Annotated in this window: 49 protein-coding genes (1 of these 49 running past the window's edge); 25 read left to right on the top strand and 24 right to left on the bottom strand. The window is 60.0% G+C overall.

Annotated elements, in window-relative coordinates; translation table 11 throughout:
* The 4 genes from sucB to JIN78_RS05370 all read right to left on the bottom strand — a co-directional run.
* Nucleotides 1-1312, bottom strand: the 5' portion of a protein-coding gene (gene sucB, locus JIN78_RS05385; protein ID WP_307832981.1) for a dihydrolipoyllysine-residue succinyltransferase. It extends 161 nt beyond the left edge of the window; the window shows 1312 of its 1473 coding nt (coding positions 1-1312); the start codon lies at nucleotides 1310-1312; its stop codon lies off the left edge, out of view.
* A gap of 25 nt (nucleotides 1313-1337) precedes the next feature.
* Complete coding sequence (locus tag JIN78_RS05380) at nucleotides 1338-4142, bottom strand: 2-oxoglutarate dehydrogenase E1 component (protein WP_200390920.1); 2805 nt, start codon at nucleotides 4140-4142, stop codon at nucleotides 1338-1340.
* Between the two features lie 159 nt (nucleotides 4143-4301).
* Complete coding sequence (locus JIN78_RS05375) at nucleotides 4302-4679, bottom strand: hypothetical protein (RefSeq protein ID WP_200390919.1); 378 nt, start codon at nucleotides 4677-4679, stop codon at nucleotides 4302-4304.
* 250 nt (nucleotides 4680-4929) lie between these two features.
* Nucleotides 4930-5223 (bottom strand): hypothetical protein, encoded by a 294-nt coding sequence (locus JIN78_RS05370; RefSeq protein ID WP_200390918.1) that lies wholly within the window; start codon nucleotides 5221-5223, stop codon nucleotides 4930-4932.
* Between the two features lie 110 nt (nucleotides 5224-5333).
* Here JIN78_RS05370 and msrA point away from each other — a divergent pair, with 110 nt between their 5' ends.
* From msrA to JIN78_RS05355, 3 genes are all read left to right on the top strand, one after another.
* Complete coding sequence (msrA, locus tag JIN78_RS05365; RefSeq protein ID WP_234037823.1) at nucleotides 5334-5984, top strand: peptide-methionine (S)-S-oxide reductase MsrA; 651 nt, start codon at nucleotides 5334-5336, stop codon at nucleotides 5982-5984.
* A gap of 162 nt (nucleotides 5985-6146) precedes the next feature.
* On the top strand, nucleotides 6147-8105 hold the full coding sequence (gene acs / locus JIN78_RS05360) for an acetate--CoA ligase (RefSeq protein WP_200390917.1): 1959 nt from the start codon (nucleotides 6147-6149) through the stop codon (nucleotides 8103-8105).
* 4 nt (nucleotides 8106-8109) lie between these two features.
* Entirely contained in the window at nucleotides 8110-8988 is an 879-nt protein-coding gene (locus tag JIN78_RS05355; protein WP_200390916.1) for a hypothetical protein, read from the top strand.
* A gap of 9 nt (nucleotides 8989-8997) precedes the next feature.
* Here JIN78_RS05355 and JIN78_RS05350 read toward each other — a convergent pair whose 3' ends face one another.
* Complete coding sequence (locus tag JIN78_RS05350; RefSeq protein WP_200390915.1) at nucleotides 8998-9546, bottom strand: hypothetical protein; 549 nt, start codon at nucleotides 9544-9546, stop codon at nucleotides 8998-9000.
* 93 nt (nucleotides 9547-9639) lie between these two features.
* Between JIN78_RS05350 and JIN78_RS05345 the strand changes: the two genes are divergently transcribed.
* Nucleotides 9640-10416 carry an Hsp33 family molecular chaperone HslO gene (locus JIN78_RS05345; RefSeq protein ID WP_200390914.1) on the top strand — a complete coding sequence of 259 codons (777 nt, stop codon included), beginning with the start codon at nucleotides 9640-9642 and terminating at the stop codon, nucleotides 10414-10416.
* Nucleotides 10417-10440: 24 nt separating this feature from the next.
* Here the strand turns inward: JIN78_RS05345 and JIN78_RS05340 are convergent, their stop codons facing one another.
* Both JIN78_RS05340 and JIN78_RS05335 read right to left on the bottom strand, forming a co-directional pair.
* On the bottom strand, nucleotides 10441-11151 hold the full coding sequence (locus JIN78_RS05340; RefSeq protein ID WP_200390913.1) for a ubiquinone/menaquinone biosynthesis methyltransferase: 711 nt from the start codon (nucleotides 11149-11151) through the stop codon (nucleotides 10441-10443).
* Between the two features lie 12 nt (nucleotides 11152-11163).
* A complete protein-coding gene (locus JIN78_RS05335; protein WP_200390912.1) occupies nucleotides 11164-11652 on the bottom strand; it encodes a GNAT family N-acetyltransferase in 489 nt (162 codons plus the stop codon).
* Nucleotides 11653-11935: 283 nt separating this feature from the next.
* On the opposite strand from JIN78_RS05335, the gene JIN78_RS05330 reads away from it, so the two are divergent.
* The 4 genes from JIN78_RS05330 (at nucleotide 11936) to JIN78_RS05315 (ending at nucleotide 16156) form a co-directional block, all read left to right on the top strand.
* On the top strand, nucleotides 11936-13270 hold the full coding sequence (locus tag JIN78_RS05330) for a glutamate--tRNA ligase (RefSeq protein ID WP_200390911.1): 1335 nt from the start codon (nucleotides 11936-11938) through the stop codon (nucleotides 13268-13270).
* A gap of 54 nt (nucleotides 13271-13324) precedes the next feature.
* Complete coding sequence (locus tag JIN78_RS05325) at nucleotides 13325-13693, top strand: ORF6N domain-containing protein (RefSeq protein WP_200390910.1); 369 nt, start codon at nucleotides 13325-13327, stop codon at nucleotides 13691-13693.
* Between the two features lie 60 nt (nucleotides 13694-13753).
* Nucleotides 13754-14989: a protein phosphatase 2C domain-containing protein gene (locus tag JIN78_RS05320; protein ID WP_200390909.1), complete on the top strand. Its 1236-nt coding sequence runs from the start codon at nucleotides 13754-13756 to the stop codon at nucleotides 14987-14989.
* A gap of 159 nt (nucleotides 14990-15148) precedes the next feature.
* On the top strand, nucleotides 15149-16156 hold the full coding sequence (locus JIN78_RS05315; RefSeq protein WP_200390908.1) for a glutamine synthetase beta-grasp domain-containing protein: 1008 nt from the start codon (nucleotides 15149-15151) through the stop codon (nucleotides 16154-16156).
* A 76-nt stretch (nucleotides 16157-16232) separates the two neighbouring features.
* Here JIN78_RS05315 and JIN78_RS05310 read toward each other — a convergent pair whose 3' ends face one another.
* On the bottom strand, nucleotides 16233-17681 hold the full coding sequence (locus tag JIN78_RS05310) for an NAD(P)H-hydrate dehydratase (protein ID WP_200390907.1): 1449 nt from the start codon (nucleotides 17679-17681) through the stop codon (nucleotides 16233-16235).
* 99 nt (nucleotides 17682-17780) lie between these two features.
* Here JIN78_RS05310 and JIN78_RS05305 point away from each other — a divergent pair, with 99 nt between their 5' ends.
* Genes JIN78_RS05305 through JIN78_RS05290 form a run of 4 tightly spaced genes read left to right on the top strand, consistent with a single transcriptional unit; the run spans nucleotide 17781 to nucleotide 21868 of the window.
* Entirely contained in the window at nucleotides 17781-18461 is a 681-nt protein-coding gene (locus JIN78_RS05305) for a succinate dehydrogenase cytochrome b subunit (RefSeq protein ID WP_200390906.1), read from the top strand.
* A 30-nt stretch (nucleotides 18462-18491) separates the two neighbouring features.
* Nucleotides 18492-20465, top strand: coding sequence for a fumarate reductase/succinate dehydrogenase flavoprotein subunit (locus tag JIN78_RS05300; protein WP_200390905.1), 1974 nt, complete (start codon nucleotides 18492-18494; stop codon nucleotides 20463-20465).
* A 2-nt stretch (nucleotides 20466-20467) separates the two neighbouring features.
* The gene (locus JIN78_RS05295; RefSeq protein ID WP_200390904.1) at nucleotides 20468-21106 is read left to right on the top strand and encodes a hypothetical protein; all 639 of its coding nucleotides are present in this window, start codon (nucleotides 20468-20470) and stop codon (nucleotides 21104-21106) included.
* 9 nt (nucleotides 21107-21115) lie between these two features.
* Nucleotides 21116-21868, top strand: a complete 753-nt coding sequence (locus JIN78_RS05290; RefSeq protein ID WP_200390903.1) for a succinate dehydrogenase/fumarate reductase iron-sulfur subunit — start codon at nucleotides 21116-21118, stop codon at nucleotides 21866-21868.
* Here JIN78_RS05290 and JIN78_RS05285 read toward each other — a convergent pair.
* From JIN78_RS05285 to JIN78_RS05275, 3 genes are read right to left on the bottom strand one after another with little or no spacing between them, the layout of a single operon-like run.
* Entirely contained in the window at nucleotides 21832-22848 is a 1017-nt protein-coding gene (locus JIN78_RS05285; RefSeq protein ID WP_200390902.1) for an alpha-L-glutamate ligase-like protein, read from the bottom strand. The two genes, JIN78_RS05290 and JIN78_RS05285, sit on opposite strands and share 37 nt — an antisense overlap.
* A complete protein-coding gene (locus JIN78_RS05280) occupies nucleotides 22845-24371 on the bottom strand; it encodes a UUP1 family membrane protein (protein ID WP_200390901.1) in 1527 nt (508 codons plus the stop codon). The genes JIN78_RS05285 and JIN78_RS05280 overlap by 4 nt, the downstream gene beginning before the upstream one ends.
* A gap of 21 nt (nucleotides 24372-24392) precedes the next feature.
* Nucleotides 24393-25190, bottom strand: coding sequence for an ATP-dependent zinc protease family protein (locus JIN78_RS05275; RefSeq protein WP_200390900.1), 798 nt, complete (start codon nucleotides 25188-25190; stop codon nucleotides 24393-24395).
* A gap of 33 nt (nucleotides 25191-25223) precedes the next feature.
* On the opposite strand from JIN78_RS05275, the gene JIN78_RS05270 reads away from it, so the two are divergent.
* Nucleotides 25224-26630, top strand: a complete 1407-nt coding sequence (locus JIN78_RS05270; RefSeq protein ID WP_200390899.1) for an efflux transporter outer membrane subunit — start codon at nucleotides 25224-25226, stop codon at nucleotides 26628-26630.
* A gap of 1 nt (nucleotide 26631) precedes the next feature.
* On the opposite strand, the gene JIN78_RS05265 is transcribed toward JIN78_RS05270, so the two are convergent.
* Nucleotides 26632-27102: a CAP domain-containing protein gene (locus JIN78_RS05265; protein ID WP_200390898.1), complete on the bottom strand. Its 471-nt coding sequence runs from the start codon at nucleotides 27100-27102 to the stop codon at nucleotides 26632-26634.
* Nucleotides 27103-27568: 466 nt separating this feature from the next.
* Nucleotides 27569-29137: a citramalate synthase gene (gene cimA / locus JIN78_RS05260; RefSeq protein ID WP_200390897.1), complete on the bottom strand. Its 1569-nt coding sequence runs from the start codon at nucleotides 29135-29137 to the stop codon at nucleotides 27569-27571.
* A 430-nt stretch (nucleotides 29138-29567) separates the two neighbouring features.
* On the opposite strand from cimA, the gene JIN78_RS05255 reads away from it, so the two are divergent.
* From JIN78_RS05255 to JIN78_RS05230, 6 genes are all read left to right on the top strand, one after another.
* On the top strand, nucleotides 29568-30551 hold the full coding sequence (locus JIN78_RS05255; RefSeq protein WP_200390896.1) for a hypothetical protein: 984 nt from the start codon (nucleotides 29568-29570) through the stop codon (nucleotides 30549-30551).
* A 96-nt stretch (nucleotides 30552-30647) separates the two neighbouring features.
* The gene (locus JIN78_RS05250) at nucleotides 30648-32459 is read left to right on the top strand and encodes a tetratricopeptide repeat protein (protein WP_200390895.1); all 1812 of its coding nucleotides are present in this window, start codon (nucleotides 30648-30650) and stop codon (nucleotides 32457-32459) included.
* A gap of 15 nt (nucleotides 32460-32474) precedes the next feature.
* A complete protein-coding gene (gene asnB, locus JIN78_RS05245) occupies nucleotides 32475-34334 on the top strand; it encodes an asparagine synthase (glutamine-hydrolyzing) (protein WP_200390894.1) in 1860 nt (619 codons plus the stop codon).
* Nucleotides 34331-35515 (top strand): homoserine dehydrogenase, encoded by a 1185-nt coding sequence (locus JIN78_RS05240; RefSeq protein WP_200390893.1) that lies wholly within the window; start codon nucleotides 34331-34333, stop codon nucleotides 35513-35515. Before asnB ends, JIN78_RS05240 begins: the two co-directional genes overlap by 4 nt.
* Nucleotides 35512-36861 carry an FAD-dependent oxidoreductase gene (locus tag JIN78_RS05235; protein WP_307832980.1) on the top strand — a complete coding sequence of 450 codons (1350 nt, stop codon included), beginning with the start codon at nucleotides 35512-35514 and terminating at the stop codon, nucleotides 36859-36861. Before JIN78_RS05240 ends, JIN78_RS05235 begins: the two co-directional genes overlap by 4 nt.
* Entirely contained in the window at nucleotides 36858-37388 is a 531-nt protein-coding gene (locus JIN78_RS05230) for a dTDP-4-dehydrorhamnose 3,5-epimerase family protein (protein WP_200390892.1), read from the top strand. The genes JIN78_RS05235 and JIN78_RS05230 overlap by 4 nt, the downstream gene beginning before the upstream one ends.
* 47 nt (nucleotides 37389-37435) lie before the next feature.
* Here JIN78_RS05230 and JIN78_RS05225 read toward each other — a convergent pair whose 3' ends face one another.
* The 9 genes from JIN78_RS05225 to pheT all read right to left on the bottom strand — a co-directional run bounded on the left by JIN78_RS05225 (nucleotide 37436) and on the right by pheT (nucleotide 49006).
* Nucleotides 37436-38155 (bottom strand): ZIP family metal transporter, encoded by a 720-nt coding sequence (locus JIN78_RS05225; protein WP_200390891.1) that lies wholly within the window; start codon nucleotides 38153-38155, stop codon nucleotides 37436-37438.
* A 64-nt stretch (nucleotides 38156-38219) separates the two neighbouring features.
* Complete coding sequence (locus tag JIN78_RS05220) at nucleotides 38220-39953, bottom strand: diflavin oxidoreductase (RefSeq protein WP_200390890.1); 1734 nt, start codon at nucleotides 39951-39953, stop codon at nucleotides 38220-38222.
* 202 nt (nucleotides 39954-40155) lie between these two features.
* Nucleotides 40156-40338 carry a hypothetical protein gene (locus tag JIN78_RS05215; protein WP_200390889.1) on the bottom strand — a complete coding sequence of 61 codons (183 nt, stop codon included), beginning with the start codon at nucleotides 40336-40338 and terminating at the stop codon, nucleotides 40156-40158.
* Nucleotides 40338-41342 carry a porphobilinogen synthase gene (gene hemB, locus JIN78_RS05210; RefSeq protein ID WP_234037822.1) on the bottom strand — a complete coding sequence of 335 codons (1005 nt, stop codon included), beginning with the start codon at nucleotides 41340-41342 and terminating at the stop codon, nucleotides 40338-40340. Before hemB ends, JIN78_RS05215 begins: the two co-directional genes overlap by 1 nt.
* Nucleotides 41343-41443: 101 nt before the next feature.
* Entirely contained in the window at nucleotides 41444-43954 is a 2511-nt protein-coding gene (locus tag JIN78_RS05205; RefSeq protein WP_200390888.1) for an ATP-dependent Clp protease ATP-binding subunit, read from the bottom strand.
* On the bottom strand, nucleotides 43947-45068 hold the full coding sequence (locus JIN78_RS05200; protein ID WP_234037821.1) for a protein arginine kinase: 1122 nt from the start codon (nucleotides 45066-45068) through the stop codon (nucleotides 43947-43949). Before JIN78_RS05200 ends, JIN78_RS05205 begins: the two co-directional genes overlap by 8 nt.
* A gap of 5 nt (nucleotides 45069-45073) precedes the next feature.
* Complete coding sequence (locus JIN78_RS05195) at nucleotides 45074-45592, bottom strand: UvrB/UvrC motif-containing protein (protein WP_200390887.1); 519 nt, start codon at nucleotides 45590-45592, stop codon at nucleotides 45074-45076.
* Between the two features lie 77 nt (nucleotides 45593-45669).
* Nucleotides 45670-46542: a branched-chain-amino-acid transaminase gene (gene ilvE / locus JIN78_RS05190; protein WP_200390886.1), complete on the bottom strand. Its 873-nt coding sequence runs from the start codon at nucleotides 46540-46542 to the stop codon at nucleotides 45670-45672.
* A gap of 91 nt (nucleotides 46543-46633) precedes the next feature.
* Nucleotides 46634-49006, bottom strand: coding sequence for a phenylalanine--tRNA ligase subunit beta (gene pheT / locus JIN78_RS05185; protein ID WP_200390885.1), 2373 nt, complete (start codon nucleotides 49004-49006; stop codon nucleotides 46634-46636).
* Nucleotides 49007-49299: 293 nt separating this feature from the next.
* Here pheT and JIN78_RS05180 point away from each other — a divergent pair, with 293 nt between their 5' ends.
* The 6 genes from JIN78_RS05180 to JIN78_RS05155 all read left to right on the top strand — a co-directional run bounded on the left by JIN78_RS05180 (nucleotide 49300) and on the right by JIN78_RS05155 (nucleotide 56414).
* Nucleotides 49300-50139 (top strand): hypothetical protein, encoded by an 840-nt coding sequence (locus JIN78_RS05180; protein WP_200390884.1) that lies wholly within the window; start codon nucleotides 49300-49302, stop codon nucleotides 50137-50139.
* 103 nt (nucleotides 50140-50242) lie between these two features.
* Nucleotides 50243-50545, top strand: a complete 303-nt coding sequence (locus tag JIN78_RS05175) for a type B 50S ribosomal protein L31 (protein ID WP_200390883.1) — start codon at nucleotides 50243-50245, stop codon at nucleotides 50543-50545.
* 169 nt (nucleotides 50546-50714) lie between these two features.
* Nucleotides 50715-50867: a hypothetical protein gene (locus JIN78_RS05170; protein WP_200390882.1), complete on the top strand. Its 153-nt coding sequence runs from the start codon at nucleotides 50715-50717 to the stop codon at nucleotides 50865-50867.
* Between the two features lie 175 nt (nucleotides 50868-51042).
* Nucleotides 51043-53457, top strand: coding sequence for a DUF1592 domain-containing protein (locus tag JIN78_RS05165; RefSeq protein WP_200390881.1), 2415 nt, complete (start codon nucleotides 51043-51045; stop codon nucleotides 53455-53457).
* Between the two features lie 2 nt (nucleotides 53458-53459).
* Nucleotides 53460-54740, top strand: coding sequence for a DUF1552 domain-containing protein (locus JIN78_RS05160; RefSeq protein ID WP_200390880.1), 1281 nt, complete (start codon nucleotides 53460-53462; stop codon nucleotides 54738-54740).
* 99 nt (nucleotides 54741-54839) lie between these two features.
* Nucleotides 54840-56414, top strand: coding sequence for a sulfatase family protein (locus tag JIN78_RS05155; protein ID WP_200390879.1), 1575 nt, complete (start codon nucleotides 54840-54842; stop codon nucleotides 56412-56414).
* A 173-nt stretch (nucleotides 56415-56587) separates the two neighbouring features.
* Here JIN78_RS05155 and JIN78_RS05150 read toward each other — a convergent pair whose 3' ends face one another.
* Together JIN78_RS05150 and JIN78_RS17235 are read right to left on the bottom strand one after the other, a co-directional pair.
* A complete protein-coding gene (locus JIN78_RS05150; protein WP_200390878.1) occupies nucleotides 56588-57106 on the bottom strand; it encodes a hypothetical protein in 519 nt (172 codons plus the stop codon).
* Between the two features lie 226 nt (nucleotides 57107-57332).
* Nucleotides 57333-57551 (bottom strand): hypothetical protein (locus JIN78_RS17235; protein ID WP_234037820.1); only part of this gene is annotated, 219 nt, incomplete at its 5' end.

The following is a 57551-nucleotide window of genomic DNA, read 5'->3' as shown; positions in this document are numbered from 1 at the left end:
GCTGGATGGTGTGCATGCCGAGAATACCGCTCTGGGGCGGATTCAAGATGGGCGTGCTGAGGAGAGAACCATAGACCCCGCCATTGGAAATGGTGAAGACCCCACCCTGCAAATCCTCGATCTGCATTGTGCCGTCCTTAGCCTTTTTAGCCGCATCGGCAATGGCCTGCTCGATCTCGGCAAAGTTCTTCTCATCGCAATCCCGGATGACCGGAACAACGAGACCCTTTTCCGTGCCCACCGCAATGCCGATATCGTAGAAATCATTTTCGATAATCTCATTGCCCTCGATAAAGGAACGAATGCCGGGGTTGTTCTTCAGGGCATTAACCACCGCTTTGGTAAAGAGCGACATGAAGCCGAGCTTCACCCCATGCTTGGCCACGAAGTCTTCCTGCACTTCCTTGCGCAGCTTCATGATGGCGGTCATGTCGACTTCGTTGAAAGTCGAAAGGATAGCGGCCGTTTGCTGGGCATTGACGAGGTGCTGGGCAATCTTACGGCGCAGCATGCTCATCTTCTTGCGAGTAGCCCGCCCCTCGCGCACCGGCTCGCCGGCCGACTGGGAGGAGGGAGGCGCCGCAGTGCCCAAATTGGGCTTCTGCCGGGGAGCTTCGCTCGCCTTGGCGGCGGGTTGCGCTTCGGACTTCGCCGCAGGGGTGGCTTTGGATTCCCCGCTGCTGCTCTCTTTCTTGGCCGACGCAGATTCTGCGGACGGGGCGCTCTGCGCGGCTCCGCCAGCTCCTTCGGTGATGCGAGCAATGACCGCACCGATCTCGACATCTTCATCCTCCTCGACGAGCAACTCGATCGTGCCTGCATACTCGGACTCCAAGTCTTGGGACACCTTGTCACTTTCCAGACTCACGAGAATATCGCCCTTGGCCACCGTGTCGCCGGATTTCACCTTCCAAGCCGCAATACTGGCCGTAGTGATGGAATCACCAAAAGAAGGGATGGTCACCTCATGAGTCTCACCCGTTCCGCCGGCATCGGCATCTTTGTTGGCGGACGCTGCCGGGGCCTCCGGGGCTGAAGTCTCCTCTTGCGCGGGGGCGGCGCTATCCGGGCTCCCGCCCTCACCAGTGGCAGAGGCGTCGATTTCCGCGATCACCGCTCCCACTTCCACCTCTTCATCCTCTTGCACGAGGATTTTAATCACCCCGCTGGACTCCGCTTCCAGCTCTTGCGAGACCTTGTCGGTTTCGAGCGAAACCAACGTATCGCCCTTCTTCACTTCATCGCCGTCGGACACATGCCAACGGGACACATTTGCGGTGGTAATCGACTCGCCAAACGGCGGTATTTTCACTTCCTCTGCCATCTTTTCTGATTCGTTAAACTTCGAAGGCCCCTTCCACGAGCATCGCCTGCTCCCGCTTGTGCATCGCCTTGGAGCCCGCCGCCGGGCTGGAAGCACGATCACGGCCAGCGTAGCGGATGCGGCTGTCGAAGGTCTCTTCCAGGCGCGGTCCGATGAAGGTCCAGGCGCCCATGTTGAGCGGCTCCTCCTGACACCACACCCACTTGGTATTGTTGGTGTAGGATTTGGTCGCGTTCCGGATTGACTCTTCGTCGTAGGGGTAAATTTGCTCCACGCGCACGATGGCGGCGTTGTCGATGCCCTGCTTGGCGCGGTACTCCAACAAGTCGTAATACACTTTGCCCGAGCAAAAAATCACGCGCTCCACCTCGGCGGGCTTCTTCTCCATCTCGGCATCACCAATGACCTCGTGGAAGGACGTGCCTTCACTCAACTCGGCCAGGGTGGAAACCGCCTCTGGCTTGGTCAGCAGACTCTTGGGAGTCATCAGAATGAGAGGCTTGCGGAAGCCACGCAATTTTTGCCGGCGCAAGGCATGGAAGTATTGCGCCGGGGTGGTGAAGTTCCCCACCACCATGTTCTTCTCGGCACACAACTGCAGGAAGCGCTCCAGACGGGCACTGGAGTGCTCCGGCCCCATCCCTTCATAACCATGCGGCAGAAGCATCACCAAGTCGGTGGGCGTTTGCCACTTTGACTCGGCGGAGGCAATGAACTGGTCGATAATCACCTGGGCCCCGTTGGCGAAATCACCAAACTGGGCCTCCCACATGATAAGCATTTTGTCGCAGCCCAGCGAGTAGCCGTAATCGAATCCCAGCACGGCAGCCTCGGAGAGCAGACTGTTGTAGACACAGAACTTAGCTTGATTTTCCCCCAGATTCTTGAGCGGCGTGTAGCGTTCACGCGTATTGTGGTCGTAAAAGACGGCATGCCGCTGGCTGAAAGTTCCCCGGCGACAATCCTGCCCCGACAAGCGGACCGGGTAGCCCTCCAAGAGCAAAGACCCCCATGCCAGAGATTCCGCCAAGGCCCAATCGATGCCTTCGCCCTCGGCCATGGCCTGAGCCCGCCGGGGCACGAAGCGCTTCTTGAGGGTCGGGTGCAAATTGAAGTCAGCCGGGATGTCGGTCAGCACGTGACCCACCTTCTTGAGCACTTCTTCGGAAACTCCGGTCATCACGGTATCGTGCTTGTAAGCCTCCTGCTCCACCGCAGTCGAACCACTGAAGACCGTGCGCTCGCCCTCTTCTTCCAGTCGGCGCATTTCCTCGTAACCTTCCTCGAGACGGTTCCAAATCTTGTCGTGCAGGGCCTTGGCCTCCTCTTCGCTGACGGCTTGGCTCGCCGCCAACTCCTCGCGATAAAGCTGTCCGGCAGTCTTGCGCTCATCGAGCTTGCGGTAAATGTGCGGTTGGGTGAACGCCGCCTGATCGGTCTCATTGTGACCCTGGCGACGGTAACAAAGCATATCGATGACGATGTCCCGACCCCACTTTTGGCGAAACTCGAGGGCAAACTGGGCAGCCCACCAGAGCTCTTCCGGCTTCTCTCCATTAACGTGCAGGATGGGGGCCTCGATCATCTTGGCCACATCGGTCGCGTAGCTCGAAGACCGCGCATCCGCCGGCATGGTGGTGAAACCAATCTGGTTGTTGATAATGAGGTGAATGGTGCCTCCGGTGCGGTAACCGGGAAGCTGGGAAAGGTTGAGCACCTCGGCCACCGAGCCTTGTCCCGCGAAAGCGGCATCTCCGTGCAAAAGCAAAGGCAAAACCTGCGTGCGATCCGTCTTCACCCCGTCATCACCAATCAGACGCTGGCGTGCGCGGGCCTTGCCCTCCACCACCGCATTCACAGCCTCGAGGTGACTGGGATTGGCCGCTAGATTGACGCGCACCTTGCCATCCGCCACTTCGCGAACACTCTCATAACCCAGGTGATACTTCACATCTCCATCTCCCGCCACCAGATCGGGCACGTAATTGGGCGTGAACTCATAGAGAAGAGTGCGAATGGACTTGCGGACAAAATTGGCGAGCACATTGAGGCGACCCCGATGAGCCATTCCCATCTCGATTTCCTTCACCCCTTGCGTCGGGCAAAGCTGCAGGATGCGGTTGAGAAGAACCATCACGCCCTCTCCCCCTTCCAGCGAAAAGCGCTTTTCTCCTAGGAAACGCTTGCCCACAAATTGCTCGAAAATCTCCGCTTCGAAGAGCCAGCGCAAGGCTTGCGCCTGCTGCTCCTTGCTCATTCCCTCGCGCTCGTTGCGGTGTTCAATGCGCTCCCGGATCCAATTGCGGATTTCGGTATTGTGGATGTGCATGAACTCGAAGCCGATTGAGCCCGAGTAGGTATCCTTCAGCGCGGCGACCATTTCCCGCAGGGTCATCTCTTCCCCTTTGCGGAAAAATTGGGTCGCGGCCGACCGGTCGAGGTCGGACTCGCCGATACCAAAACGATCGAGCTGGAGACGGGGATTCACGGTCGGCTCCTCGTCCAGGGGATTAATCGCCGCCTGGGTGTGGCCCAAGGTCCGGTAGTTGTAAACCAGGCTCACCACCCGGCCGAGGAAGTTGAGATTGTGGTCCCCATCGAGGTCGGCCCCGACCGCTGAAGCGCCATTGGCCGGACCCGTGCTTGAGGCCGCCGCCGGTTCTTCTCCGGGCTTGGGCTTGGCCTGGACCACCCCGAGTTCGAATCCTTCAAAAAATGCGGCCCACGTGCTGTCCACCGAGCGTGGATCCGCGAGCCAACGTTCGTAATTCTCGTCCAGAAGGTTGGCATTCAAACGCGCCGAAACAGAAGAACTCATGAGATAGGGTAGAGGAGGCTGAAATCCCGGCAAACACCGCACGCCGGGGACCCCGTAGTCGTAAGGGGAGAAAGTCGGTTAGTCAACAACCCTCACCGACTTCTCCAAAATCGATGCTTCTACTGACTCACTCTCTTCCAGGCTTGCCTGCCAAGGCCTCTACAATCCCCCGTTCTGGCCGTTTTTTTCCTGTATTTCACGCAATAAGACATCCAGCCTCTCCCGCTTTCGGGCGACTTGATCTCTCTGTTCGGCCAGTTCTCGCTCCAAGGCATCCAAAGCCCTTTTTTCTCGCTTCAGCCCCCTCTCAATCAGAACATTCCGGTAACTCTCGCCAATGGCCGCAACCAAATCACGAGTCAAGCGAGCATCTGGTGCGCGCACCACAATGAGCAAACGGTTCCCTCCTTTTTCAGATTTTTGCACCTGGGTCCGCTCGCGCAACAGGCGCAAAGCCGCAGTTTCGGAAAGCGACCACCTTTCCGAAAGAGAAAAATCCTCGACCACGGGGAGCAACACCTCATCCGAGCGCACCACCAAGCGCTCATGCCCCCAGTCCATCTCCTCATCCGGAGCCAGATTCAATCGCAAAACAGTCCGGCTTTCATAGAGCCGCTCCGTCCCCGCCACCTTCACCACTCGGGCTATCAGGAACACCAGAGAGCCCAACAGCAAGACCAGCAAAAGGCCCTGCCACCCATTGGGCCATCGTAGACTCCGTTTCTTCATCACCTCGTTGTCTGCTGCAACGAAGCTCCGCCCCCTTTTGGTTTGGATTTTTCCCCGGCTAGAGCTGGAAGCGACCGTCCTCGTCCTCCCCTTCCCAGCCCAGCTGGCGAAAGGCCGCGATGATTTTGCCCGCGATTTCGTCTTCCCCCTCGGCCTCTTCAATGGTGGCCGAGCTGGCCAAACCACGCTGGGAGTCAATGGAAATCACCGTCTCCGCCCGCTCGAAGACCAACCAGTCGCCCCAGTTCTGCTTGTCGTGGCGCACGGGAAGCTTCTGTTCTTTCAAAGCAAAGAGAACTTCCTTGATGGTCGCGGGAGGCTGATTTTCGGGAACAAATACGCGTGTGTCCATGCCCCTTGCTTTCGGAAAGATCGCCCTTTGCTCAAGATTATTCTCCTCCCAATTTTCGATCGCAAAAAAGCGCTTTCCCTCCTCGTAGTCTGGCCTAGTTTTTTCTCTCTATGAAATCTGTCCTCACTCACCTGCTCACTTTCCTCTCCCTGCTCGGCTTCGCCTCCTGCGAGCCGGCCGCCCAGACCGGCCCGGCCCCCGCCGAGGTGAAGCTCAAAAGCGATTTCAATGACAAGGAGGGCGTCCCGGAGGGCTACAAAATGATCACGCTGGGCGGGGGATGCTACTGGTGTGTGGAGGCCGTCTTCCAACAATTGGAAGGAGTCCACTCGGTGGTTGCGGGCTTCACCGGCGGCCACGTGGCCGACCCCACCTACGAGGAAGTCTGTGGCAAAAAGACCGGACACATCGAGGTCGTCCGGGTGGTTTACAATCCGGAAGTGCTTTCCCTCGGCGATGCCTTGGCCTGGTTCTGGGCGGCCCACGACCCGACCACTCTCAACCGGCAGGGCAATGACGTCGGTCCCCAGTATGCCTCCGCGATATTTTATCACGAGGACGAGAATAAAGCCGTGGTGGAAGCATCCCTGCAAAACGCCCAGAAGGAGTTCGACAAACCCATCGTGACCCAAGTGCGCAAAGCCGAAAAATTCTACCTCGCACCGGAAGAGCACCAGGATTACTACTTCCAGAACAAGAGCCAAGGTTACTGCCAATACGTGATCAAGCCCAAGCTGGAGAAGCTCAAGCTAAAGAAATAAGAAGCCCCCGTTGCGCGCCCATTCTCATTCTCACTCCCCATTCTGCAGCGAGGGAACCCGGTCCAGGGCTCCCTCGTTTTCTTCCAACGCAGTCGCATTTACTCCATTTTGGGGGTTGTCTCCCCCCGCCAACTTCGCTTGGGTAGTAGAGTCTGAAAATTCATGAGCAACACGATCGAAACCCATCTTTCCGAAAAGCGCGTTTTCAAACCGAGCAAGGAATTTTCCAAGAAGGCCCGTATTTCCTCCTTGGCTGAATACAAGCGACTTTACCAGGAGTCCATCGACAAGCCGGGTGTATTCTGGGGACGCGAAGCCAAAGAGCTGGCCTGGCAAGAAAAGTGGAAAAAGGTGCTCAAGTGGGAAGCGCCCTACGCGGAGTGGTTTGTGGGCGGCAAGTTGAATGTCAGCGAAAGCTGCCTTGACCAACACCTCTCAACCCACCGTCGCAACAAAGCGGCCATTATCTGGGAAGGCGAGAACGGCGAGTCCCGCACCCTGACTTTTCTCCAGCTTCATCGCGAGGTCTGCCAATTCACCAATGCTCTCAAGGCCCAGGGTATCAAGGAGAAGGACCGGGTCATCATCTACATGCCCATGGTCCCAGAAGCGGCCATTGCCATGCTGGCCTGCGCCCGCTTGGGAGCGGTCCACTCCGTGATCTTCGGCGGATTCTCAGCTGATTCCATTGCGGACCGCATCGACGATTCCGGAGCCAAGGCAGTCATCACCGCCGACGGGGGCTACCGCCGGGGAAAAATCGTGCCCCTGAAGGAAAACGTCGACAAAGCCCTGGAGCGAGAGAACAAGGTGCAAACAGTCTTTGTTTTTCAGCGCACGGGGGAAGCGATTGAGATGCAGGAGGGACGCGACCTTTACTGGCACGAGGCCATCCGGGAGGTGTCCGACAAGCACGAGGCCAAGGGCTTCGACTCCGAGCATCCCCTCTTCATTCTCTACACCTCGGGCTCCACGGGCAAGCCCAAGGGCATTCTCCACACCAGTGCCGGCTATCTCTTGGGAGCTTACACCACCTGCAAATACATCTTCGACATGCAGGATGATGACGTCTACTGGTGCACCGCCGATGTCGGCTGGATCACCGGCCACACCTACATCGTCTACGGCCCGCTGGCCAATGGCGTGACGCAGGTGATGTATGAGGGCGCGCCCAATTATCCCGACTTCGGCCGCTTCTGGGACATGGTGGAGCGCCACCGGGTCTCCATTTTCTACACCGCGCCCACCGCCATCCGCGCTTTCATTAAGGCGGGCGACCATTTCCCGGAGAAACACGATCTATCCTCTCTCCGTCTGCTCGGCACCGTGGGTGAACCCATCAACCCGGAAGCCTGGATGTGGTATCACGAAAAAATCGGAGGAGGCCGCTGTCCTATCGTAGACACTTGGTGGCAGACCGAGACCGGCTCGATCATGATTTCCCCCCTCCCGGGTGCCACTCCCACCATCCCGGGCACGGCCACCCTGCCCTTCTTTGGCATCGATGCCGTCATCTTGGATGAAGAGGGTAAAGAGTGCCCACCCAATGAGGGCGGCAAGCTGGTCATCCGCCAGCCCTGGCCCTCCATGACGCGCACCATTTACCGGGATAAGAAACGCTTCCAGAAGACTTACTGGAGCGACTATCCCGGCCAATACACCGCTGGCGATGGAGCCTTCCGCGACAAAAAAGGGAACTTCTGGATCGTGGGCCGCCTCGACGATGTCCTCAACGTCTCCGGCCATCGCCTCGGCACCGCGGAAGTCGAATCCGCGCTCGTGGGCCATCCGGCAGTGGCCGAAGCCGCCGTAGTGGGCCGTCCTCACGAAATCAAAGGGCAAGGCGTGGTCGCCTTCGTCACCTTGAAAGAAAAGGTGAGCGAAAGTGCCGAACTCAATGATGAATTGCGCGGCCATGTCGCGGAAGTGATCGGGGCCATCGCCCGCCCCGACGAAATCCACTTTGCGCCCGCCCTGCCCAAGACCCGCTCTGGGAAGATCATGCGACGCCTGCTCAAGGAACTGGTCTCCTCGGGCGAAGTTTCTGGCAATATGACGACACTGGAAGATGTCAAAGTGATTGAAGCCTTGCAAAAAAGCATCGCACAAGCCAAGTCCTAGGCCCATGACGCTTGCTTCCTTCCTCCTCGCTAAAACCCTCGCCACCCTCGGCTTGGCCCCCATGGAGCGCTATCGCACCAATGCCGCCTTCGAGACCCATCTCTTGACGGATGCCCGCACCGTGGTCGGCGAGCTGGTTTGGGAAAATCTCGAAGACATCGAGGAGATCTCCGCCGAATATTGGAAGCTGCGCAAAATTCAGAAAAGCTACCAAGAACTCCTCGCCGAAGAGGAGCGCCTGGAAGCGCTCCTGGAAGAAGCGCAGGAAGCGCGGGCCCAGGCCTTGGAAGAAGTGGCGGAGATGACCCAAGAACAAGTGGAGGAACGGGATGAAGTGCTCGCCAGGATGAAGACCCTCACCGGAGAGCGTGACGAGATTCTACGCGATGGTCGCGCCATCAAGCGCAATCATGCCGGCCTGAAAACCAAACTGGAGTATCTCCTGGAAGCCAGCGAAGAAGCCCAGGGCCCCAATCAGGCCGTCATCGACCGCACCCACCAAGAGTTGCAGCAAAAACGGCACGACTTCGAAGAGGTCAAGAAGAAGCGCGACCAGATCGACGAGCAACTAGAAGCCCTGCAGAGCAAGCTTTCCCAGCTCACCGCTACCATCGAGGCCAAGAATCAGGCTATTCGCGAGAAGGCAGAAGAGCAATTCAGCTCCATTGGCAAAACAAACAAAGCGCTCACCACCGTCCGCAGTCAACTGAGTCCTCTGGATAGCGAACGCCTGGAACTCTGCGCCGAGATTGGCCACTTTGTCATCGAGAACGCACAAGACCCGGCCATTCGCGAACGGGTTCGCGAGCAGCGCGGCCTCCTCAAGACCGTGCTTGAAATCCGTGCCTCCTCCATCCGGCACAAGGCCGTCATCGGACGCTAGGGCAGCAGCCTAATCCTGAGCCGAGCCCACCTTGAAAGAGGCTTCCAGCTCTTTGAGTCCGGCCCATTCCTCCGGCAGCCCCACCAAGCGCACATGGCACTGCAGCTTGGCGTGATCCGCCCCGCTATAGTAGGTGACCAAGGTGCGCCGCACCGCTGTCACCGTGAGGGTCAGCACTTGCCGAGCGGTGATTTCCAAGTCTTCCGGCACCTTGAAGTCCCCACAAACCACAAGCACTTCCAAGGCCTCCCCTTCCCGATTGGCCTCCAGCGTCAGTCCACTGAGAACCACGAGATTGGCCTCCTCCACCTGATAAGTGGGATTATTGCTCGGCAGCTGCAAAGCCATCGCCACCGCCTTGGCCAAATCCTCGGGCACGGCACCGGAAAGAACCACCGGGCGATCAATGACCGCAGCCTGGAGAAGCTCCCCCTTGACGCCAAATTCACTCACGCTGTCTGTCTCATGATAAGAGACGGGATGGAAAACCCGCACCACCTCTTTGGTCACCCCAAGAAGGTTGGCGGTTAGGGCGAGTAGCAGGAGACTGACTTTCATCCCCCTCATTCTCTTTCCGAATCCGGCGCAAAACCAGCCGAAACAGCGTCTTGTTTCTTGACTCGCAGGCTTCCTTTCGGCCCTCCTTGGCCCATGCCGACCGCTTCCGACGACCGCACCCGGGTCGAATCCATTTTCGTCCGTCATCGCAATACCCTGATGGTGCGAGCCAACTTCTGTGACATCTTTACCGATCATTACCTGCACCTCGCGGACCAAAACCTCCGCTACCCGCCGGAACTGGACCACAAGCTGAAGGAGCTCTATGTCGCCCTGACCCTGCATGCCACGGCCCGCCCCTGGTCCGAGGTCCACGCTTGGACGGCCAATCTGCGCGCTCCCCGGGTGAACTTCTTTGCGACCGCCTCCTCCACCCATGAGAATGTGGTCGGCCGCGTCTTCACCGATGATGTCCGCGAACCCCCGCAAAACTTGCTTTATGTGCAAGTGAACGACGGCCAAGGCGGCGAGCCCCGCCGCTCCACGGTGGCGCTGGACAACGAAAACCCCTTCGACTGGCTCACCCATTACTACAGCCAATCCGAGCAACGCCCGGCCCGACTCTTCGAGTTGCCAGACGAAAATTTTGTCCTTCTCGCCGCCCAGCCCGCCTTCGACGAAGAGTGGTTCGAGAGCTTGACCACGGAAAAGGTCGCGGCCTTGGCTGAGGAGGAAGAACTCTCCCCGCTGGAGAACCGCTTCTTTCGCTATCACTGCGGCTGCACCCGCGAGCGCATCATGCCCGCCCTCTCCGTCTGGCAAGACAAGCTCGACGAGCTATTTCAGGGCGAAGACCGCATCACCGTGCAATGTCCCCGCTGTGCCGCCAAGCACACCATCACTCCGGCCGATTTCGCCAGCGATCAATAGCTGCCCGGCCGGGGCTTGGGAGGGTTAGGGAGCGGGCGAAAAGCCAGTATAGAGCGAGGCGATGCCCCCGCTCAAGGGCTTGGCCGTGACTTCCCGCAAGCCGCAGCTTTCGAAAAGTGCCACCATGTCCGGTCCGCTGGGAAACTTCTCGATTGAGCCCGCCAAATACTCAAAAGCCTGCCCTTGCCCGGTCAAAAGGCCGGCGATTTTGGGCAGGACCCGGTCGAGGTAGAAACCATAGGGCTTGGCGAGCGGCCCCTTGGGAAGAGAAAAGTCGAGCACCACCACCCGGCCTCCCTGTGCCACCCGGGCCATCTCCCGCAGTCCACCCGCCCAATCGGCCATATTGCGCAAGCCGAAGGCCACCGTAACGACATCGAAGGCTCCATCCACGAAGGGCAGATCCATGGCATCGGCAACCTGGGTCTCCCCCACGCCACGCCGAGTGGCATGGGCCAGCATTTCAGGGCAAAAATCAGTGGCCACCAGCTCGGCCGCAGGACAAGCCCGCTGCATCTCCAACGCCAAATCTCCCGTGCCGCAAGCGACATCAAGGATGCGTTGCGGCTGCCAGGAAGCCACCTGGCGGGCCACCTTCTTTCGCCACAAAATGTCGGTGCCCGCACTCAGCACGTGATTGGTGACCACATAACGGTCTGCGATTTTGGCAAAAGCCTCGCGCACGTAACTAGCATCCTGTCCCCCAACCCCTGCTTTGTCCCGTCCTTCTGCCATGATCGTGTCTTGTTAAGCGGTTGCGACGGGCTCGGGTAAAATGTCCTGATAAATTCCGGGATCACTTCCCGGCACGGCGATGGCACCACAGGCTTTTTCGTAAAACTCCCGGGGCCCGACGCCTCCGATGAAGCCGTAGGCGTAGCCACAGTCCCGCAGGCCTTCAAGAGCTTTGTAGAGTAGCGCCTTGCCCACCCCTTGCCCGCGGGCGGCCTCGCCCACCCCGGTGGGGCCAAAGAAGGCCTTGCAAGTCGTTTCGTAGCAAGCAAATCCCACAATCTCCCGCTCGCGCGTGGCGATGAAACAGCTCACCGGTTGCCGGGTCAGGGCCACCTCCACCTCACTCACCCACTTGGGCGAAAAGTGCTCACCCACCCACCGGGCCACGAGGTGCTTTTCGTAGACTCCCGGGCGCCGGAGGATGATTCCCGCCTCCGCAACCCGCTGGTAGGTGGTTTCCATTTCCGGCAGGTCGTAGAGCCGGACGAGCATGTCGATCATGGGCAGAGAGTAACCCACCGGACCGCCGCCGCAATGCCAATTCCCGGCACGACTCCCCGTCCGGAGCCGGATCGGAAACCACCTCTTCCCTGGCAAATATGGGTTTTCAATCGCGCAAGCCCCTTCTCAGCCGAAGCAGGCTCATCGCCCCCCTTGGAGAAAACGGCGGAAAAAGTCCACCTCAGAGAAGCCGACATTCCTATCTAGCGCCCTTCCTCCCCGCCAGGGGGCGAACGTCTTTCGGAGTTGCGCACCCGGCGGGCCCACGCTAACTAGCACGCCAATGTCCATCCGCACCCGATTCGCCCCTTCGCCCACCGGCTACCTTCACGTCGGCGGAGCTCGCACCGCTCTCTTCAACTGGCTCTTTGCCCGCAAGCACGGCGGTTCCTTCGTCCTCCGCGTGGAGGATACCGACCAGGCACGCAACACCGAGGAAGCACGCCAGGCCATCTTCGAAGGCATGGCCTGGTTGGGACTGGATTGGGACGAAGGCGAAGGCCAGGGCGGCGACTACGGCCCCTACAATCAGTCCGAGCGCACCGCAATCTACGAAAAACACTTTGAAACCTTGAAAGCAGCCGGACGGGTGTATGAAGACGGGGGAGCCTGGCGCTTCCGCTTCGAGCGCAAACCCGTGGTCATGAACGACCTCGTCTGCGGAGAGGTCACCGTCGACTATTCCCGGCAATACGACGAATCATTGAGCGAAGAAGACAACCGCAGCGCAGGCTACCTGCCCGATCTGGTCATCCGCCGGGCCGATGGCTCCTTCGTCTTCCACTTTGTCAATGTCGTCGATGATCTGGAGATGAAGATCAGTCACGTCATCCGTGGCGAAGACCATCTCATGAATACCCCCAAGCACATCCAGCTCTTCGAGGCTCTGGGGGCGGAACCTCCCCAATTCGCCCACATCCCGCTCATTCTAAATGCGGATGGCTCCAAGATGTCCAAGCGCGACGAGGGAGCCGCAGTGGCCGAATATGCCGCCAAAGGCTTTCTCCCCGCTGCCACCGTGAACTTTCTCGCCCTCCTCGGCTGGTCGCCCAAGAATGACAGCGAAGTCTTCTCCATTGCCGGGCTCATCGAACGCTTCTCCTTGGAAGCGGTCAACCGGGCTCCCGCGAAATACGATGCCAAGAAGTGCCAGTGGCTCAACCAACAACACCTCTTGGCGCTGAGCCCGGAAGCATTCGTCACCGCTGCGGCCCCCTACTGCGAGCCCCTCCCCGACAATTTTTCCGCCGTTGCCGCTTCGGTGCAGGAAAAGGTCTCTCTCCTCACCGAGGTTCCCGAAGCCATCGCCTTCTACAACGATCCCGACTATCCCATCGACTCCGGGCAATTGGCCAAGGTGGCTAAAAACGAACAAGCTCCCGGCCTGCTCACCGCCTTGGCCGACGCCTTCGAGAGCCTCCCCAACTGGGCCCAGGCCAAGGACGCGGTGGGAGAAACCGCAAAAGCCAACGATGCCAAACCAGGTCAACTGATGTTCCCCCTCCGTATCGCCCTCACCGGCAAAGGCGGCGGCCCCGACCTCGCTGTCATTCTCGAAATCCTGGGCCAGGAAGAATGTGTGCGGCGAATTCGTCGCACAGTCGCACTTTTCAATTGAGCCCAAAATCGGATTGGCTCATGGCCTGCTTGACGCAAGCAAAATTCCCTCATCATGAACCAGTCCGATACCTTGACCCTGCTCACCGAAAAAGTCATCACCCTCCGCGAAGAAGAGGTCTTCCTCGATTCCGATCTCGCCAAAATGTTGGGCACCACCACATCCAACCTCTTGCAAATCGTCAAAAAGAACAAGAGCCGCTTTCCCGACCCCTTCTGCTTCTCTGCGAAGAAGAAGGAAGTGGCCCACTTGATCGAAAGCGGCCACTTGACGAAGAAAAAAGCCGCCAGCCGGAGCAAAGCCCCCCTCCTCTTCACGGAATCCGGAGCTTACATGGCAGCCTTCCTCCTCAAAACTGAAGCCGCCGAAAAGCTCTCCGTCAACGTGCTGGGCACCTTTCTCGCCAAGGAAAAGGCAGCCTGACCGCGAAAAAGAAGCAACTTTGGTCGTGAACTTCCGCGCCGGGTCGAGTGAAATCGGCCCATGCGCGAATTGAAAGATGGGATCCGCTCCAAGGTTAAACTCGACTTCCAAGGTCGGGTCCACAAATGGTTCCGGGGCACCGATGCCGACAAACGGTATGAGAACGAAATATTTGTGCTCAAGACCTTGGAGGAACGCGGCTGCCCCTACGTTCCCCAAGTGCTGGAAGAACATCCCGAAGAGCTCTACTTCGTGTCCACCAACTGCGGAGCCCCGGCCGACGGCATTTCCAAAACCAAAGCGGATGCCCTCTTCCATGAGCTGGAGCACGAATACGGCGTGCGCCACGACGACCCCGAGCCCCGCAACGTCACCTACAACAACCGGCAAGGTCGCTTCAACCTCATTGACTTCGAGCTCGCCACCGTCCTGAGCGAGGAAGAAATGGCCGCCGAAGAGGACCATGGCTTCAGCGGCGTGGTGCGCGCCGTGTGGGCCGCCGCCTCCCGGCAGGGAAAAACCCACAAAGCCAACGACGACTACTGGCTGGCCCTGCAAATCCATCCCGATGGCACCACCAACGCCACCGAAGACGGCGAACTCCTCCTCGACCCCGAACACCTCGTGCTAGCGGTCTCCGACGGCATGGGAGGCAATGCGGCCGGTGAACTCGCCTCCCGCCTCGTCATCAACTGGATCCGCAAGCACGCCTCCCAGCTCTACGCCACCGCGCAAGACGACGAACTCATGGGCAAGCGACTGCGATCCCTCATCGACGATGCCCATGCCGGCATCAACGAAATCGCCAATCAGGACCAAGAACACCTCAAAGGCATGGGCGCGACGCTATCCCTCGTCTACCTCGCCCCGGGCAAGCTCCACTACGCCCACATCGGCGACTCCCGCATCTACCTCCACGAGCCCGAAAGCCGCCAGCCCCCCCGCGCCCTCACCAACGACCACACCTACGCCTGGCGCGACTGGAAAGCGGGCAAAATCACCGAGATCAAGTACCGCATGCACCCACGCCGCTCCGTCCTCTACGACGTCATGGGGGCCAACCATGCCAAGATCCATCCCGATATCGGCAGCCTCAATCTCAGCCTCCCCGCCCGTCTGCTCCTCTGCACCGACGGCATCTCCGACGGCTTTTGGGAAAAGCACTTCACCGCCGCCCTTGAGTCCGACAAAGAAGCCCGCGAGCTACGCGATGAGGTGCTCGAAAAAGCCTACCGTCTCGCGGGAAAAGACGATACCACCCTCATCGTAGCGGACATAGACAACCCCCATGCCTGAAGCCCTCCCGCCGTGAACAGGGTTTTGCAAGTCCATCATTGACCCCGGCCCTGCAAAACGCTTTTCTCTCCGGCGGCAGATTAAGTTGGCACGGATGCTGCTTTTCTCCACCCGAATCCCAAGCAACACGAGGGACTCTCAAAAGAACCAAAAGAACAAATGGCAAAATACAAACTCGAATACGTTTGGCTCGACGGCTCCACTCCCGCCCAAGAACTCCGCAGCAAATTCCAGATGAAGGAGTTCGCCTCCGAGCCCACTCTGGAAGACATTCCGGAATGGGGCTTTGATGGTTCCTCGACTGGACAAGCGGAAGGTGGAGACTCGGACTGCGTGCTCAAGCCCGTCGCTCTTTTCCCCGATCCGACCCGCGAGAACAGCTTCCTCATCATGACTGAGGTGATGCTTCCCGACGGCACCCCGCACCCCACCAACACCCGCTCCGACATCATTGACGACGAGACCGCCTGGTTCGGCTTCGAACAGGAATACTTCCTCCTCCAAGACGGACGCCCTCTCGGCTTCCCCCGCAACGGTTACCCCGAGCCCCAAGGGCCTTACTACTGCGGTGTCGGTCACAAGGCCGTTGGCTCCATCGGTCGTCGCATCGTGGAAGAGCACCTCGACCTCTGCCTCGAAGCCGGCATCAACCACGAAGGCGTCAATGCCGAAGTGGCTTCCGGTCAGTGGGAATTCCAAATCTTCGGCAAAGGCTCCCGCAAAGCAGCCGACCAAATCTGGATGGCTCGCTACCTCCTCATGCGCCACTGCGAACAGTATGGCGTCGACGTGGACTTCCGCTGCAAGCCCATTAAGGGCGACTGGAACGGCTCCGGCATGCACGCCAACTTCTCCACCGAGCGTCTCCGCACCGAGGGTGGCAAGGAATACTTTGAGCGCCTCATGGAAGCCTTCGACCGCAACAAGGAAGAGCACATCGCCGTCTACGGCCCCGACAACGAGCAACGCCTCACCGGCCTCCACGAGACCCAGTCCATCGACAAGTTCTCTTGGGGGGTGGCTGACCGTGGAGCTTCCATCCGCGTGCCCCACAGCTTTGTCAAGAACGGCTGGAAGGGCTACCTCGAGGACCGTCGCCCTAACTCCCAGGGTGACCCCTACGCCATCGCGGCCCGCATCCTCCACACCATCGCCGAGGTGGAGTAAGCCTCTTTTTGCCTGATTCCTTCTTTCGGAAAACCCGGAGTCGCCAGACTCCGGGTTTTTTTTTGCTTCCGAAATACTACTTGGTCCGACTCTGCCAAAGATCGCAAAAGGCTGGTCCCAGATGGCGGGCGACCTCGGAGGGGGTGAGCGAGAGGGCTCTCTCTCTCCGGCAGAGGGCGAGTTCGGCGGCCCGGCCACAGAGCCAGGCCCCCGCCCGAGCCGCGACAAGGGGCTCCCGTCCTCCCGCGAGCAAGGCCCCCAGCACCCCGGACAGGGTGTCCCCCTGCCCCCCGGTGGCCATGCCGGGGTGACCGGTGGTGTTGTAGAAAACATCCGCGTCCGGCCGGGTAACCACTGTGCGCGACCCCTTGAGCAGAACCGTGGCCCCCGTTTTCTCAGCCAAGGCTGAGGCTCGTTCCGCACGGGTTCCCTCTCCAGACCACAGCCGCTTCATTTCTCCCGGGTGCGGAGTGAGAAGATAATTGGCCCCCAGTTCCTCATGCCAACCCTTGGCCGCAACAAGATTGAGGGCATCGGCATCGAGCACCGTGGGACGCCGATTGGTGACCAGAAAATTCTGCAGCGATTGCGCTACCTCCTCTCCCTGCCCAAGCCCGGGCCCAATGACCAGGGCATCGCCAGGGATATCGCCCCAGTCACGCGGACGGGGACGGATCATCACTTCCGGGTCCACCAAGGGCAAGAGGGTCGGGAGAGCCTCCTTCTCCACCCAGAGAGTGATGAGCCCGGCCCCCGCTCGCAAGGCTCCCTGCGCACAAAGAACGGCCGCCCCCCAGGTGCCCGGCCCGCCCGCAAGGAGACTGACTCGCCCCGCTTGCCCTTTATGAAAATCGAAGGAACGCGGCGGGAAATGGGGCCGCAAGGACTCGGGGGTGATGAGGCCGTCCCCCCTCTCCGGCAGCGCCAATTCCTCCACCGGGATCAGATGGAGGCGTCCGACGAAATGCGAGGCCCCATCGGCGACGAGCCCCCGCTTGGGAATCCCGACCGTCAGGGTGTGATCGGCGATGACTTCTCCCCCCTCCCCCGTATCGCCATCCAGCCCCGAAGGAATGTCCATCGCGATCGTCAGGGCTCCGCTGCTGCGCCGGAGTTCGTTCATTTCCCGGGCCAGGCAGGCGATCGGCCCGCGCAAGGCCCCCTTCGCGCCGATTCCCACCAGGCCATCCAAGAGGAGGAGGGGACCATCGCGCAGAGAGGGAGCTTCGCTGGTTACTCCCAGCTCTTCTTTTTTCTGTCGGGTCAATTTTGACAATTGATCGCTAGCAAAGGGAGAGCGTAGCTCCACTTGCCAACCTTGGCTCCGCAAATGGCGCGCCACCACCAGGGCATCGCCGGCATTATGCCCTTTGCCCATATAGACGACCACCCGCCCAGGCTGGGAAAACTCCCGCAGGAGCACCCGGGCCATGCGAAAAGCCACCTTTTCCATGAGCCCTTCCGCCGTCGCCCCAGTGGCAAATGCCTCTTCCTCCACTCTCTTCATCTCGCCACAAGTGATCATGAAGCGAAATTAGCAAAATGCTGACAGGGGAAAAGAAATTGCGCGCGTTTCCCCCTTGCGAAAGTTGTCAATTCGGCGCTAGTTTGGCCGCACCAATTCATGACTGCACTCACGCAATCCGCTTACGCCCTCTGGGATTCTTCGATTGGCAAAAAGACGGTGGTTGCCGTCACCGGCCTCATCTTCATCGGCTTCTTGGTCGGTCACCTCACTGGAAACCTTCTCATCTTCGCGGGAGAAAAGAGCTTCAATGACTACGCCCACTGGTTGCACCATCTCGGCCATGGCGCAGTGGTCTGGATCGCCCGTTTTGTGCTCTTGGGCTCCCTCATTCTCCACGTGGTGGCCACCATTTCCCTCACCCGGCAGAACCGGGCCGCGCGCCAGGCCTACGCTCATGAGGAAACCATCCAGGCCAGCAAGTCCTCTCGCATCATGATTTGGTCCGGACTGACCGTCCTCTCTTTCATCATTTTCCACATTCTGCACTACACCGTGCGCGTGGATGCCGAGCTCGCCCGCGTCGGGGCAGTCAGCCCTTACGAGATGGTCATTCTAGGCTTCCAGAATTGGTTCGTGGTTCTCTTTTACATCGTTTCCATGGTCCTCCTCTGCTCGCACCTCAGCCACGGCTTCTCCTCCGCCTTCCAAACTCTCGGCTTCCGTTCCAAGAAAACCCGCGACCTCCTCGATATTCTCGGCAAAGCCTATTCGATCCTCATTCTCGTCGGCTTCCTTTCCATTCCCATCGCCATCCGGATCTTTGGTTACGGCGCCTAACCCTTCACCTTTTTTACTACCTTTCCATTCATGAGCACTCTCGACAGCAAGATTCCGGACGGTCCCCTCTCTGAAAAGTGGACCAAGCACAAGATGGACTCCAAGCTCATCAATCCGGCCAACAAGCGCAAATACTCCATCATCGTAGTGGGCTCCGGCCTCGCGGGTGGTTCCGCCGCCGCCACTCTCTCCGAGCTGGGTTATCAGGTGAAGTGCTTCTGCTACCAGGACTCCCCCCGCCGCGCCCACTCCATCGCGGCCCAGGGCGGGATCAATGCGGCCAAGAACTACCGCAACGACGGTGATTCCATCCGCCGCCTCTTCTACGACACCCTCAAAGGGGGCGACTTCCGCTCCCGCGAGGCCAATGTCTACCGCCTCGCCGAAGTCTCGGGCAACATCATCGACCAATGCACCGCCCAGGGAGTGCCCTTCGCCCGTGAATACGGTGGCCTCCTCGACAACCGCTCTTTCGGGGGAGCTCAGGTCTCGCGAACTTTCTACGCTCGCGGCCAGACCGGACAGCAGCTCCTCATCGGCTGTTACCAAGCTCTTGAAAAAGAGGTGGCCAAGGGCGGCGTGGAAATGTTCAACCGCCACGAAATGCTGGAGCTGGTCCTCGTCGACGGTCACGCCAAGGGCGTCATCATGCGCGACATGAAGACCGGTGAAATCAGCCGTCATTCCGCCGACGCCGTCATCCTCGCCACCGGAGGCTACGGTAACGTCTTCTACCTCTCCACCAATGCCATGGGCTGCAACGTGATGGCAGCGTGGAAGGCCCACAAGAAGGGGGCCTACTTTGCCAACCCCTGCTACACCCAGATTCACCCCACCTGCATTCCGGTGAGCGGTGATTACCAGTCCAAGCTCACCCTCATGTCGGAATCTCTCCGCAATGACGGCCGCATCTGGGTGCCCAAATCCAAGGAAGACGCGGAAGCCATTCGCAAAGGCGAAAAGGTCGCCTCCGACATTCCGGACGAAGACCGCGACTACTACCTGGAGCGGAAATACCCCAGCTTCGGCAACCTCGCCCCCCGCGACATTTCCTCCCGCTCCGCGAAAGAGGTCTGCGACGAAGGCCGGGGAGTGGCCAAGACCGGCCTCGGAGTCTTCCTCGACTTCCGCGATGCCATCGAGCGTCTCGGCGAGGACGCCATCCGCGCCCGCTACGGCAACCTCTTCCAGATGTATGAAAAGATCACCGGCGAAAACCCCTATCAGCAGCCGATGATGATTTACCCCGCCGTCCACTACACCATGGGCGGGCTTTGGGTGGACTACAACCTGATGTCCAATGTGCCCGGCCTGCACGTGTTGGGCGAAGCCAACTTCTCCGACCACGGGGCCAACCGCCTCGGCGCCTCCGCCCTCATGCAGGGTCTCGCCGATGGTTACTTCGTCATTCCCACCACCATCGCCAACTACCTGGCAGGTGAAAAGCCCGGCACCATCGCCACCGACCACGCCGCCTTTGACGAAGCCGAAAAATCGGTCAAGGAGCGCATCGATACCCTCATGAACATCAAAGGAGAGCGTTCGGTGGACTCCTATCACCGCGAGCTCGGCCTCCTCGTTTGGGACAAGTGTGGCATGGCCCGCACCAAAGAGGGCCTCACCGAGGCTTTAGGTGAAATCAACCGCATCCGGGAGGATTTCTGGAAAAACGTGCGCGTGCCCGGTCGTGCGGACGGAATGAATGCGGAACTGGAAAAAGCCGGCCGTGTCGCCGACTTCCTCGAATTCGCCTACACCCTTTGCTACGATGCCCTTCAGCGCGAGGAAAGCTGCGGGGGGCACTTCCGCAGCGAGCACCAGTTCACCGAAGAAGACGAAGAAGTGAAAAAAGGCCTCCTCGGGCCGGGCGAAGCCAAGCGCTACGATGATAAATTCGCCTACGTCGCCGCTTGGGAATTCACCGGTGTCGGCCAGGACCCCAAACTCAATCGCGAGGACCTCGAATTTGACGAAATCAAACCCAGCGTGCGAAGCTACGTGTAAGAATGTCCTCCATGAGCCATGTCGTCGATATTCCTGAAATCCTCACTCACGCCCGAGCGTTGTCCTGGCGGGAAGACGACATGATTCCGTCCTCATTTTTGCAGGAAGTGGAGGCCTTCCTCTCTCTTCTGGAAGGCAAGGAGGTCGATTACCTCCTTGTCGGAGGTTTGGCCCTTCTCCAATACACCGCAGGGCGGAATACCGAAGACATCGATCTGATCCTCGCCAAAAGCCAAATTGCCAAAATCCCCGGATACCAAGTGACCGATGGGAATGAGATGTTCGCCACCGGAAAGCTGGGTCAACTCCGAATTGATATTCTCAGAGCCGAACAACCTCTCTTCGCCCACATTCAAGCCGAGGAATCCTGCCAACGTGACTTCGCCGGTCACCGCTTGAGATGCGCGACACCGGATGGCCTCGTCGCCCTCAAGCTCTTTGCCCTGCCCTCACTGTATCGTCAGGGTCAAATTACACGGGCCGCCATCTACGAATCGGACCTCGCCGCCTTGCTTTACTCCAACGAAATTGACCTCCCCAAGGTTCTTTCCCTCCTTTCCAATCACCTTTCTTCATCTGATCTCAAAGAGGTCACCCAAATCACTGTCGAAATCGAAGAACGTCGCAACCGCTTTCAATAATCCAATCTCATGAACCTCACTCTCAAAGTCTGGCGCCAGGAAAGCCCCGATGCCCAGGGCCATATCGAAACTTACGAAGCGAAAGACATCCCGTCTTCGGCCTCCTTTCTGGAGATGCTCGACATTGTCAATGAAGGCCTGATCAACAAAGGAGAGGAACCCATCCACTTCGATCACGATTGTCGCGAAGGCATCTGCGGGATGTGCTCCCTGACCATCAATGGTGTTCCCCACTCCAATGAGCGAGCCATCACGACCTGTCAACTGCACATGCGGCACTTCTCGGATGGCGAGACCATTTGGATCGAGCCCTTCCGCGCCAATGCTTTCCCGGTGGTCAAGGACCTCGTCACCGACCGTTCGTCCTTTGACAAAATCGTGGCCGCAGGCGGCTTCATCGACGTGCGGACCGGTTCCGCTCCGGATGCCAACTCGGTGCCCATTCCCAAGCCCGTTGCGGATGACGCCTTCTCCGCCGCCGCCTGCATTGGCTGTGGCGCTTGTGTGGCCGCTTGTAAAAACGCTTCCGCCATGCTCTTCGTCGCCGCCAAGGCCGCTCACCTCAATTCCCTGCCCCAGGGCAAGCCCGAGAAGGACAAGCGCACCCTAGCCATGGTGCGCGCCATGGATGCGGAAGGCTTTGGCAACTGCACCAACCAATACGAGTGCGAAGCCGCTTGCCCCAAGGAAATCTCGGCCGACAACATTGCGAAGCTCAACCGCGACTACTTGGCCGCCGCCGCTAAAGAGGCTTTGCTCTGACGCGCTTTTCGCATAAGCGGCCCCCGCGAGAAATCGATGCGCTCTTCCAAGGAAGCCGTCCGCTGCATGCGCACGGCTTCCTCATGCACCCACTGAAAACGATTGCGCAAACCTTCTCCGTTGGCCAACTGAATGGCTAGACCCGGACGGGCATTAATCTCGATGATCATGGGGCCCAACTCCTTGCCAATCATGATGTCGGCTCCCAGGTAGCCGAGATGGGTCATCTCATAGCAAAGACCGGCCAATTTCAAAACCGTGTCCCAATCGGGAATCTGCTGCCCGATTAAAGGAGATTCCAGATCGGGATGAATCTCAATCGGATGGCCGTGGCACACCGCATGGTGGGTAATGCCTGTTTCCAAATCGATCCCGATTCCGATAGCTCCTTGGTGCAAATTGGCGCGCCCGTCGGATTCCTTGGTCGCCACCCGCAGCATGGCCATCACCGGGTAACCGTGCAGCATGACCACCCGGACGTCGGGAGCCCCCCGATAGCTCATCGCCATCACCTCATCGGCACAAGAGATGTATTGCTCCACCATCGCCACATCCCGCTGACCGCCGAGACTGAATAGCCCTCCCAAAATATTGGCGGTATGGAAGCGGATTTCTTCCAAGGTCAGAGAGGTGCCACTGCCCTTTAGATAAGCGTCACCCGAGCGCCCTTGAATGACGAGCACGCCCTTGCCGCCACTGCCCCGCGCGGGTTTGATCACAAAGGCCTCCTTGTCCTGCAGCATCGCTCCCAATTTCCGCAAGTCGCCGGGACTCTCGATGGTGCCATAGAGATCGGGCACCGGGATATCCATGCCCTGCGCCAAGCGCTTGGACATCACCTTGTCATCCACCGAAGGATAGTATTTACGGGAATTGTTAGGCAATAGATAGCGGCCATTGCGGGCATTGATCCCCACCACCCCCAGGGTCGAGAGCTCGCCCGGGGTCAGGAACCAGCGGTGCCACCATTTGCTTTTCATATTTTGGCGAAACTTTTGAAGCGCATCAATTCAGACAGGCGGTAACCCGTGTAGCGCCCGATCAGTAAAATCCCGGCCAGCAGGATAAGGAGCAATTCCGGAAAATACTGGGCCCAGTAATCGACGACGCGAATGCGCATGACCAGATAGGCCAAGACGGCAGAGGCCAGGCTACCCCCCGCCTGCTTGAGGGCTTCCCCGGGTCCTTCCTCGTCCCAGAGCATGGACATCCGCTCAATGGTCCAGGCCAGCACCACCATGGGAAAGACCGTGACCTCCAGACCCACGGTGAGTCCCAACCGCCAGCTCAGGAGACCGAAGACAATCATCAGCAAGCTGACCACCACCACACAAGCGGCCACCCGAGGGACGACGAGGAGATTCAGGCGACTAAGGAAGAAACGGAAAAAGAGTCCGGCCGCGAGAAGAGCCGAAAACATCAATAGCGCGGGTCCGAGGGGAATCTCCAGAAAGCTCAAGGCCAGCAGCACCGGCATGAAGGTCCCCAGCATATTGAAGCCAACGATATTGCGCAGGAAAACGATGATGAACGCTCCCACCGGAATGAGGGCAATGTAGCGGAACACCCGTCGCTCCTTCACTGGCAAAGCCGCGATGGAACCAATCCACATCGGGCCATCCTTGAGAGCATCGAGCGCACTCAAGGGCGCCAGATTCTTGATGGAAGTAAAAAAGACCTGGCTTTGACTACCCCCGCGAACATCAAGGAGAGAGTCCCCCCGGGACCAGACAATGAGTTCGCCCGGTTCCCGGCTGGTGACCACCTCCATGGACTCCCAGTTGCGACCGTCATGAAACTCGATCATGGGAATAGGCCGCTGCGAACCCAGATCCTCATTGAGAACCACCCCCCAGGCATTGCGAAAGGGAATGCCTTCCAGCGAAAGGAAATCCTGCAAGAGGCTGATCTCCCACCCGCTCCCGATGCGGGCCTCATAGCTGCGGCGCAAAAATCCTGCCTCCTGGCTGAGACTTTGCCCGAAAAGGCGCTCGCGCAGCTGGCTGACGAAAGTTTCCGCGTTAGCGGAGCGCTCCCGGCATTCCTTGCGCAGGGTCTCGCGGGCCAGGCGCTCCGATTCGCTCCCCCCGACCGCAGCTGGCTCCACTACGGGAGCCGGACCGCTGATTTGGTTGAGACCACGCAGCTTGTCCTCCGCGAGCGAAATCTGGTAATAGAGTCGCTGCGGTCCAGAACGACTCCGCGCGCTCCAGATCCCGCGTCGTCCCTGTCCCGGCTCCCGGCGCTCCTGATACCCGTAGCCCAGCGAGGCGACCTCTTGCCGCACCTCACTGCTTTCCTGCAAGGGAGGCAGTCCCAAGGCCACTTCCACTTCGTTGCCATTGGCCTCGAAGCTCACCGTGGCCTCGACCGTCCAAGAGGTTTGCTTTTGACCCGGCAGCAATGGGACGCCCAGACTCCGGTGCTTGTGAATGGCCAAACCCAATCCCAGCACACAGAAGACCAGCACCAAGCCCCACAAGAGGGCGCTTTTTCGTTTCATAAATCGTTTCTCAACAGCCGCTCACTTATAGAGCTTTTTGGGAGCGAGGTCCACCCGGCCACAGTCGACAAAACCAAGATGTCGCAAAGCATTGCGCCCAAGGAGAACCGGGCAGGTCATGCCGGAACGGTCATTGAGCGTGAACTCATCCCGCAATTTACGGTCTCCTACCTGGAAGTTCAGCTCGACCACGTAGCGGCGCTCCATGGTGCCATCGGTATTCTTCACCCGCGCCACCCGTTGCACGGGAGCTTTGATGAGAACAGACTTGGCGTCTTTGTCGCGATGCTCACCCAGGGTGAACTGCACCCAGCGGCGACCATCGCGCTCGAACTCCTCAATATTCTCGGCATGCAGGGACGAGGTGCGCGCACCACTGTCCAGCTTGGCCCGCATCTTGTCTGCCACCGAGCCCACCTGCACCCATTCTTTCCAACCAAGGATTTGGCGCACTTCACTGGGATCGACTTCATTGGCTTTGTCGCGCTCTTCCTCCGCAGCCTCGGCCGCTTTTTCACTTTCGCTCGTCTCCACCACCTCGCCAGCACCCTCTTCCGCGCTTTCGGCTCCCTCTTGCGCTTCGACTTCTCCCAACTGGGCGGCAGCCTTTTCAGCCAAGCGGGCCGCTTCTTCCGCCGCGACCTTGGCCTCTTCGGCCGCTTCCTCCGCCTGCTCGGCAGCCTCTTCCGCCTCGGCAACCGCCTCCTCGCGGGGAGACTTTTCCTCTGGCCCCGGTTCTTGGGACTGGCCAAAGGCGGGATGAATTGCTAGCAAAATGCCCCAGGAGAGCATGACCGCTGTTTTTTGAAATCCTATCATTGCGTGCGCTGTATCTGACTCTTTCACCACAGAATGCAACACAGAAGACAAAACTTCCAATACTTTGGTCACTGGAAATCACTTTCCCCTCTTTTTCTGACGCTTGCATTCGGGGCTTGCCAGTCGCTGCCGACTGAACGCCCGGTCCGGGAGGTCTCCCTCGACCTGCGATCGGCCTACGCCGCCGCCCAAGCTGACAACAATGGCGAGGTCGCCACCGGCTGGTTGCGCAGCCTGAATGATGCGACCTTGACCCGAATTGTGGAGCAAGCCTTGGCCAACAATCCCAACTTGCAAGCGACGGCCACGCGACTGAAGTCAGCGCGCGAAGGCACCATCATCGGGCGGGCCAATCGCTTGCCCAGCGTGGATGGCTCGGGCCGAACGATACTTTCCCGCCAGGATGGCGATAGTAGCGATTCCTTTGGTCTCTCGCTGGATGCCTCCTGGGAGCCCGATGTCTGGGGACGTTTACGCGACCTGGAAACAGTGGCCCTCGCCAATTACGAAGCCACCGTCGCCGATTTTCGCTCCGCCCGCCTCTCTCTGGCCGTCAATACCGCCCAAAGCTGGTGCAACCTCATCACGGCCGAAAAGCAATTGACCCTCGCGCGCGAAACCCTCGCCTCTTTCCAGAAAAATTACCAAATCATCCAGCGGGGCTACAAGCTGGGCACCCTCCGTCCCCTCGATGACGCCTTTGGCCGCAGCAACATCGCCTCGGCCGAGCGCTCGCTCAAGGCGCGTCAACTGGATCGCGACGAAGCAGCCCGCTCGCTGCAGCTGCTCTTGGGAACCTATCCCGATGCCGCTCTCACCACCCAGGCCGACCTGCCCGAAATCCCTGCCGTGAGGGCGGGCCTCCCCTCCGAGCTCCTCGCCCGCCGTCCGGATCTCACCGCGAGACGTTGGCAGATTCTAGCCAGTGCCAGTCAAGCGGACGCCAGTCGCAAGAACCTCTTGCCCAATTTCCGCCTCACCACAGGGACGGGCTCCAGCTCTCCGGAACTGATGCAACTCCTCGATGCCAGCCGCCTGGCCTCCTCACTGGCCGCCAGCATCGCGCAAAATTTCTACTCGGGCGGCGAACTGTCAGCCCGGGCCCGGCAAGCCCTCGCCGACAACGAAAATCAAATCCACCTCTACCAGCGGGATGTCTTACAAGCCCTCCGGGAAGTGGAGTCATCCCTCGCCACCGACGAATCCCTCGCCCGGCAGGAAGAATCCCTCCTGACCGAGGTCGGCAATACCGCCTTGGCCGAAAAATGGGCCGAGAGCGACTTTGTCGAGGGACTCGACGTCGGCAATCGACCCAGCATTCTGGAAGTTCTCGAGGCCCAGCGCCGGGCGCTCAATGCCCGGGCCAGCCTGATCTCCCTCCGCAACCAACGCTTGCAGAACCATCTCGATCTCCTGCTGGCGTTGGGCGGAAGCATCTGACCTAGAAGCTCATTGGCCCTCCAACGGTCAAGGCCTTGGACGGAGCGGAGCCAAAGAGCTGGGCCACAAAGGCGCGCCCCTTGGCATCAAAGGAGACCCCAATGCCGGTATTAGTCCACTTCATTTCCATATTACGCCGATGGTTGGGAGAGCGAAGCCACCCATCGACCATCTTCCGGGCAAGATCCAGATCTTGTCCCATGTCGTAACTGGCGATCACGTTTTCGCTCAGCGTCTCCATACGATACTTTTTATAGGCCAGGGTGCGGCGGGCTTCAAAGCCGTAGTGGGTGATGAGCTCCCCTTGCAACGAAAAGGAACCCGCATTACTACGCATGTAGTCAGAGTGCTTCTTAGCCATCAGGTTGAGGCCACGGTGCATATTGAGTTCACGTAGCCCTTTGCTACGGCGATGTTCGTTGACCACATCCATGATCTCGAGGGCTAGTTTCTCTTCCGCGTTATAGGACACCGAAGAACTCTTAACGGATTTTCTGACAGCCAGTTCAGGGGATGAGCAACTCACAAGAAGAGCGACGGCAGGGAGTGCGAGATAGCTCGCGAATCGGGTAATCGTTTTCATAATTGGGACTATGCTGGACGCAAACTCCTAGCGATGACGTAGTTCCAACGCCAGTCCCCTAATTTACAAAAACAAACGATCTTCCTAGTAGTTCAGGAGAATTTTGTTTTCCATTTTTTTAAAATTCTCCTAAATTGACCTTTTTTATCATCGAAAAATCAATCATTTACAGGCAATAGCCTTCAAAGCGAGTTCTAACAGACCGACGGAAAAACGAAGAACATTCAAACAAATGTTCCACGGGGACGGGTGATTTTTAGGAAGAAAAATGAAATGTTTGGCCACCTTCCTCGCCAACAGGGTCTTGGAACCGTCAGTTTAACGGTTTGTCTCAACTTGAACGGGTGCCGACTTTTCAGGAACTCTGTCGTTGCAAGAAGAGGTCGATGCCATCGGTGAGCGCGATCCAGCTGGCCTCAATGATGGAATCGGAAACCCCCACCGTGCCCCAGGAGCGTTCCCCGTCGGACTGGACGATCAGGACCCGGGTTTTGGCAGCGGTGGCCTCTTCCCCGTCAATGATGCGCACTTTGTAGTCGATGAGCCGAATATCGGCGATGGCTGGATAAAAAGGAGCCAGGGCCTTGCGAAGGGCCTTATCAAGGGCATTGACCACGCCATGTCCCTCGGCCACGCAGAAGGCAGGTTCGCCATCGACGAGGAGCTTGACCACCCCCTCACAGACCGGGGCATGACCGTCGCGGTATTGACGGAAGGCGCAGTGATATTCGCTCAGGGACCACTTCTTGTGGTAGCGACCGAGTTCCCGCCGAATGAGAAGCTCGAGCGATCCTCCCGCCGACTCGTAAGAATAGCCATCTTTCTCCAGCTCTTTGACCCGGCTCAAAACGGCTTTGGCTTCCGTGCTCCCCTTTTCCAGCGGGAGACCCAGTTCTTCCGCTTTCAGCAAAATGTTGGACTGCCCGCTGAGCTCACTGACAAGGATGATCTGCTCGTTGCCCACTGACTCGGGGCGGATGTGCTCGTAAGAATGAGCCACCTTTTGCACCGCATTGACGTGCATTCCCCCTTTGTGAGAGAACGCGGTGCGACCGATGAAGGGCGCGCGCGGGAAGTGGGGATTGTTCGAGAGGTCGTCGACAAAAAAGGACAACGTCTTCAACTGGGAAAGGTCGGGCACAACCTCAATTCCCTTCTTGAGTTCCAAAATGGGCATCACCGAGGTGAGGTTGCAGTTCCCGGTGCGTTCACCGTAACCATTGATGGTTCCCTGCACCTGCACCGCTCCCGCCTCCACCGCCGCAATGGCATTGGCTACGGCCAACTCGCAATCATTGTGCGTATGGATGCCCATCGCGACCTCGGGGAGCCGGCTTTTCACCGCCTGGCAAATCTCCTTCACCTCCATGGGCAAGGTGCCTCCATTGGTGTCGCAGAGCACCAGGACGTCGGCCCCGCCCTCCGCCGCCGCTTCCAAGGTCTGCAAGGCATATTCGGGATCGTCCTTGTAACCATCGAAAAAGTGCTCCGCATCGTAGACCACCTCACGCCCGGCCTCCTTCAAATAACGCACGGAATCACGAATCATGGCCCGGTTTTCCTCCAAGCTGGTGCGAATGACCTCCGTAACGTGCAGGGACCAGGTTTTACCAAAAATGGTCACCACCGGAGTCTCAGCATCGAGAAGGAGCTGAATTTGCGGATCCTCTTCCACTGCCAAATCAGCCCGCCGGGTGGAGCCAAAGGCCGCCACCTTGGCCTGCTTCAGCTTCAGCTTCCGCACCTCGGTAAAAAACTCCACATCCTTGGGATTGGAGCCCGGCCAACCACCTTCAATGTAATCCACCCCAAAGGCATCCAGCCGTTCTGCCAAACGGAGTTTATCGAGACCAGAAAGGGAAAAACCCTCGCCCTGGGTGCCGTCGCGAAGGGTGGTGTCGTAAATAGTGACTGCTTTGCTCATGGATGAATGCCGTTGAAAGGGAGGCGGACGCTACCGAGTGCCGGGCCATTGCGCAACCCGGGAATGAAGCAAATCCCGTTCCGAGACGCTTGCCCTTCCGTCCTCTTGCCGCCGCAAATAAACTGCCCTTCGACTCCATCCTACCATGCGGCAAAGCGAACACTCCTCGCACTAGCTCGGCACAGGGAAGAGGGAACCCGCCAATGCCCGCTCAAGATGGCAGCATTAGCGCACTACCTATTTACATGAAATCCCCGAAAATACTACTTCACTCATATAAACTATTTTAGAATTTTCTTGCGTGGCCCAACACAATAATTATTCTGCTGTCCGGAATTTCATTTTTATGCGCACTCCTCAATTCATCGCCTGCTGTGGGTTCCTTTTCGGAACCCTGCCTTCTTTCGCTCAGAATATCTATGACTGGACCATGTCCGACGAAGGGGACGAATGGGGCCATCAAGACCCTCCTGGGGACCCTTTCGTGTCGTCAGTAGCCACCGAGGGCGGGACATACACCCGGGCTGCCGATCTCATCTACACGGGACCCTCATTGGGAGACGACCGGGGAGTGAGTGGAACCTTCAATGGGATCTCTTATGGCCCTTACGATGGCACTGCGGGTTACACGAGATATGATCGGCAGCGAGGGGTCTACACCCGAACTGACCCGAATGCGATTTTCGACCTCTCGCCCGTAGGCTCCAAGGCCACCATTCGCACGGCTTACCTTGACACCATTTCCTCCTTGGGCTCGACCACACCTCTTGGACACATTCTCCAATTCGGCCTCTCGAACAATGCCAACACCATCGGTTCTGCCGGTAACCAAGCGCTCTTCGTGGCTATGGACATGGTCTCCATCGAGGAGCGGGGAGAAGGTGCTGACCCCGCCTATTTTACCTATGATCTGAATCTTTACGATACTTTCGGAGGACGTGCGGATAATGCCCCCCTTGATCAGACGTGGAACTGGACAGCATTGGCTTCCTTTGGAGGTGCATCGGATAGTTTGACAAGCGAATTTCTTGATGATGACGGGGGAACCGGAAACGCACACGCCTTCGAGCTGACCTTCACCAACATTGGTAATGACCAACTCCGTCTTCAACTTGGAGTGGCAGAGCTTTTACTATCCGGGCGCCGTGCGGAGGATTCCCTCATTTCGTCTGACATCCTATTTCAAGGAGAGATGCTCATTGATCTGACGGATACCCAACTCGATTTGACCTCCCTTCGCCCCGCCTTTGGATTCAATTTCAACCAAGGAAGCGGCTCCAATGATTACGGCTCGGAGCTCGTACTCGACTGGGAAGAAGCCTATCCCACCGGCTTTTCCATCATTCCCGAGCCCTCGGTGGTGTTGCTCGGCCTCATTTCGATGGGTGGATTGACTCTCCGCCGTCGTCGCTAGTCTTCCCCCGCCCCTTTTCCCGGTAACCGAAGAGCTGCTCCAGCTCTTCGGTTTTTTTCTATCCACCAGAAGGGGAAAGCGATTTAACTCCCTGCCATGAGGACCGCGTCCACTTCTCTCCCGGGCCATACGGGCCGCCCCATTCTTCCCGTAGCGATGGCGGCCGGGCTCCTCGTCCTCTTGAGCGCCCTCTTCTACTCCCCGCTCGCGAGTTTTGACTTCATCAGCTACGATGACCCGAACTATGTGACGGAGAATCCGCGCATCAATTCCGGTCTCAGCACGGAAAATCTCGCCTGGGCCGCAAGCTCCGCGGGCGAGACCAATCTCTGGCACCCGCTCACCTTCGCCAGCCACATGCTCGATGTCAGCCTCTTCGGGGTGGAAAATGCGGGGGCGCATCATTTGGTCAATCTCGCCTGGCATGCCGTGGCCGCCGCCGCTCTCCTCCTGCTGCTACATCGCCTCACCGGGCGGCTCTGGTTGGCACTCTTACTGGCGGCTTTCTGGGCCCTGCATCCCGCGCGCTTGCAGAGTGTGGCGTGGATTAGCGAGCGCAAGGACGTTCTCAGCGGCGCTTTTTTTCTCCTCACCTGGTTGATTTGGGAGCAGATGCGCGGTCGCCCGCGTCAGGGACTCTGGACCCTCGTCCTCACCCTTTCGTTCACCGCCGCCTGCCTGTCCAAGCCCAGCGTGGTTCCCTTGCCGCTGGTGCTTCTCGTGGCAGAATTTTTCCGGGAAAAGAAGCTCTCCCGCCTGCGTTTCGGGCAACTGCTCCCGCTCTTCGGCCTCTCGGCTCTCACCGCGGCACTGGCCATCTATTTCCAGCAGACCGGCAGTCTCTCGGCAGGCATGGAGCAGATGATGCCGCTCTCCCGTCGCCTGATGCTGCTGCCGGTCTCCTTCTGGTGGTATCTGGAGCAATTCCTCTGGCCCCTGCCCGGCCACTTCTGGAACTACCCGCCGCCTGGCACCTTGCGCGACTGGCTCGTCCCGCTGCCCGCCCTCCTCATCCTACTCGTCGCCCTGTGGTTTCTAAGAAGGCAAAAACTGGTGCTCCTGGGAATGGCCACCCTCGTTCTGCTCTGGCTCCCGCACAGCGGCATCGTGGGGGTCAGCTTCTACTTCGTCGCCGACCGCTACTCCTATCTCATCCACCTCGGCCCCTTGCTGGTGGTAGTGGGGTTCTGGATTCATCTGGAAAAAAGACCCGCCCTCCAGCGTGGCCTCACCGCCCTTAGCCTGCTCGCGACCTTGGCACTGGCGGGAGTGACCTGGCAGCGACTGCCGCTGTGGAAAAACTCGCAGACGCTCTTCGCTCACGAGCAACGCATCAACCCCCGCAGCCTCCTCGCGCCTCTCCACCTCGGGCTTTACCAGCGCAAAAACGACCAGCCCGAGAAAGCCCTGCAGTCCTTCCAGCGCGCCCTCGAAGTCGACCCGAATTCCGGAGCCGCCGCCACCGAGGCGGGGCGCACCCTACTGCAACTGGCCCGCCCGGAAGACGCCCTGCGCTACCTCCGCCAAGCCCAGCGCGCTCCCTTGTTGCACCGGCCAGATGCCTTTCTCATGGAAGCCGAATGGCTGGGGAAAACGGGCAAAGTCGCCGAGGCTGAGCAAGCTCTGCACGCTGGCATGGAGCGTTTTCCGCGCGACCCCCGCTTGCCCTTCACCCTCGGCACGCTCTTTCACTCCCTGCAGCGCCAGCCCGCCCGGGCCATCCCCTGGTATGAAAAATCGCTCGCCCTCCAGCCCGACCAGCCGGACCAAGCCGAGGTCCTCGTCGCCCTCGTGGTCGCGCACTTGGAAACCGGCCAGCCTGGCGAGGCCCAGGGCTACGCCAAAATGTTAGCCCGTGTCGCCCCCTGGCACCCAGCTCTGCCACAATTCGCCCCTCATTTCCCCTAAACATCCTGGAAAACCATGTGTGGCATCTGCGGCAGTCTCGGTAATGACCCCTCGGCGCTCCGCTCCGTGCGCGACCGACTCGCGCACCGGGGACCGGACGACCGCAGTCTCTTCTCCAGCGGTTCCTTCGTCCTGGGCATGACGCGCCTGGCCATTCTCGACCCCGAATCCGGCCAACAACCCTTCACCAGCGCCGACGGGCAGGTGCGCGCCATCTGCAACGGCGAAATCTACAACTGGCGCGAGCTGCGGCAGGAGCTGGAAAGCCGCGGACACCGCTTCCACACCCGCTGTGACTGCGAAATCCTCCCTGCCGCCTGGCAGGAATGGGGGCCGGAGCTCGCCGGTCGGCTCAATGGCATGTTCGCCCTCGCCATCCACGATGCCGCCACCGACAGCCTCTACCTCGCGCGCGACCGCTGCGGGCAAAAGCCTCTCTACTACTGCCGGGAGGGCGGCTTTCACTTCGCCTCCGAGGTCAAGGCCTTGCAAGCCCTCGGCCTGGCCCGGGAGCCGGACCCCACCCAGCTCGCCAGCTGGCTTTCCCTGCGCTACCTGCCCGAACCCGCCACCCTTTTCCGGGGCCTCACCACCCTGCCCGCCGCCCACTGGATGACGGTTTCCGCCGGGGGTGACATTCACCTCCAGCGCTACTGGGAGGCGGGAAAAAATCCGGCTCCGAGCCAAGAAACGCGCTCCCGCTCGCCGCTGGACGAGCTCGACCACTTCGCCCGCTCCGCCGTGGAGCTGGCTCTGCACGCCGAAGTCCCCCTCGCTGCCTACCTCTCCGGCGGGGTCGATTCCGCTCTCCTCGCCCACTACCTCCGCGAGCTGGGCGCGGAGGTCACCACCGTCTCCCTCGGCTTCGGCGCGGCCAGTGACGAGACCGCCGCCGCCCAGGCCACCGCCGACCACCTCGGCCTCCTCCACGAACCCACCTTCCTGCGACCGGAGTCCCTGCGCGAGCTGCCCCGCGTCGTCGCGCAGATGGACCGCCCCGTGGGTGACGCCCTCATTCTCGCCTTTGACGAACTCGCCCGCCACACCGCCGCACTGGGCTGCCGGGTCGCACTCGGGGGCGAGGGACCGGACGAGCATTTCGCGGGCTATTCTTTTCAAAAAGCCTTCCTGCTGGCGCAAAAACTCGGTCCCTGCGGTCGTCCCCTGGCGGCCACCGCCATCGCGGGCCTGCCGACCGGCCTCCTCGACCGCTTCGCGCGATTTCCCGCCAGCCTCGGGCCGGAAGGACGCGCCAAGACCGCCCGCTACCTGCGCGATTTTGGCAAAGCCTCCTTCTTCCAGCAAGCCACCGGCCTGCACACCCTCTTCGCAGCGGAGGACCTCACCCGCTTTCTCCACCCCGACCTGCGCGCCCTCCAGCAGCCCCACCCGCTGGCCGCCTACGAGCCCGCCCGGCGCGATTTCTCCGCTCTCCTCGCCCTGCAATACCGCCACTGGCTGCCCGATTGGTCGCTCATCCGGCAGGATAAAAATGCCATGGCCCACTCGCTGGAATACCGCGCCCCCTTTCTCGACCACCGCCTCATCGACTTTGCCCTTGCCCAGGCAGGAAAAGGTCGCCCGCGCCCGGACAAAGCCCTCTGGCGCGAACTGGCCGCGCGCCATCTGCCGCGCAGCCTCACCCAGCGGCCGAAACAGCCCTTTTACCTTCCCCTCGAACAGCCCGCCTGGCGCGCGGAGCTGTTGCGCCTGGCCCGCGAGCATCTCGCCCCGTCCGAGCTGGCCAAAACCGGCTGGCTGAACGCCAAAGCCATCGAGCCCCTCTTCTCCGCCACCACCTTTCTCCCCCTGAAACAACTCGCCGCCCTCCTCATTTTGCAAATCTGGCTCCTCTCCTTTTCCCCGCAATCATGAAAAAAAATCTCCGTATCGGCATCGTCGGCGCCGGCTGCATGGGCCGGGGCGTGACCCTGCAAGTCCAAGCCACCCCCGGGATGTCCGTCGCCTGGGTCGCGGACCAGCAAGCCGAGGCCGCCCGCTCGGCCAGCGAACTCGCCCCCGGCGCGCGCAGTGGCCCGGACGCCCTCGCTTTTCTCAAAAACGACCCGGTCGATGTCCTCGTCGAATGCACCAACTCCATCGGCGCGGCGGCGGAGTATTGCCTCGCCGCTTTCGCCGCCAAAAGCCACGTCGTGCTCATGAACGCCGAGGTCGACCTCGCCCTGGGACCGCTTTTATCGGCCGAAGCGGAACGGCACGGAGTGAGCGTCACCAGCGATGCCGGCGACCAGCACGGAGTCCTCGCCAGCCTCATCGCGGAGGCGGAGTTGATGGGTTTCGAGATTGTGCAGGCGGGCAATATCAAGGGCTTTCTCGACCGCCGGGCCACCCCGGAATCGATTCGCCACGAAGCCGCCAAGCGCCGCCTCTCAGCCACCCAGTGCTGCGCCTACACTGATGGCACCAAGCTCCACATCGAGATGGCCGTGCTCGCCAATGCCCTGGGCTACCTGCCTCCCGAAGGCGGGATGACCGGCCCCCGCGCCGCCACCGTGCAGGAGGCCCTCACCGCCTTCGATTTTTCCGGCTACGGCGACACCCCGCGCATCGATTACCTGCTCGGCGCCGAGCCCGGTGGCGGGGTCTACCTGGTGGTGCGACCGCGCCCGGACTTGCCTGCGGAACAGGCGTTTTATCTCAATTATTACAAGCTCGGCAGCGGACCGGAATACCTCCTCTACCGCCCCTACCACCTCTGTCATCTGGAAACGCCCAAGGCCATTCTCGCCGCCGCCGAGGGCCGCCCCCTCCTCACCACCCGCCGCCAGAGCTGCGCGGTCTACGCCTACGCCAAGCGCCCGCTCCGGGCCGGCCAGCCCCTGCGCCACGCCATCGGTTCGGCGGAATGCTACGGGCTGGTGGAACCGCTCAACCCGCGCCGCGTGCCCATCACTTTGCTGGAAAATGAGAGCATTTTGCGAAAGGATGTCGCGGAAGATGAGGCCCTCACCTGGGACCACCTCGACTTGCCCGACTGCCCCTTGACCACCCTTTGGAAAAAACAACAAGAACTCCTCGCCCTTCCACAACCGTGACCCCGCCCCAGCTCACCATTCTCGGCGGCGGAGTCTGCGGTCTCTATGCCGCGCACCACGCCCTGGCCCGTGGCGCCCGCGTCGTGCTTTTGGAAAAAGAAGAACGCTACGGTGGCCTCGCCGCCGGGCATCTCTGCGATGGCAACTGGTTCGACCTCGGCGTCCACATGCTGCACGCCTTCGACCGCGAGGTCTTCGAGACCTGTCGGGAGGCCATGGGCGGGGAACGCCTGGAGGTGCCCCTAAAGTCCCACATCAAATGGGGCGGCAAGCTCTACCACTACCCCCTGCGCGGTCGCGACATCCTCGCCGGCATCCCGCCCCTCACCCTTGCCCGCTGCTTGGGCGGACTCGCTCTCGCCGAGCTGGAATCCCGCTTCCCCAGCCGTCCCCCGGGAGCCGATGCCGAGAGCGCCCTCATCGAGCTCTACGGCGAACCGCTCTACGAGTTTTTCTTCGAAGACTTCACCCACCGCTACTGGGGGCTCCACCCGCGCGAGCTCTCGGCCGAATTCGTGCGGCGGAAGATGCCCCGCCTCTCCGCCCTCGATGTCTTCAAAAACCTCCTCGAAAAACTCCACCTCGCCCGGCCCCGCGACGCCACCGAGGGTGCCCTGCGCTTCGAGACCCTCCACTACTCCCGCACGGGTTCCGAAGCCCTGCCCCGCAAGCTGGCCGAAAGCGCGCGGGCTCAGGGCGCGGAACTGCGCAGCGCCCAGCCCGTGGAACGCATCCACCACCAGCACGGACGCATCCAGGCGGTGGAAACCGCCCAAGGTCAGCTCCCGGTGGACAACGTCCTCTCCACTCTGCCACTGCCGGAGCTGGTGAAAAAACTCAGCCCCGCCGCCCCGGAGGCGGTGCGTGCGGCGGCGGCCCGCCTGCGCTTCAAGCCCATGACCGTCTACGCCCTTTTGCTCAAAAAAGACCGCTGCATGGACGCCCTCTACACCTACTACCGTGACCGTATTTTCCACCGCGTGGGCGAGCCCAAGAACGCCGGTCTGGAGGTCACCCCCGCCGGACACACTACCCTCATCGTCGAAACCACCTGCGAGGTGGGCGACCGCAAGTGGACGGGGGAGGCCCTGCCCGACATCCTCGCCGACCTCGCCGCGGAGGGCCTCTGCACGGCGGAGGAGGTCGTCTCCCAACGCCTCATCCACGCCCGCCACGCCTACCCCGTCTTCGCCCTCGGCTTCGAAAAACACCTCGCGGTGGTCACCGACTACCTCGCCGGCTTTGCCAATCTGCGCAGCACCGGCCGCCAGGGAGCCTTCACCTACCCCAACATGCACACCGCCATGCGCATGGGCGCGGAGGCGGCCCACGAACTCTTGTCATGAAAACCCAAGCCACCGCCCTCCCCGGGGTCACCCTCCTTTTCCCTCCCCGCTACGACGACGCGCGTGGCAGCTTCCGCCCCGTCTTCGCCGACCGCCTGCATGAGGACTTCCGCCACCCCTGGGCCGAGATGAACCTCTCCCACACCGAAGCCGGGGTCATTCGCGGCCTCCACTGCCAGCACCCCGACGCCCAGGCCAAGCTCATCACCGTCGTCTCCGGCCGCATCTTCGACGTCGTCGTCGACCTCCGTCCGGGCGCAAACTTCGGTCGCTCCCTGACCGTCCAGCTCGCCGCCGGAGACGACGGCCTGCCCTCACAAATCTACCTCCCACCCGGCCTCGCCCACGGCTTCGCCACCCCCGATGGTCCGGCCACCATCGCCTACCTCGTCTCCACCCCCTGGTCTCCCCCCCACGAGCACACCCTCGCCTACAACGACCCCGCCCTCGCCATCGACTGGCCCCTGCAACACCCCATCCTCTCCGAGCGCGACCGCGCCGGCAGATCACTCGACACCTTCCGCTAAGCCCCGTCCGGTTCCCCAGTGCGCCCCTTAGTTCCGAGAAAAGGCATCTATTGCGTCAACATGTGGCCCAGAAGGCCGAGAAGGAACCCCGCCACTGCGCCCAGGGCGGGACGCCGATTGTTCTCCAGCTTGGCCTGGGGAGCGATGTCTTCAATGACGAGGTAGAGGATGCCCCCGGCCGCGAAGAGCTGGATGGCTCCGACGAGAGACTCCTGCTCGCGCAGAAAAAAGTGTCCGCAGAGGGCGGCCACGGGACCGAGCAGGGCCATGAGGGAGAACACCCCAATGAGCCGCCAGGGTCGACCAGAGTCGCCTTCCTGCAGCTCGCGAAAGGCATTGAAGCCTTCCGGCAGGTTCTGCAGGGCAATGAGGCCGGCCAGGAGCATGGCCACGGAAGGAGAAGCGGCGAAGACGGTGCCCAGGGCAAAAGCTTCGGGGATAAAATCCGAAAGCATGGCCACCAGTTGTCCGGCCTTGCTCTCCTTGCGGGCCAAAAAGCTGTCGAGCCAAGCAAAAGCCAGCCCTCCGCCGCCAAAGCAAAGGGCGGTGACGATGAGGGAATTGCTGGCCGAGCCCTCGGGCACGAGAACGAGGGCCACCGCCGAGAGGAGGGCACCGCCCCCGAAGGCGATCACACCATGACGGAATTCATTTTCCAGCCAGTCAGGCCGGAGATGCTCGATGCGGGCCAACAAGGCCCCGAGAGGCATGGAGAGACCAGCACCAAGGCTGAGGAGCAGGATAACGAACCATTCGGGCAGATTCATGACGGGAAAGGAGAGAACACCTTGTTCTCCCCTTCCCAAGCGGCCCTGTCAACCCGGCAGAGGTCTAGTAGACGTCGCGGGCGTAGCGCTTGTCCTTCTTCAGCTGCTTGACGAAGTCGATGGCTTCTTCTTCGCTCTTGCCACCGTAGGTCTGCACGACCTGATGAAGGGCCGCGTCCACGTCCTTGGCCATGCGGGAGGCGTCACCACAGACGTAGAAATAAGCGCCCTCGTCGAGCCATTTCCAGAGTTCTTCCCCCTCCTGCAGCATGAGGTGCTGCACGTAGAGCTTCTCTTTCTGGTCCCGGGAAAAGGCGAGGGACAGCTTGTTGAGAACTCCGCTTTCCTGCTTGGCAGCCAACTCCTCTTCGTAAAGGAAGTCGGTGGCACGGTAGGGATTGCCAAAGAAAAGCCAGTTCTTGCCCTTCGCTCCAGTCGCTTCCCGTTCCTCCAAAAAGGCGCGGAAAGGAGCAACCCCGGTGCCGGGACCGACCATGATCATGGGGGCCTCTTTATCGGCAGGGGGACGGAAGGCCTTGTTGGTGTGCACGTAGACCCCGGGCTGGAGTCCCTCGCTGCGCCGCGCCAAGAAGGTGGAGCAAACCCCACCCCGCACCCGGCCATAGGACTGGTAGTCGACCACAGCCACGGTCAGATGGACCTCGCCGGGATGGGCCTTGGGGCTGGAAGAGATTGAATAGAGACGGGGCTGGAGCTTCTTGAGCACCCCCACCAGCTCCTCGCCATCGCGGAAGTCGGCCGGGTAGTCGACCACGAGGTCGATGAGCTCGCGGCCCCAACAGAAATCGTCCAGAACGGCCTTGTCCTCGGTCTCCACCACGGAACGCAAGTAGGGCGAGCCACTGCGGGAGCTCCACTCGGTAAGAAGATTCTTGTTCAAGCTCCGGATATCGTAGTGATGGAGCAGGGCCTCGCGGAGAGGGGCCTCGCCACCACCGGGCAAGGGAACCTCGCGATTGGTGTTGAAGGGCAAGGCGGCGAGAATCTCGTCCACCACGTCCTCGGGGTTGACCGGCACCACACCGAGCGCATCGCCCACTTCATACTCCATGTCGGAGCCTTCGAGGGAAAATTCGAGGTGATGGGTCGACTTGAAGGCGCCTTCCTTGTTAAGGTCGTAATTGTTGAGGATGGGCGCGGGGAAAGGCTTGCTCTTGCCGTAGGGAATGTCCTCTGCCGGAATCTCGGCCAGTTCGGCGACCGCGGAACCCGCTCCAAGGACATCGATGATCCCTTTTTTCCAGACATCAAAGGGCTCGTCATAGTCGACATCGCAATCGACGCGGTCATAGATGCGCTCGCCGCCTAGCTCGCCAAAGCGCTGGTCGATGACCTTGCCGGTCTCGCAGAAATCCGGGTATTCGCTGTCTCCGAGAGCCAGCACGGAGAACTTCACCCCTTCCATCTTGGGGGCCTCGTCGCTGAGGAGAGTCTCGACAAAATCAGCGGCATTGTCCGGAGGTTCGCCGTCACCGTAAGTGCTGGTGATGAGAAGCACGTTCTTTTCCTGGGCCAGCTTGGCCACCTCGTAGTCGGCCAAGTCGAAGACCTGCGGCTCAAACCGTCCCCCACTGAGAGCCTTGGCCATGCGCTTGGCGCAACCCTCCGCATTTCCGGTCTGGGAACCCCAGAGGATGGTTACCGGAACGGCGGGACCGCTATCGGCAGCAGGAGCGCCACCTCCGGCAGCCAGTTGCTTGGCGAAGAAATCATTGAGCCACGCCCGTTGCTCGGGCGAGAAGGGTGCGTTTTCAGGGACAAAGAGTGGACCAGCCATAATGTAAAAGAGAATGTTCCGGTGAAGGGCCGCGCAAAATGAACAGGAACGGAACGCTTTTCAAGCAGAAGCAAGCAGCATTCCAGTTTCGGACCAAATGAAGCGGATTCATGGGGCCCCTCGAGAGTCGGCCTCATTATTCACGAACCCCGCTTCTCATAGAGCGGGCCCGGGCGAAAGTGTTTTTTTAGGCAGCGCCCCCTCAGCCCTCCACGATGTGCTCGGATTTCAGCTCCGCGCCGCAATACAGACAACGACGGCTGGCCTTGATTCCGGTGCGCTCATTGGCGTGCTGGGCATTGAGCTTTTCCGAGCGGAAATGACGGACGGCGGCCAGGGAGTCACTGACCCGACTGTGGAAAAGATCGAAGAAGATATCGCTCATCAGTCCCGGGAGTGGGTCTCGGCCAGCTTGGCGGCCACTTCTTTCGCAAAGTAAGTCAGAATAAAATCCGCCCCCGCCCGTTTGATGCCGAGAAGACTCTCGAAAACCACTTTCTCCCGGTCGAGCCAACCCCCGGCGGAAGCGGCCTGAATCATGAGATATTCGCCACTGACCTGATAGACCGCCACCGGGAGCCGGGTGTGGTCCCGCACGGTCTTCACAATATCGAGGTAAGGTCCCCCGGGTTTGACCATCACCATGTCGGCCCCTTCGAGTTCATCCAGCTCCAGCTCGCGGAGAGCCTCGCGCGCGTTGGCGGGGTCCATCTGGTAAGTTTTCTTGTCCCCGGCCTTGGGAGCGGAATCGAGCGCTCCGCGAAAGGGGCCGTAGAAGGCGCTGGCATACTTGGCGGTGTAGCTGCAGATGCCCACCTTTTGATAACCAGCGCCGTCGAGAGCATCCCGCAACGCGGCAACCCGTCCGTCCATCATGTCGCTGGGGGCCACGATGTCCGCGCCCGCTTCGGCATGGGCCAATGCCTGGCGACAGAGAACGGCCACCGTTTCGTCATTGCGGATTTCACCCTCCACCACCAGACCGTCGTGACCGTCCGCGTTGTAGGGATCGAGCGCCACATCGGTCATCACCACCAACTCCGGATGGGCTGCCTTGAGAGCGCGGATGGCCCGGGGCACGAGGCCATCGGGATTATGGCATTCCTCGCAAGTCGCCGTCTTTAGCTCTTCCTCAATTTTGGGAAAAAGCACCACCGCCGGCACGCCGAGGGAATGGGCTTCGCCCGCCTCCTTCACGAGCCCGTCCAACGACCAGCGGGTGCAACCCGGCATGGACTCGATGGCGACATCCTCTTCGTCTTCGTGAAAAAAGAGCGGCAAGACGAGGTCTCCGGCGGAAAGCGTGGTCTCGCGCACGAGAGCCCGCACCCCGGCGGACTGGCGGTTGCGACGCGGGCGGCTGAGCATATCGAGTTCAAGCGAATCCATGGCGGCGACAGTCGGGAAAAAGGACCCGATTCGCAAAACAAAAAAATCCCCGCGCACTCTCGCGAGGCACGGGGATGAAAAGTCTTTCCTTCCGCCTAATTTTAGACGGCGGCTTTGTCGTCCTTACGCTCTTTGGGATGGAACTGGAGCTCCTTCTCCTCCTTCGCAAAGCTCACCTCCACGAGATCACCGTTTTTGATGTCGCCCCGCAGGAGAGCTTCCGCCAGAGGATCCTCGAGATAGCGCTCCACCGCCCGTCGCATGGGCCGGGCTCCGTAGTCAGAGTCATAACCCTTGTCGATGAGGAAGTCGCGGGCTTCGGCGGCGATTTCGAGGTCGATTTCGCGCTCCCCAAGCCGTTTCTCCAGCTTGGAAACCTCCAAGTCGACAATTTGCGTCAAGGCCGGTTTCTCCAAAGTGTGGAAGACCACCTGTTCGTCGAGGCGATTGAGGAACTCGGGACGGAAGTGCTTCTTGGATTCCTCCAGGATTTTGCCCTTCATTTCATCAAAGCCGCCATCTTCCGCCGTCATGGCATTGAAGCCGAGCGAAGTCTGCTTTTTGATCGTGCTGGCTCCCACGTTGGAAGTCAGGATGATAATAGTGTTGCGGAAGTCGATTTTGCGGCCCTGGCTATCAGTCAGAGTCCCCTCTTCGAGAATCTGCAGCAACAAGTTCATGACGTCCGGATGGGCCTTCTCGACTTCGTCAAAGAGAACGACCGAGTAAGGCTTACGACGCACCGCCTCGGAAAGCTGCCCTCCCTCCTCGTGTCCGACATAGCCCGGAGGCGAGCCGATGAGACGGCTGGAGGTGAACTTCTCCATATACTCCGACATGTCGAGCTGGATGAGGGAATCGGCATCCCCAAACATGAATTCGGCGAGATTGCGGGCGAGATAGGTCTTGCCCACACCTGTAGGTCCAAGGAAGAGGAACGAGCCAATGGGGCGCTTGGGGTCCTTGAGGTCGGCCCGAGAACGGCGCAAAGCCTTGGAAATAGCTTCCACCGCCGGATCCTGCCCGATGACGCGCTCCTTGAGCTCCTCTTCCATCGCCAACAGCTTGCTCGCTTCTTTTTCCTCCATCCGTTGGAGAGGCACGCCAGTCCACTTCGAGACCACGGCCATCACATCATCTCCAGTGACGTCGACCACCTTTTCCTCCGAATCCGCCTTCCAATTCTTGATGGTGTCATCGAGGTTCTTCTTGGCCTCTTTCTCTTCGTCACGCAAGGAGGCCGCCTTTTCGAAGTCCTGCTCCGAAATGGCCTCGGTCTTGCTCTTGAGAATTTCCTCAATTTTCATTTCCATCTCCTTGATGGAGGGCGGCCGGGTGAGGGTGCTGATGCGGGCCTTGGCCCCGGCCTCGTCCACGATGTCGATGGCCTTATCCGGGAGATAGCGGTCGGTGAGGTAGCGCGCACTCAACTTCACCGCCCCTTCGATGGCTTCCTCGGTGTAGTTGACCTTGTGGTGGGCTTCATACTTGTCCTGCAGCCCCTTCAGAATAGCGACGGCATCTTCTGGGGAAGGCTCTTCCACCTTCACCTTCTGGAAACGGCGTTCAAGGGCGGCATCCTTTTCGATGAATTTGCGAAACTCGTTGAGGGTCGTGGCACCCACACACTGCAACTCCCCACGGCTGAGCGCGGGCTTGATGATGTTGGAAGCGTCCATCGCCCCTTCCGCCGAGCCTGCCCCCACGATGGTGTGCAGCTCGTCGATGAAGAGGATGACGTTGCCGACTTTGCGGATTTCGTCCATCACCGCCTTGATGCGTTCCTCGAACTGGCCGCGATACTTGGTCCCGGCCACCATCAGCGCCAGGTCGAGAGTGATGACCTTTTTCTCCCGCAGGATCTCCGGCACATTTCCCGAGGTGATTTCCTGGGCGAGACCTTCCACGATGGCGGTCTTGCCCACCCCCGCTTCCCCCACGAGCACGGGGTTGTTCTTGGTCCGGCGGCAGAGAATCTGGATGACCCGCTCTATCTCGGAAGCACGGCCGATCACGGGATCGAGGCTCCCCTCGCGGGCCAGCTTGGTCAAGTCACGGCCGAAAGCTTTCAGGGCCGGAGTCTTGCTCTTGCCATCCCCCTCATTTTCGTCGTCGTCCTCCTCGTCGTCGACCTCGGACTCGAAATCTTCGAACAAGTCGTCATCGTCGGGAGCAAAGTTAGGATCGATTTCGGACAAAATTTCATTGCGCGTGCTCTGGATGTCCACCTCGAGGCGCTGCAGGACGCGGGCGGCAATGCCCTCTCCCTCGCGAAGAAGCCCCAGCAAAAGGTGTTCCGTGCCCACGTAGGAATGATTGAGATTCTTGGCCTCCTTGTTCGCCAAGGCGAGCACCTTCTTGACCCGCGGCGTGTAGGCCACACTGCCGCTGAGCTTGGTATCCGGGCCCGTGCCCACTTCTTTTTCCACCTCCATGCGGACAGTGTCGAGATCCAGCCCCAGCCGCTCCAAAACACTCACGGCCACTCCTTGTCCAAGTTTGATGAGACCGAGAAGAATGTGCTCGGTTCCCACGTAGTTGTGATTGAAGCGGTCCGCTTCCTTCCGGGCCAAGGCCAACACCTGTTGGGCTCTGGGAGTAAAATTATTCATCGTCAGTTTTACCGGGTTCGTCCGGCTCTTTTAAGGTTGTAGTAGTTATAGCAGGGGGGGCGAGGCTTTGCAACCGGGCGCGGATGATTTCTGCCCGCAGCACATCCCGGGGCGCCGGATCCAGCTGGTCCCCAGCATATAACTGCAGATGGGCCGGCTGAATATCCATCAAAAGCAGGTCGCAGACCCGCCGCAAACCTTTTTCAAAGTAGCCGAGTTCACCTCCCAGCCGCAGCAGCGAGAGCAAATTGAGAGCCTCCTTGCTCTCCATGGCATGGGCGTGGCGGAGAATGCCATAAGAACGCCCCACCCGGTCGAGAATCATGGTCGGATCTTTTTCCAGCAAACGCTGGCGGGCATTGAGTTCATGAGCCTCGACATCGCTGATCACCCGCTCCAAACGGGCAATGATGTCTTCTTCCGATTCGCCCAAGGTCGATTGGTTGGAGATTTGGAAAAGATTACCCAAGGACTCGGTGCCTTCTCCATAAAAGCCGCGCACCGCCAATCGCAGCCGGGCCACCCCTTGCAAGACCGGTCCCACTTCATCGGAAAGCACGAGACCGGGGAGATGCAGCATGGCCGAAGCCCGCATGCCCGTGCCCAGATTGGTGGGGCAGGCGGTGAGATAGCCCAAGCGATCGTCGAAAGCGAATTCCACCCGTCGGGAGAGCTCGCTTTCCAAATCGGAAAGGCGGGAAAAGGCAGTGGAAAGATTCAGCCCCGGTCGAATGGATTGCATCCGCAGATGGTCTTCCTCATTGAGCATCAGGCTGAACGTTTGCTTGCGATTGACCACCACCGCACTCCCCTCGCCCCGCGCCGCTTGCTCCCGGCTGATCAAATGGCGCTCCACGAGTGTCTGTTTTTGCAGAGAATTCAGAGTTTCCAGCCCCTGCGAAAAGGCCCCCTTCATCCCGGGCAGGTCCTCGACCTCTTCCCGGAGGCGGCTCAGGATAGTCACCCGTTCTTCTTTGCGTGACCAGCCCGGAAAGGGCTCGTTGGCCAGATTGCGAGCCAAGCGCACCCGGCTGGTGAGAACCACCGAAGGTTCCTCCCGGTCATTCGCCATCCAATCGGCGGGATTTTTCAGTAAAGTGGAGAATCGCATCATAGCGTTCAGTGGTCCTTTTTGCCGGGCGAGTCCCCGGTGGCGGTCGGTTTTCGCCCGCCTTTGAGTTGCTCGATCTCATCGCGAATGCGAGCCGCTTCCTCGTAATTTTCCGCCTCCACGGCCGCCGCCAGACGCTCTTCGCTCTCTTGCAGCAGGCGCTTGGAGTAAGCATCGCCCTGGTATCCCTCGGGGTGTTTGCCAAAGTGGCGCAATCCCCGGTGCATGGGCCCGAGCCGGGAAAGGATTTCGTCCGAGAAAGTCAGGTAGCACTGGCTGCAACCGAGGCGGCCGGTTTTCTGAAACCCTTCCAAAGTGAATCCACACCCGGGGCACGCGCCTCCTTGCCCTTCCTCTTTCGAGGGCAATTCGCTCGGCACCACCGCGCTCTCAAGGCCAAAATTCGACAAGTCCATGATCCCTTTTGCGATGGCGCAATTCTCACAAAAGGACATCTTGTTCATTTGTCCGTTTTCCAACTGTGTGAAATGCACAGTGGCTTTCTCCTGACAGTTTTGGCACTTCATTGGATTCCAAGGTAGCCTCGACTGGACGGAATTCGAAAGAAAATCCGCGCCATCCTGCCCCCGGGATGACAAAAGGATTAAAACGGGGTCCCGGTGGAACGCGTCAATTCGCGAAAGGCAGCCAACATGCGGCGGGTAACGGGGCCGGGCTGACCATCCCCAATCTCGCGCTCATCCAGCTTGGTGGCCGGGATCACCTCCGCAGCAGTGCCGGTGAGGAAACATTCCTCCGCAGTGAAGACGTCGTAGCGGGTCAGACTGCGCTCGCTGATGGCAATGCCCTCTTTCGCACAGAGCTCGAAAATCACTTGCCGGGTGATGCCATCCAGAGACCCGTCGCTCACTGGAGGGGTGTAGACTTGTCCATTCTTCACTAGGAAAAGATTGTCTCCGGTGCACTCCGCGACATAGCCTTGCTCATTGAGCATCAATCCCTCGACGCAACCAGCCTTGATAGCCTCGGCCTTGGCCATGACGTTGTTGAGGTAGTTCAGAGACTTGACCTGGGGACTCAGGGCGCCGGGAGTGGGCCGGCGGGTGCCACAGGTGATCAGCTCCAGGCCATTCTCGTAGTGCTCCTGGGGATAGAGAGAAATGGTGGAGGCAATGATGAACATGGAAGGCTTCTCGCAGAGGTAGGGATTGAGGCCCAGCCCACCGACCCCACGGGTCACCACCTGGCGCACGTAACCATCCTGCAGCCCGTTGGCTCGAATGGTCTCGCAAACCGCCTGATTCACTTCCTCCTCGCTCCAGGGCATTTTGAGCAAAATGGCTTTGGCGGACTGGAAGAGGCGCTTGGTGTGCTCTTCCAGCCGGAAGACCCGGCCATTGTAAAACCGGATGCCTTCAAAAATACCATCGCCATAAAGCAAGCCATGATCGAAGACAGACACCTTTGCCTCTGCCTCCGGGACAAGCTTCCCGTCCAACCAAATCGTTCTATCCATGCGGCGGGGAAAGTGACCACTCCAAGGGCGCTTGAAAAGACCCAAATGGAGCTTTGACACACAGCCCGCGCCCGCGCGCCCACCCGGACTCCTACCGGAAAGCCACGGGGAGCGACTTCTCGAGATGGGCCAGAAGCGCCTGGTGCGCCTCATCCACCTCTTTCGCCTTCAGGGTTTTGTTCTCCGAGCGATAGAGCAAGGAGTAGGCTACCGATTTCTTGTCCGCGGCAATCTTTTCCCCGGAAGGATCGCTGAAGAGGCTCACACAACGCGCGGAGACCAGAAGAGGCTCTTTGAACCTGGCCAAAGCGTTCTCGATATCGGCCGCCGGCAAGTCGAGGGGCAGCTCCATGGCCACATCGCGACTGGAGCCCGGGAACTGGGGCAAGTCCACGACCGGAGACTCCTGCCGCAGCAGGTTCACCAATTTTGCCAAATCCAACTCCGCCACATGGGTTTCCAATGGCAGATCCAGCTCGCGGCAACGCTGGGGCGCGAGCCGACCCACGACCCCGATATTGGCTTCGCCCAAATGCACGGTCGCCGTGAGCAAGTAGCCCGCCAGGTCCTTGGGCTTGAAAGTCAGGGGCAAATTGGGAGCGAGAGACTGGAGAATGGCCTTCAGGTCGTAGAGGTCGCTGCCCGCGGGGTGAGTGGCGGCCCACGAAGGCGGATTCTGCTGCCCGGTCATGAGCAGGGCGAGAACGGGGAACTCGTTGTCCTTCTTCTTGCCTCCGCCAAAATGACGGAAACAAGTGCCACTCTCGAAAAGACGAATGGCTTTTGCCCCCTGCCGGGCATTGTTCGCAGCAGAAGCCACCAAGCCGGGAGCCAGAGAAGGACGCATCACGGCGTGATCTTCAGAGAGCGGCAACGCCACCCGAATGACATCGGCCTCCTGCAAGGGCTTGAGCGGCAGCAAATCCGCCACCTGACCCTCGGCGATGAGCTTGATTGTCTGGCACTCATAGAAACCCAACGAACTTAGGTGTTTTTTTACGGAAATTTCCGCATCGTAAAAATGGTCGCTAGAGGAACTCGGCACCGCGTGGGCCAAGGTGCGCACCGGGATGCGATCGAAGCCGATGACGCGCACCACTTCTTCCACCAGATCGATGGGACGAACCAGGTCCGGGCGATTGGAGGGAATCTGCCAAGTGCCGTCACCGTTATCCGTCAAGCCCAACCGGGTAAGGCAGTCGACCGCCTCCGACAAGGAAATGCTGCCCGCACTGACTTGGGCCAATTGCTCCTCAGAAAAAGAAACAGCGGGAAAAGCGGCAGGCCGCTCTCCGGAGACTGCGGTGGGCTCGGCCTTTCCGCCCGCGAGCTCGAGAATCAAGGCGATGGCCCGGGCGGCAGCAGGGAGAACTTGCCCCGGATCGGCCTGGCGCTCGAAGCGGTAAGAGGAATCGGAGCTGAGGATGAGACGCCGGGAGGTGCGGCGAATCTCGGAGGGGGTGAACCAGGCCGACTCCAGAATCAAATCCGTCGTGGACTCCGTGACCCCCGAGTCGAGACCTCCCATCACCCCCGCGAGCGCCAGGGCGGCCCCGCTTTCATCTGAAATGAGACAATCCTCGCCAGTCAACAGGTATTCATTGTCGTCGAGCGCCTTGAATAGTTCACCTTCTTTGGCCTGCCGGACGACCAGATTTCCGCTCACTTTGGCCGCATCGAAGGCATGCAGGGGCTGGCCCAAGTCGTGAAGAACATAGTTGGTGATATCGACCACGTTATTGATGGACTTGAGCCCGATTGCCTCCAACTTGCTCTTCAGCCAGGCGGGAGACTCCCCGACGGTGACCCCCGTGATGCGGGTGGCGGAGTAGTAAGGACAGGTGGCCGACTCCAACTTGACGCTACCAGGAGTCGAAACCAAGGGGGAATCCGCCAGCTCCTTCAAGTCCCTCTTGGAAAGAACGGACAACTCCCGGGCCACCCCGCGATGGGACAGGGAATCGGGGCGATTGGGGGTCACTTCGAGCTCGAAAATGGTGTCCGAGGGGTAGAGATTCTGCATTTTTTCCCCCACCGGGGCCTCAGCGGGGAGAATCATGAGCCCGTCCTCGGCATCGGGGAGCCCGATTTCGGAAGCGGCACAGAGCATGCCCAGAGAGGCCACGCCCCGCAATTTGCCCTCACGGATAACGAAGCCTCCCCCCAGGTCCGAACCCGGCAGCGCACAGGGCACCTTATCACCCACCGCATAGTTCTTGGCCCCACACACGATTTGGCGCCATTCCCCTTCCCCGGCATCCACCTGGCAGACCTTCAGTTTATCGGCATCGGGATGGGGTTGGGCCTCTTTAATCTGAGCCACCACGATGTGCTCGGAGGGCACCCCCTTGGATGCAACACCCTCGACTTCAATACCTGAAAAAGTGAGCAGCTTGGAGAGTTCTGCCGTGGATAATCCCGCGAGGTCGATATGGTCGTTGAGCCAGGAAAGTGAGGTGTTCATCAGTCGGGGGCAGAGCTTCCAGATTCCGCCCCGGCGCGCAAGGGTTTTTCCGTTCGTCCCTCGCCACAGACTCCCAGCCCCCACCCCGGGAATGCCCTGCAGAGAGGCGGCCAATTGACAAGGAAGGCGCTGGGGGCAGAAAAAATCTTTAACATGCCCTAATTATTAGTAAGCTCTTGGCGATGGCGCGTGGGAGAACGACCAGAAAGCAGCTCAAGATTCAGCCCCCCCGGAAACGGAGTCGCCGGGCGAGCCGGACTCCACTGAGTCGGCGCCCCTCCTTGGGAGAGGCCTTGCGCACTGCGGATCGCGTGGCCCGGGCCCGGGCCAACCGCCGGGTGCAAGGCCGCAAAGGCCATCGCACCATCCAGGCTTCCCTCGACGTCCCCTTGCCTGACATCGGCCCCTTCGATTTCGAGGAGGACGACTACACCCTTCCCCTGCCCACCCGGGTGCTGCGCTTCTTCCTCGGCCTCCTCCTCGTCCTCCCTTGTGCGGTCACCTTGGCCACTCTCTTTCAGCGCGTTTCCGAGCGCGGCTTTGTGCTCAAGTTCTGGTATACCTCCGAGTTCTTTTTCTTCTCCATCGGGTCGGTGCTCTGCGCCGCCTGGCTCCTCAGTGGTCTCGCCCGGCAGACTTGGCTCTACCTCTATGTGCTGGGTCACGAGCTCACCCACGTCATCTTCATTTACCTCTCCCTGGGCAGGGTCTCGGGCTTCTCGGTCGGCCTCGATGGCGGCTATGTGGTCAGCAATAAATCCAACATCCTCATCGCCCTCTCCCCCTACTTCGTGCCCTTCTGGTCCCTCGTGGCCTTGCTCGTCCTCGCCCCCCTCAATCACTTTTTTCCCCTCCCCGCCTACCGCCCCATCCTCTTCGCAGTCATCGGCAGCACGTGGACCTTCCACCTCCTTTTCACCTGCTGGATGATTCCCCGCGACCAGCCCGACCTGAAGGAAAACGAGACCTTTTTCTCTCTCATGCTCATCCTGCTGGCTAATATCGTCCTCCTCTCCGGACTCCTTTGCTTCGCCTCCCCCGACCTCGACTGGTGGCACGATTTCGTCTTCAATTGGTATAACAACTGGAGCGATCTCTTCGTCGAACCCGTCTACGACCGCCTGTGGGGTTGAAAAATGACCTCCCTTCGCACGTCGACCTTGACTCCTCCCGGGGACCGTGTTTAACCCTCGCCTCCCGCGGCGTCGGTAACGTCGCACTCCACCTCGGAATCCTATGAAAAAAGACATTCATCCCGATTATCATCCCGTCGTCTTCCAAGACATGACCTCGGGCAAGCGCTTCATCACTCGCTCCACCGCGACCTCTGATAAAACCGAAGAAATCGACGGCGTCGAGCACTACGTCATCTCAATGGGTATCACTTCCGACTCCCACCCCTTCTTCACCGGTCGCTCCACCTTCGTCGATACCGAAGGCCGCATCGACAAGTTCCAGAAGCGTTTCGGCTCCATCCGCCGCGCCAAGCGTCCTTCCCTCAAGCCCACTGCGGCTGCCGAGGAGAAGAGCGAAGGCTAAGGCAAAAGGACGAAGCAGACAGTTTTACCTGAAAAGACGGGGCTTCGGCTCCGTCTTTTTTTGGGCCCCGAAAGACTGACAGAATAGGACCCTCTTTTCGCTTTTCCTCCCCCCGGGACCTTTCCAGATTGAAAGAGCCTTGGAAAGAAAGAGTCCAGACTCTCCCCTCGTGGAACTGGTAGCCCGCCTCATGGCTGGCGAGGAAAGCCGCGCCGCCTTCCGGGCCTCCACTTTTCCGGCGCCCCAAACAAGAAACTCCGCCCCCGGCCAGCTGCCAGCCCTATTTCCCGCCACTCTTCCCACCCGACTGGTCTGGCAGTAATTCGCCCTCCGTCTCCCCTTGGGAAAAAGCGGCAAAACATTCCCTTTTTCCCGTCCCCTGAAAAGACTGCCAGACCCTGTTCGTAAGGCGCGCCTTTCTGCAAAAAAGCCTGCACAAGCGACGATTCCCGGCACATCCCATCAGGCAACACGGAGACGATCTCTCCACCCCAATGATGCCCTGCCTTCTCTCCTCTCCACTCCGCAAACTGCTTGTGCCTGCCACTCTGCTCATGGCCCTCGCCTCCTCCCTCCAAGCGGAGGAAACGAGCCCGACACCCGGCGAGACACTCGATGACTTGCTCTTCTTCTACTGCTATGACTGCCACGACCGCTCTTTCCAAAAAGGCGGTCTCAATCTGGAGGAGACGCCCTTTGACCTAAGTGACAAAAGCCATTTCGCAACCTGGGCCCATGTCTTTGACCGCGTTCAACACGGGGAAATGCCTCCTGCCGGGGAAGACCAGCCGACAAGCGAGGAGGCCCAGGCCTTCCTCGCCGAACTCGGGGCCCTCCTGCAAAAAGCGGATCGACAGAAAATCGAGCGGGAAGGCCGCGTGCACGGACGCCGCCTCACCCGGGTGGAATACGAGCATTCCCTGCACGATCTCCTCGGTATTCGCATCCCCATGCAAGACTTGCTGCCCGCTGATGAGACCGGAGGCGATTTCGAAACGATTGCCGAGGCCCAGCAACTGAGTCACCACCACCTGAGCCAATACCTGGATGCTGCCGACCAGGCCCTGGAAGTCGCACTTAATCGCGCTCGCTGGGGAGTGAAGCGCTTTTTCCGCCGCTACCACGGACCAGAGCTAACGGCGGACGCGGCCCGCACCCGCAGCAACTACCGGGGACCCCAGAATATCGCCGGGCAGGTCCACGCCTGGGCACGGGCGATGACTTTCAACGGCAAAATGGAGGCCACCCGGGTGCCCGAAGCCGGCTGGTATCGCATCGTCGTCAAGAACCTGCACGGACTCAATCCCGGTCCCGACGGCACGGTCTGGGGCACCCTCCGCATCGGTGCCGGTAAATCCTCGGAACCCATTCACGTCGTCGCCGGACTCATCGAAGCTACCAGTGAGAAACAAGATTACGTCCTTGAAGCCTGGATGCCGGAGGGACACCTCCTCGAGATTCGGCCTGCGGAAGGAACCAACAAGCTCCTCTACCGCGGCCCCAACTACGATCGGAGCAAACCCTACTACGCGGGGCGGAATCTGGCGAAAGAAGGGTATGCCGCACTCGTCTTTGACGAAGTTTCCCTCCAGCGCATCTATCCGGCGGGAAAACGCGGGGACCTGCGCCGCCTCCTGCTCCCGGGCCTCACCTTCGATGAGGACAACGAACCCATCCTGTCCCATCCCCAGGCCGATCTCAATCGTCTGGTCACCCACTTCGCCGAAAAAGCCTTCCGCCGCCCCCTCTCTGCCAGCGAAGTCGCCCCCTACAGGGAACTCGCCTGGGCCCGTTTTCGCGAAACCGAAGACCTCTTCGCCGCCCTGCACGAAGGTTACCGGGCCATCCTCTGCTCACCTCGCTTTCTCACCTTCGTGGAAAGCCCCGGTCCGCTGGACAGCCATGCTCTCGCCTCCCGCCTCAGCTATTTTCTCTGGTCCAGCATCCCCGACGACCACCTGCGCAAGCTCGCCCGCGAGAACCGCCTGCAGGATGAGAAGGTGCTGCTGGGCGAGGTCGATCGCCTGCTCGCCCACCCCAAGTCCGAGCGCTTCATCGCCAATTTCACCGACCAGTGGCTGGAGCTGAAGAACATCGATTTCACCACTCCGGACCCCCAGCGCTTCCGCCACTTCGACCCCGTCGTGCAGCATTCTTTCGTGGCTGAGACGCAAGCTTTCGTGCGGGAGCTCTTTCGCGCCAACCTCAGCGTGCGCCATTTCATCCGCTCGGACTTCGCCTTCCTCAATACCCGCCTCCGCACCCACTACGGTCTGGAAGAGGTTCCCCTCGAAATCGGAGCCGGCCTCCAGAAAGTGCCCCTCAGCCAAGGCCTCCGCAGCGGCCTGGTCACCCAAGGCTCCATCCTGAAAGTCACCGCCGATGGCTCGGTGACCTCTCCCGTCATTCGCGGGGTGTGGTTGGGCGAGCGTATTCTCGGCCGCCACATCCCTCCGCCACCGGCCAATGTCCCCGCCATCGAGCCCGATATCCGCGGCGCAACCAGCATCCGCGAGCAGTTGGAGAAACACCGGGCCGATCCCGGCTGCGCCGCTTGCCACCGCAAGATCGATCCCCCCGGTTTCGCTCTGGAAAGCTACGACCCCACCGGACAATGGCGCGATTTCTATGGCAAACCCGGTCAATCCGCTCCCGTCGATCCCTCGGGCGTGACTCTCCACGGCCGCCCCTTTTCCGACATCCAAGGCTGGAAGGAAGCCTTTGTGCAGGAACCCGAGATCCTCGCCCGCGCCTTTAGCAAAAACCTCCTCGCCTACGCCACTGGCGCGGAGGCCCGCTTCAGCGACCGTCCCGCCTTGGAAGCCATTCTCCAGAAAACCAAAGTGTCCGACTACGGCCTGCGTTCCCTCCTCCACGCCATCACCACCAGCGAACCCTTTCTCAGCAAATAATCATGAACACCTTCCACATCCACACCGGCGCGCGCCTCTCCCGCCGCCGCTTCCTGCGCCATGCCGGTCTCGCCCTCGGTCTCCCCCTGCTCGATGCCATGACCCCGGCCTTCGCCCAGGCCCCCCTCGCCACCCCCAAGCGCTTCGTCGGGGTGAGCTTTTCCCTCGGCCTCCATGGACCCAATCTCGTCCCCCGCGAGGCAGGCTTCGCCTACACCCCCTCCCGCTATCTGCGCTCCCTGCAAGACATCCGCAAGCACTTCACCGTGATTTCGGGGACCTCCCATCCCGGCGTCTCCGGCGGTCACCGGTCGGAAAGCAGCATTTTCTCCGCCTGTCCCAATCAAGGCGGCAAAGCGGAAACCAACACCATCTCCCTCGATCAACTCATGGCGCAACACCTGGGCCACCAGACCCGCTTTCCCTCCCTCGTCCTCACCACCTCCGGACAACAGAGCCCGAGCTACACCGCAAATGGCTCCATGATTCCCGCCCTCGACAACCCCCGCGCCCTCTTCCAGCAACTCTTCGTCGACGACAGCGCCAAAGAGCTCCAACGCAAGGGCGAACTCCTCCGCAGCGGCAAAAGCATCATGGACCTGGTCGCCCATGAGGCCAAAGCCCTCCAGCGCGAGGTGGGCCCGGGTGACCGCGAAAAGCTCGACTCCTGGTTCACCAGTGTCCGCGAGCTGGAACAACGCCTGGAAATGAACAAGGCCTGGCTCGACAAACCCAAGCCCCGCATCGGCAAAGAACCCCGTATTGCCGACCGAAACAATGCCGCCGACATCACGCGCGCTATGCTCGATATCGTGGCCCTCGCCCTCCAGACCGATTCCACTCGCTTCGTCACCCTCCACTGCACTGGCAACGTGGTGCGCGGCCTCGACGGCGTCGACGAGAGCTATCACGGGCTCAGCCACCACGGCCTTGATGAAGACAAGCTCCGCCAACTGGCCATCGTGGAACAGGCGATGATCGACTCCTGGGGCAACTTCTTGCGCCAACTGGCGGCCGACAAGCACCAGGGCCGCACCCTCCTCGACGACACCATGGTCCTCCTCACTTCCAATCTCGGCAACGCCTCCTCCCACAACACCCGCAACATGCCCGTCCTCTTTGCCGGGGGAGGATTCAAACACGGCCAACACCTCGCCTTTGACCAAAATGACAATTATCCCCTGCCGAATCTCTACCTCAGCGCCCTCCACAACATGGGCCTGATGCACGAGAACTTCGCCACTTCCACCGGCAACATGAAGGGGCTCGAGCTCATGGGGTAAGTGAAAAACCGCCGCCCCTCGCGACCCCGAATGAGAGTCACCCAGTTGATTTCCCGCCCTTCGCGAAAGGACCTTCCCGGGTCCGCGTAGCGAAATCCGATGCCCTCTTTGTCAATCCGCTCAGTCCCTTGCCTTCTCCTCCTCTGCCTCTTCACCTCCATCCCCTCGCAGGCGGAAGACTCTCCCCCGGCGTTGCCGAACATCATCCTCATCTACACCGACGATCAGGGCTATGGCGACTTGGGAGCCAATAACCCGGAAGCCAAATTCGCCACCCCCCACCTCGACCGACTGGCCGCCGAAGGGCTGAACTTCACCGATGCCCATTCCCCGGACGCCGTCTGCACGCCCTCCCGCTACGGACTCCTCACCGGACGCTACTGCTGGCGCACCAGATTGAAAAGGAACGTTCTGGGAGCGGACGAACCCGCACTCATTCCCGCCGATCGGCTCACCCTGGCCTCTCTGCTGCGCCAGCGAGGCTACGCCACCGCCATGGTCGGCAAGTGGCACCTGGGAATGGACATCCCCGGCCAAAATGGAGCACGCGATTTCGCCGAACCCATCCGCGACATGCCCCTCGACAACGGCTTCGATTATTTCTACGGCCTCCCCGCTTCCCTCAATTTCGGCTACCTCGCGTGGATTGAAGGCCGCCACACCGCCCAGCCTCCCACCCTGTTCACTCGCAAAAAGCCGAACAAACTTCCCGGAGTCTTCAGCGACTACCGCATCACCCCCCCTTACGATCTCAGCGAAGGCCTGGAAGTCGCGCCCGACTTCGATGATCTCCTCTGCCTCACCCGCTTTACCGAAAAGGCCCTCGCCTGGATGCAGCTTCAGCTTGCGCAAAAAGAGGAAGAAAAGCCCTTCTTCCTCTACCTGCCCTACACCTCGCCCCACAAGCCCGTGATACCCCGTCGCAACTTCCGCGGCCAGAGCCAGGCGGGTGCCTACGGCGACTTCATGATGGAAACCGACCACCACATCGGCACCATCCTCTCCTTCCTGGAACAAGAAAAGATCAGCGACAACACCCTCCTCATCGTTTCCAGCGACAATGGCCCCGAGACAACCTACCGCAAGAGAGTCGCCACCTACGGCCACGATAGCGCCGGTCCCTTTCGGGGAGGCAAGCGCGACGTCTACGAAGGAGGCCACCGCGTCCCCTTCCTCATGCGATGGCCCGCAGGAATCAGCAATCCCGGCCGCATCTGCGACGAGCCCATCTGCCAGACCGACCTCCTCGCCACCCTCGCCGAGCTCGTCGGCAGCGAACTCGACGCCCACAGCGGGGAGGATAGCGTGAGCTTTTTCCACCTCCTCAAAAACGAAGAGTCCCGGCAGGCACAAGCTCCGCTGGTCCACCACGGCTTCGACGGACAATTCGCCATCCGGTTGGGAGACTGGAAGCTACTCCTCCCACACGGCAAGAAAAGGGAGGAACTCTATCACCTCGCCCAAGACCCCGAAGAAAAGCACAACCTCGCGCCCGGGCACCCCGAGCGCGTGCTCGCCATGAAGCAAAAACTGACCGAAATCGTCACCAATGGCCGCAGCACCCCCGGCCCCAGAGTGCCCAACGACACCGGCTACTGGGACGACCTCACCTGGATCAGCGAAAGCGCCTATCTCCAAGAAGAGGACCAACTCAAACAAGCCCCCCTGCCCTGATGTTCGCTGAAGCATCCAATCAAGAACAGTAAGGAGACCTCACAAAGGCCTTCGCGAATCGGCATCTATCTTCTTGAGGGGCTGCAAGAAGACCACTGCGAAATACAGACAAAGCTGATTGTCCGACAGAGTGAGGGGCGGTGGTGGGAACCCACCACCTACCCGATTCAAAGTTATTTTCTTCTGTGCCGGCTCGCAGCCAAGCCAAGCGAACCGATTGCAAGAAACAGAGCGCTAGAGGATTCCGGAACTGCAATCGTCATCCCGGACGATTGAAAGATCCCCCCCGAAGCGGATCCCCCCCAAAAAATATCAAACGATTGAAAAGCAGAAATTTGATGTGGCGATCCATACTCAAAAACTGCCGTGCCAGTAACACTTGCTCCGGATAACGAACTATCCATTAAACCGATCAGATGAATCGAGTCCCCTACAGCATTTGGATTATTAAATAGAGTCCCAATCGCAGCACCAACTGTATACCCTCCAGAAACAGAAACCACAGTTTGATTAAACGCTGGCATAGTCGTGCCAAAATCGAAAATAAGATCCTCATAGAAGATCGAGGGAGCTGGTCCCTCAAGAGTCCCTGACAACGTAATCGTAAGTTGCGTTGAAGAGTCAATTGTCACATCCGCAATCACGGCTGCCTTCACTCCCCCCACGAGCGTTCCCAACGTGATGAGAGCCATCCTCAGGGAATTAGTAATTTTCCTGTTTGTTTTCATATAAATTAAATACTCTCATTCCAGTTAGTGCCACCCAGAATAAAAACTGTCAAGATTAATAGCCCATCACACCAACTCCTTTACAACCACAAGTGGCACCCGTAGAACTTGAATGCGCTATGCCACAATCCGCAGAACGCCTGAACTCTCAAACACCAAAAGGTCACCAGAGCCTCCTTTGTTCCAGCTCTTATGAGAGATTGTTAGGGGTTAAGTCGTCGCTGAGCTTCGGAACGGAGGCCGCAGCGGAACCGGAACGGAATGGAGGTAGCCGGAGGCAAAAGCACAGCGACTCGCGAACTCCGCAGAACAGAACGGGCGTAATCAAGGCAAGCTCTTCCTCGTAGCCCTGCTCGTGGAGTTCACAACGCACTTTCTTGGCGAAGGCGGTGGTCTTGGGCGAGCTGGT

The organism is Roseibacillus ishigakijimensis, from assembly GCF_016595415.1.
Lineage (GTDB): Bacteria > Verrucomicrobiota > Verrucomicrobiia > Verrucomicrobiales > Akkermansiaceae > Roseibacillus > Roseibacillus ishigakijimensis.
Note: the sequence above shows the minus strand (reverse complement) of the source record. Positions and strands in the feature narration are given on the sequence as shown.

What these genes read in the sequence shown, in the direction of transcription:
- JIN78_RS05200 (WP_234037821.1), bottom strand. Translation starts at nt 45,068, where the DNA reads ATGATGCGATTCTCCACTTTACTGAAAAATCCCGCCGATTGGATGGCG.
- JIN78_RS05205 (WP_200390888.1), bottom strand. Translation starts at nt 43,954, where the DNA reads ATGAATAATTTTACTCCCAGAGCCCAACAGGTGTTGGCCTTGGCCCGG.
- JIN78_RS05305 (WP_200390906.1), top strand. Translation starts at nt 17,781, where the DNA reads ATGACTGCACTCACGCAATCCGCTTACGCCCTCTGGGATTCTTCGATT.
- cimA (WP_200390897.1), bottom strand. Translation starts at nt 29,137, where the DNA reads ATGAGCAAAGCAGTCACTATTTACGACACCACCCTTCGCGACGGCACC.
- JIN78_RS05165 (WP_200390881.1), top strand. Translation starts at nt 51,043, where the DNA reads ATGCCCTGCCTTCTCTCCTCTCCACTCCGCAAACTGCTTGTGCCTGCC.
- JIN78_RS05370 (WP_200390918.1), bottom strand. Translation starts at nt 5,223, where the DNA reads ATGGACACACGCGTATTTGTTCCCGAAAATCAGCCTCCCGCGACCATC.
- JIN78_RS05275 (WP_200390900.1), bottom strand. Translation starts at nt 25,190, where the DNA reads ATGATAGGATTTCAAAAAACAGCGGTCATGCTCTCCTGGGGCATTTTG.
- JIN78_RS05335 (WP_200390912.1), bottom strand. Translation starts at nt 11,652, where the DNA reads ATGATCGACATGCTCGTCCGGCTCTACGACCTGCCGGAAATGGAAACC.
- JIN78_RS05215 (WP_200390889.1), bottom strand. Translation starts at nt 40,338, where the DNA reads ATGAGCGATATCTTCTTCGATCTTTTCCACAGTCGGGTCAGTGACTCC.
- JIN78_RS05320 (WP_200390909.1), top strand. Translation starts at nt 13,754, where the DNA reads ATGCGCGAATTGAAAGATGGGATCCGCTCCAAGGTTAAACTCGACTTC.
- JIN78_RS05315 (WP_200390908.1), top strand. Translation starts at nt 15,149, where the DNA reads ATGGCAAAATACAAACTCGAATACGTTTGGCTCGACGGCTCCACTCCC.
- JIN78_RS05250 (WP_200390895.1), top strand. Translation starts at nt 30,648, where the DNA reads ATGAGGACCGCGTCCACTTCTCTCCCGGGCCATACGGGCCGCCCCATT.
- JIN78_RS05280 (WP_200390901.1), bottom strand. Translation starts at nt 24,371, where the DNA reads ATGAAACGAAAAAGCGCCCTCTTGTGGGGCTTGGTGCTGGTCTTCTGT.
- acs (WP_200390917.1), top strand. Translation starts at nt 6,147, where the DNA reads ATGAGCAACACGATCGAAACCCATCTTTCCGAAAAGCGCGTTTTCAAA.
- JIN78_RS05270 (WP_200390899.1), top strand. Translation starts at nt 25,224, where the DNA reads ATGCAACACAGAAGACAAAACTTCCAATACTTTGGTCACTGGAAATCA.
- JIN78_RS05150 (WP_200390878.1), bottom strand. Translation starts at nt 57,106, where the DNA reads ATGGCTCTCATCACGTTGGGAACGCTCGTGGGGGGAGTGAAGGCAGCC.
- JIN78_RS05285 (WP_200390902.1), bottom strand. Translation starts at nt 22,848, where the DNA reads ATGAAAAGCAAATGGTGGCACCGCTGGTTCCTGACCCCGGGCGAGCTC.
- JIN78_RS05220 (WP_200390890.1), bottom strand. Translation starts at nt 39,953, where the DNA reads ATGGCTGGTCCACTCTTTGTCCCTGAAAACGCACCCTTCTCGCCCGAG.
- JIN78_RS05350 (WP_200390915.1), bottom strand. Translation starts at nt 9,546, where the DNA reads ATGAAAGTCAGTCTCCTGCTACTCGCCCTAACCGCCAACCTTCTTGGG.
- JIN78_RS05355 (WP_200390916.1), top strand. Translation starts at nt 8,110, where the DNA reads ATGACGCTTGCTTCCTTCCTCCTCGCTAAAACCCTCGCCACCCTCGGC.
- JIN78_RS05310 (WP_200390907.1), bottom strand. Translation starts at nt 17,681, where the DNA reads ATGATCACTTGTGGCGAGATGAAGAGAGTGGAGGAAGAGGCATTTGCC.
- ilvE (WP_200390886.1), bottom strand. Translation starts at nt 46,542, where the DNA reads ATGGATAGAACGATTTGGTTGGACGGGAAGCTTGTCCCGGAGGCAGAG.
- JIN78_RS05295 (WP_200390904.1), top strand. Translation starts at nt 20,468, where the DNA reads ATGTCCTCCATGAGCCATGTCGTCGATATTCCTGAAATCCTCACTCAC.
- JIN78_RS05240 (WP_200390893.1), top strand. Translation starts at nt 34,331, where the DNA reads ATGAAAAAAAATCTCCGTATCGGCATCGTCGGCGCCGGCTGCATGGGC.
- asnB (WP_200390894.1), top strand. Translation starts at nt 32,475, where the DNA reads ATGTGTGGCATCTGCGGCAGTCTCGGTAATGACCCCTCGGCGCTCCGC.
- JIN78_RS05230 (WP_200390892.1), top strand. Translation starts at nt 36,858, where the DNA reads ATGAAAACCCAAGCCACCGCCCTCCCCGGGGTCACCCTCCTTTTCCCT.
- JIN78_RS05380 (WP_200390920.1), bottom strand. Translation starts at nt 4,142, where the DNA reads ATGAGTTCTTCTGTTTCGGCGCGTTTGAATGCCAACCTTCTGGACGAG.
- JIN78_RS05175 (WP_200390883.1), top strand. Translation starts at nt 50,243, where the DNA reads ATGAAAAAAGACATTCATCCCGATTATCATCCCGTCGTCTTCCAAGAC.
- JIN78_RS05290 (WP_200390903.1), top strand. Translation starts at nt 21,116, where the DNA reads ATGAACCTCACTCTCAAAGTCTGGCGCCAGGAAAGCCCCGATGCCCAG.
- msrA (WP_234037823.1), top strand. Translation starts at nt 5,334, where the DNA reads ATGAAATCTGTCCTCACTCACCTGCTCACTTTCCTCTCCCTGCTCGGC.
- JIN78_RS05300 (WP_200390905.1), top strand. Translation starts at nt 18,492, where the DNA reads ATGAGCACTCTCGACAGCAAGATTCCGGACGGTCCCCTCTCTGAAAAG.
- hemB (WP_234037822.1), bottom strand. Translation starts at nt 41,342, where the DNA reads ATGGATTCGCTTGAACTCGATATGCTCAGCCGCCCGCGTCGCAACCGC.
- pheT (WP_200390885.1), bottom strand. Translation starts at nt 49,006, where the DNA reads ATGAACACCTCACTTTCCTGGCTCAACGACCATATCGACCTCGCGGGA.
- JIN78_RS05225 (WP_200390891.1), bottom strand. Translation starts at nt 38,155, where the DNA reads ATGAATCTGCCCGAATGGTTCGTTATCCTGCTCCTCAGCCTTGGTGCT.
- JIN78_RS05345 (WP_200390914.1), top strand. Translation starts at nt 9,640, where the DNA reads ATGCCGACCGCTTCCGACGACCGCACCCGGGTCGAATCCATTTTCGTC.
- JIN78_RS05255 (WP_200390896.1), top strand. Translation starts at nt 29,568, where the DNA reads ATGTCCGACGAAGGGGACGAATGGGGCCATCAAGACCCTCCTGGGGAC.
- JIN78_RS05340 (WP_200390913.1), bottom strand. Translation starts at nt 11,151, where the DNA reads ATGGCAGAAGGACGGGACAAAGCAGGGGTTGGGGGACAGGATGCTAGT.
- JIN78_RS05195 (WP_200390887.1), bottom strand. Translation starts at nt 45,592, where the DNA reads ATGAAGTGCCAAAACTGTCAGGAGAAAGCCACTGTGCATTTCACACAG.
- JIN78_RS05155 (WP_200390879.1), top strand. Translation starts at nt 54,840, where the DNA reads ATGCCCTCTTTGTCAATCCGCTCAGTCCCTTGCCTTCTCCTCCTCTGC.
- JIN78_RS05325 (WP_200390910.1), top strand. Translation starts at nt 13,325, where the DNA reads ATGAACCAGTCCGATACCTTGACCCTGCTCACCGAAAAAGTCATCACC.
- JIN78_RS05330 (WP_200390911.1), top strand. Translation starts at nt 11,936, where the DNA reads ATGTCCATCCGCACCCGATTCGCCCCTTCGCCCACCGGCTACCTTCAC.
- JIN78_RS05160 (WP_200390880.1), top strand. Translation starts at nt 53,460, where the DNA reads ATGAACACCTTCCACATCCACACCGGCGCGCGCCTCTCCCGCCGCCGC.